Raw genomic sequence first — 57,671 nt, 5'->3', positions numbered from 1 at the left:
CCTTACAAGAACCCGCATATCGATCCGGTTAAATTGCCCAAGCGCAAAACGGGCAAGAGTAAATCCAGCGAGTACCCCTTCCGTTTTATCAAGGAACATTTCTAGCCTCTCCCGCCGGCTCCCGCATCGGCGGGAGCCTCTTCGCCCTACCCGTTTTGGCGATCGTCAATGGCACAATTCGCGCTTTACCTCAAGTTAACCTGAGGTATTACCGTTGTCGGCAGAACAAAACGACCTAACAGGAGCAGCATGATGCAGGAAGTAGACAGCGGTTTTACCCACGTCGCCTTTATGGTGCGCGATCTGCAAAAAAGTATCGATTTTTATACCCGCTACACCGCCATGCAGGTGATCCACCGGCGCTCGCCCGATCTGCCCTCCGCGCGCCACGTGGCGTGGCTGAGCGACCGCACCCGCCCGTTTGCGCTGGTGCTGGTGCAGACGGATAGCCACACCGATACCCCGCTTGGGCCCTTCGGTCACCTCGGGGTAGCCTGCGCGACGCGCCAGGAGATCGATGAAAAAACCGCGATAGCGCGCCGCGAGGGCGTGCTGCGCAGCGAGCCTGAACAGCTCGGCGAGCCGGTGGGCTACTACGTGTTCTTTGCCGACCCGGACGGCAATACCCTCGAGCTCTCTTACGGCCAGCGGGTGGGGCTGGAGGTCCTGCGCGGCGAAGGCTAAAAAAATGGCGCGACATCGGTCGCGCCATGCAGAATTCCGCGGCAGGCCTATTTTATCCCCTGCGAACTCTCTTTCTTCGCCTCCAGGCGCTCGACGTCGCGGTACCAGCGCGGGTGGTGTTTTTTCGCCCAGCGGCGGCTCACCTTGCCTTCAACCATGCCTTTAATCGACCCCTTCACCCAGAACGCCATATACATATGGATCAGGATGGCGTGGATCAGCACAATCGCCGACGCCGCGTGGATCAGCAGGCCGTAGCGGATGACCTGAATCGGGAAATAGTGCGCAAACCAGGGCCGCCAGATAATCACCCCGGTCACCAGCAGCACAAAAATCATGCTCATGATGGTCCAGAACATCATCTTCTGCCCGGCGTTATATTTCCCGACGCGCGCCACCTTATGCTCGTTGCCTTTCAGCACCTCAACAATCCCCTTCAGCCACGGAATATCCTGCTTGTCGGGGATGTTATGCTGCACAAAACGGACGAACATAAACATCAGGGCGATAAAGATAACCACCCCGAAGAAGGGATGCAGAATGCGCCCCATCTGCGGCGTACCGAAGGTTTCCGTCAGCCACTGCAGACTCGGGAAGAAGAACGAGATCCCGGACAGTGAAACCAGAAAGAAGCAGATAACCACCGTCCAGTGACAGGCGCGGTCGATAAACTTCGTGCGCACAATCATCTTCGATTTACTCATCATGTTCCTCCTCATCGTCATCCACTTCCTTGTTCGGTCCGATACCGATGTAGTGATAGATAAGCCCGGCAAAGGTGGCGACAAAGCCCAGCGCCGAGAGCGGCTTCAGCGCCCCTTTCCACAGATTGATGCTGGTATCGATTTTCGGATCGTTCGGCAGCTTGTGGTACAGCTCCGGCTGGTCGGCGTGATGCAGCACGTACATCACGTGCGTGCCGCCCACGCCCGGCGGGTTGTACACCCCGGCGTGCGGATAGCCGCGCGCCTTCAGCTTGTTGACCCGCTCCTGCGCCACCTCCAGCATCTCTTTCTTGCTGCCGAAATGAATCGCCCCGGTCGGGCAGGTTTTCACGCACGCCGGCTCCTGACCGACGCTGACGCGGTCGACGCAGAGCGTGCATTTATAGACCCGGTTATCCTCTTTATTGAGGCGCGGGACGTTAAACGGACACCCGGCAATGCAGTAGCCGCAGCCAATGCAGTTTTCCTGCTGGAAGTCGACGATGCCGTTCGCGTACTGAATAATCGCGCCGGCCGAGGGGCAGGCCTTCAGGCAGCCCGGATCTTCGCAGTGCATGCAGCCGTCTTTACGGATCAGCCACTCCAGCCTGCCGTTCTGTTCAGTTTCGCTAAAGCGCATCACCGTCCAGGATTTGGCGCTGAGATCCGCCGGGTTATCGTAAACCCCGACGCAGTGCCCCACCTCATCGCGGATATCGTTCCACTCGGAGCAGGCCACCTGGCAGGCCTTGCAGCCCACGCAGGATGACACATCGATAAGCTTGGCGACTTCCGCCTTAAAGTCCCGCGCGCGGGGCGCGGGAGTGATAGGGTTAGTCGCGGAGCGTTTAATAATGTCCTGTGTTTCCATCGCCATTGAATCGCCCCTTACGCTTTCTCGATGTTGACCAGAAACGCCTTATACTCCGGCGTTTGCGAGTTGGAATCGCCGACGTTCGGCGTCAGGGTATTGGCGATGTAGCCTTTACGGGCCACCCCTTCAAAGCCCCAGTGCAGCGGGATCCCGACGGTTTCCACCTGCTGGCCGTTGACGTTAAGCGTCTGCAGGCGCCGGGTCACTACCGCCACCGCGCGAATAAAGCCGCGCATGCTGCTGACCGTCACGCGATCGCCGTTGGCAATCCCCTTGGCTTTCGCCAGCCCCTCGCTGATTTCGACGAACTGCTCCGGCTGCGCGATGGCGTTAAGCAGCGCGTGCTTGGTCCAGGTGTGGAAGTGCTCGGTCAGGCGATAGGTGGTGCCGATGTACGGGAACCTGTCTTTCTTACCTAAGCGCACGGCATCCTCTTCGTACAGACGCACCACCGGACTGGAGATAACGTTCGGGTGCAGCGGGTTGGTACCCAGCGGCGTCTCCATTGGCTCGTAGTGCTCAGGGAACGGACCTTCCGCCAGCTTATCCAGCGCAAACAGCCGGCCGAGACCCTCCTGCTGCATGATAAACGGACCGGTTTTGCTCCCCGGCGGCGCGGTGTTGAAGTCCGCAATATCGTTCCCGACCCACTTAGCGCCGTTCCACTGGATCAGCATCCGTTTCGCATCCCACGGCCTGCCGTTGATATCCGCCGACGCGCGGTTATAGAGCACCCGGCGGTTTAGCGGCCACGCCCAGGCCCAGCCCAGGGTGTTGCCAAGGCCCGACGGATCGGCGTTGTCGCGGTTGGCCATCTGGTTGCCCTGCTCGGTCCAGCTGCCGGTATAAATCCAGCACGAGGATGAGGTCGAGCCGTCGTCGCGCAGCAGCGCGAAGCTGTTCAGCAGCTGGCCTTTTTTCGCCACCAGCGCGCCGTTGGCGTCGTAGAGATCCGCCAGCGCGTAGCCGTTGTTCTCTTTTGCCACCTCTTCCGATTCCGGACGATCCGGCTGCTTGTAGTCCCAGTCCATTTTCAGCAGCGGCTCGACGCCTTTGCCGCCCTCAGCGCGGTACATTTCGCGCAGACGGTGGTAGATACCGGCAAGGATTTCGCCGTCGTTGCGCGCTTCGCCCGGCGCATCCTGGCCCTTCCAGTGCCACTGCAGCCAGCGTCCGGAGTTGGCGATAGAGCCATCTTCTTCGGCAAAGCAGGTGGACGGCAGGCGGAAGACTTCCGTCTGGATCGCCGCCGGGTCAACGTCGTTGGACTCGCCGTGGTTTTGCCAGAAGACGGAGGTTTCGGTCACCAGCGGATCGATAACCACCATGTACTTCAGCTTGCTGAGGCTGCGCACCACTTTGTTTTTGTCCGGGAAGGACGCCACAGGGTTAAAGCCCTGGCAGAGGTAGCCGTTGACTTTGCCGCCATCCATCATGTTGAAGTACTTGATAACGTCGTAGGCCTGATCCCATTTCGGTAACCAGTTAAAGCCCCAGTCGTTCTCTTTTTGCGCCGCGTCGCCGTAGAAGGATTTCATCAGGCTGACGAAGAACTTAGGATAGTTGCTCCAGTAGTTCACCTGCTCGTCCAGCGTCGCTTTTGGCGTGTTGGCCTGCAGATAGCTGTGCAGATCCGTCTGCTTTTCCGCCGGCAGCGTCAGATAGCCGGGCAGGCTGGTTGACAGCAGCCCAAGGTCGGTCAGCCCCTGGATATTGGAGTGGCCGCGGAGCGCGTTGACCCCGCCGCCCGCCATCCCCATATTGCCGAGCAGCAGCTGGATCATCGCCATGGTGCGGATGTTCTGCGCCCCGACGGTGTGCTGCGTCCAGCCCAGCGCATAGAGGAAGGTGGTGGTGCGATCCGCCGCGCTGGTGGAGGCCAGCACTTCGCACACCTTGAGGAAGTCCGCTTTTGGCGTCCCGCAGATGTTCTCCACCACGTCCGGCGTATAGCGGGAGACGTGCTGTTTTAGCAGGTTCCAGACGCAGCGCGGGTGGGTCAGGGTTTCATCGCGTTTGGCAAAGCCGTTTTCATCAAACTGGTAGTTCCAGGAGGACTTATCGTACTGGCGTTTTTCAGCGTCGTAGCCGCTGAACAGGCCGTCATCGAAGGCAAAATCATCGCGCACCAGCAGGTTAGCGTTGGTGTAGTGCCTGACGTATTCGGCGTTAATTTTGTTATTTTCAATCAGGTACAGCAGTACCCCCGACAGGAAGGTAATGTCGGTGCCGGAGCGGATTGGCGCATAGATATCGGCCACCGATGCCGTACGCGTAAAGCGCGGATCGACGACGATAAGCGTCGCATCGTTGTTGTTCTTCGCTTCTAACGCCCAGCGGAATCCCACCGGATGTGCTTCAGCGGCGTTGCCGCCCATCACCATCACCACGTTAGCGTTTTTGATATCAACCCAGTGGTTGGTCATCGCACCGCGACCAAATGTTGGAGCAAGACTTGCTACCGTTGGTCCGTGTCAGACGCGCGCCTGGTTGTCTACCGCCAGCATGCCGAGAGAGCGCACAAACTTCTGCGTTAGCATGCCGGTTTCATTACTCGCCGCGGACGCGCACAGCATCCCGGTGGAAAGCCAGCGGTTAACCGTTACGCCCTGTTCGTTGTTCTCAATAAAGTTGGCGTCACGGTCGGCTTTCATCAGTTTGGCAATGCGATCGAAGGCCTCATCCCAGGAAATACGCTGCCACCTGTCGGAGCCCGGCGCGCGGTATTGCGGGTAGCGCAGGCGGTTTTCACTGTGCACGTAGTCCAGCAGGCCCGCCCCTTTCGGGCACAGCGCGCCGCGGCTCACCGGGTGATCCGGGTCGCCTTCGATATGATAAATTGCTTCTTTCGCGTTCTTCGCGCCGTCGCCCAGGCTATACATTAATAGCCCGCAGCCCACGGAGCAGTATGTGCAGGTGTTGCGGATCTCTTTGGCGCGCAATAGCTTGTAGTTACGCGCCTGAGCCAGCGCCATTTTGGGTGCAAAACCCAGGGCAGCAGCTGTTGTTCCGGCCATACCGCCTGCGCAGATTTTGAAAAACTTTCTGCGGCTGACGTCCATTGATTTTCTCCATGCAGGAATTTTGTTCATCGCGGGGGGGAAACTAACAGCAATGTCCCTGTTTTTATTGCGTCAAATCAATGTCGAAAACGCTCGCCCCCTTAATAGTCAGGCCCCGCAGCTTTAATTACCCCCTTAGGATTAACGACTGATGAAAATATCGGCCGGGTGGAATAGAAAAGTGTTATAAATCGAAGCTGAATTCGTATTGGCATCAGGTTTAAGATGGAAAAGAAAAAGGCAACGTTAACCGGACTGGCGGCTATTGTGCTGTGGAGCACCATGGTCGGTTTGATTCGCGGAGTGAGCGAAGGATTAGGTCCGGTAGGCGGCGCGGCAATGATCTACAGCCTCAGCGGTATATTGCTGGTGTTTACCGTTGGCTTCCCGCAGCTGCGGCAGATCCCGCGCGCCTATTTACTGGCCGGCAGCCTGCTGTTTGTCAGCTATGAAATCTGCCTCGCACTTTCTCTGGGCTTTGCCGGCACCCGCCAGCAGGCGATCGAAGTGGGTATGGTCAACTATCTGTGGCCCAGCCTGACGATTTTATTCGCCATTCTCTTTAATCAGCAGAAAAGCACCTGGCTGGTTATTCCCGGCTTATTTATTGCGCTGTTTGGCGTCGTTTGGGTATTAGGCGGTGAGCATGGCCTGAATATTGATGAAATTATCAGCAACGTCGTCTCCAGCCCCCTGAGCTATATTCTGGCATTTGTCGGCGCCTTTATCTGGGCGGCCTATTGCACGGTGACCGCCAAATATGCGAAAGGCAAAAACGGTATCACCCTGTTCGTATTATTAACGGCGCTGACCCTGTGGCTGAAATTTCTGTTCAGCGAGCAGCCGCCGATGATCTTTAGCTGGCCGGTGGTTATCAAGCTGGTGATGGTGGCGGTGGCCCTGGGGCTGGCCTACGCGGCGTGGAACGTGGGGATCCTCCACGGCAACATCAGCCTGCTGGCGGCGGCGTCGTACTTTACGCCGGTGCTCTCATCGGCGCTGGCGGCGGTACTGCTGAGCGCGTCCCTGTCGTGGTCGTTCTGGCAGGGAGCCGGCATGGTGTGCGCCGGCTCCCTGCTCTGCTGGTACGCGACCCGACGCTAGCCGAGATCGCCCCCGGCCACCGGCAGCGTAACGCCGGTGATATAGCTTGCCTCATCGCTGGCGAGAAACAGGATTGCGTTTGCCTGTTCCGCCAGCGTCCCGTAGCGATGCATCAGGCTGCTCTGCACCGTTTGATCGACCACCTGCTGATACCATCCCTGCTCCTGCGCCGTCGGCATCTCACTATTGCGCGGCGTCAGGCGCGCCGGGGCCTCGGTGCCGCCGGGCGCTACCGCGTTGATGCGAATGCCGCTGTCGCTGTACTCCATGGCAATCGAGCGGGTCAGCGCGTTGACCCCGCCCTTGGCCGCCGAATAGGGAACCCGGTTGACGCCCGCGGTCGCCACGGACGAGACGTTAACGATGGCGCCCTTGCCCTGGCGTAGCATCCACGGCAGCGCCGCCCGGCACCCCCATAGCGTCGGAAACAGCGACCGGCGGATCTCCTGTTCAATCTGCTGCGGCTGATATTCGGCGAAGGGCCGCGCCCAGATGGTGCCGCCAATATTGTTAATCAGCACGTCGAGGCGGCCGAAATGGGCCACGCCTTCGGCAAAAACCTGCTCGGTGCTCGCCCACTGCTCAAGGTCAGCCTCCAGCGCCAGCACGTCGCAGCCGGACTCCGCCAGCGTCGCCGCCAGCTCGTGTACGTAGCGGGAGCGGTCGATCAGCAGCAGCCTCGCGCCCTCGCGCGCCGCCTGCTCAGCCGTCTGCCGACCGATCCCCTGGGCCGCGCCGGTGATCGCCACTACCTTATCCTGAAATCGCATGCTCTCTCCTTATGCCGCCGCGCTCTGGCTGGCGATAAATTTTTCATACCAAAAACCGGCGGGCTCAACGCCGCGGTCGCGAAGCGCGGAGGAAACCGCGTTAACCATCGGCGGCGGACCGCAGAGGTAGATATCAACATCCCCGCCGTTAAGCATGGACTCATCGAGATGGTCGGTGACAAACCCACGCTGCGGACAGCCGCTTTGCGGGTCGGCCACCACCGGCAGCCAGCGGTAGCCGGAGAGCTGGCCGACGAAGGCGTCCAGCGCCTCGGTTTTGACCAGATCGCTATCGCGGGTAACGCCGTACACCAGGGTCACCGGGCGGGTGCTGCCCTGCTGCACGAGGGTGTGCAGCATCGACAACAGCGGCGCCAGGCCGGTTCCGCCGGCGAGCATCAGCAGCGGACGCTCGCCGCCGCGCAGATAAAAGCTGCCCATCGGCCCGCTGAGGATCAGCCGCTCGCCGGGCCGCGCGCGCTGCGTCAGCCACTGGCTCATGATGCCGCCGGGCACGTTGCGGATCAGGAAACGGCCCTCACGCGCCCCGGAAAGGGAGCTAAAGGAGTAGGCGCGCACGTGGGGGGTACCCGGGACCTGAATATTGATGTACTGCCCCGGCAGAAACGCCAGCGCTTCGTCAAGTGCGACCACCAGCTCAATGGCGCTCTCCGACAGGGCGTTGACCGCCACCACCGCCGCGCCGACGCTGGCCAGCGCGGTTTTGCACTGCGCCGCCGCCACCGGCACGTCAATCACGCAGTCGCTGGTCGGGATCATCTGGCAGGTCAGCACCTGGCGCGCGGCGGCCTCCTCGTCGCTCAGCGCCTCTTCGAGATAGTCATCGCCCAGGGCGTAATCACCGCTGGCGCAGCGGCATTTACAGGTGCCGCAGACGCCGTCCGAACAGTCCATCGGCAAATTCACCTTCTGCCGATAGGCGGCATCCAGCACCTTCTCCCCGGGGTTGCAGTGGATAAAGCGGGTGATGCCGTCCTCAAAATTGAGCGCAATATTAAAGGTCATAAGCCCCTCTTAAATATGGTAAACGTCGATGACCTGACGGATGTAGTCGTTGTTCAGGCGCACGGTTTTTCGCACAATCTGCGGCCTGCCGTCCTCGACGGTGAGGGTGCAGCAGGTCGAGCCAAAATAGGCATCGGTCTGCTGGTAGCGATGGCTCCAGGTCACCCAGCTGTAGCGCACCTCCAGGCCCTGCTCGCCTTCACCCGTCAGCTCCACGTTGCTGATCGTGTGCGTGGTCCGCGGCTCCGGGGTGCTGGCGCCGGAGCGTTCCGTTTTGATGCGGTACACCCGGTCCTCAAGCCCCTCGCGGTTGGGGTAGTAGATCAGCGAAATCTCGCGCTGCGGGTCGCGGGTGAGCCGGTCGTCATCGCCCCACGCCGGCATCCAGAACACCACCTTCGGGCTGTAGCACGTCAGCCATTCGTCCCACTGGCGGTCGTCAAGCAGGCGGGCTTCGTAGTAGAGAAACTGGCGAACCTGTTCAAGCGTCAACATTACGCCACCTCCACGCGCTGGGTAATCGACTGGTCGTAGCGCTGCTGCTCTTTATCAAGCGCCGCCAGCATCACGTTCTGCCAGTGGTGGTGATGGGCGATGTACAGGGCTTCATCTTCCGACTTGACTCCGCTCAGCAGCGGCGTAAATCCGGCGTGCCGGGCGTGCTCATCCGCACCATCGACCCAGTGCAGCGCGCCGCGGCTGAGGTCGCTCCACGCCAGGCTCTCGCCGAGGTAGCCGCGCTGGCAGGCGCTGAACTCTTCGAGGTCATCCGGGGTGCCCATTCCACTGACATTAAAGAAATCCTCGTACTGGCGAATACGCAGGGCGCGGGCCTCGTTGGGCTCCCCTTTTGGCGCAAAGCACCAGATGGTCACTTCGGTTTTATCGACGGCGATCGGGCGGATCACGCGGATCTGAGTGGAGAACTGATCCATTAAGTAGACGTTAGGATAGAGGCACAGGTTGCGGGTTTCGTTGACCATCTGGTCGGCGCGCAGCTCGCCAAACTCCGCCTGCAGGCGCGCCCGGTGCGCGTAAACCGGACGCACCTCCGGATTGAGCGCGCGGGTCCACAGCAGCATATGGCCGTTTTCAAAGCCGTAGCCGCCACCGAGGCTTTTCGACCAGCCGTTAGCGTCCACCGAGTGCGTCCCTTCCGCTTCATAGTTGCGCCGCGACATCGTTGAGGCGTAGTTCCAGTGCACCACGCTGACGTGGTAGCCGTCGGCGCCGTTTTCCGCCCCCAGCTTCCAGTTACCCTCATAAACGTAGCTCGAGGAGCCTTTGAGGACCTCCAGCCCTTCGGCCGCCTGATCGACCATCAGATCGATAATCTTCAGGGTCTCGCCGAGATACTGCTCCAGCGGCTGCACGTCGTCGCTGAGGCTGCCGAACAGAAAGCCGCGGTAGGACTGAAAGCGCGGGAGCTTTTTCAGGTCATGGGAGCCCTCGTGTTTAAACGTCTCCGGGTAGCCGCCGGTGCTCTCGTCTTTCGCTTTTAGCAGCTTGCCGCTATTGCCAAAGGTCCAGCCGTGGAACGGACAGGTGAAGGAGTTTTTATTCCCGGTTTTGCGCCGACACAGCATGGCGCCGCGGTGCGCGCAGCTATTAATAAGCGCATGGAGCTGGTTCTTTTTATCCCGGGTAATAATCACCGGCTGGCGCCCGAGGGTCAGGGTATAATAATCTCCGGCCTCGGCAATTTGACTTTCATGGGCGAGAAACGCCCAGTTGCCTTCGAATATATGCTTCATTTCAAAATCAAATAGCTGGCTGTCGGTAAATATTGAGCGATGGCAGCGATAAATATGCTTTTCACGGTCAACAATTAATGCGTTGCTAATTTTAGCTTTTAACGTTGCGTACGTTTTTTGCATGAGTCAGGTCCTCCTGCATTATTCAGGATTAAAAGGCGGTGGCGAAATGATGACGACGCTGTACGGATTAATTAAGGCGATGATACCGGTAGCCCGGACAGGACGCGACGCCGCTGCCCGGGTTAAAAGCGCGGCTTACTCCTGCGCGCGCAGGCGGGTGCCGCGCTGCTCTTCATCGGCGTTTAGCGCCGGGCAGAGGGTGAAATCAAAGCACACTTCGGTATGCGCGCCGTCGAGCTTACGCTGCTGGATAAGCTCGCGATCGGTGATTTTAACCGGGTCGGCGATCAGCCCGTCGCGGGTAGCAAATGCGAAGTCATCCCACAGGTATTTATCGCCATTGAGGTTAATCTGACTGGTTAAATGCCTGTGGCCCGGAGCCGAAACGAAGAAGTGAATATGCGCCGGGCGATTACCGTGACGCCCCAGCTGGTCAAGCAGCTTCTGGGTCGGGCCATCCGGCGGGCAGCCGTAGCCGGAAGGCATGATGCTGCGCACGCTGTAGCGGCCGTCGGCGCCGGTACGAATGCGGCGGCGCAGGTTATACTCTCCCTGGCTCTGGTCGAAGAAGGAGTAATTCCCGAGGGTGTTGGCGTGCCAGATATCGACCACGGCGTTCGCTACCGGGCGCCCCTGGGTGTCGCAAACCTGGCCATGCAGCCACATGACCTCACCCGCATCTCTGCCGTCATCCATCCGCGCGTGGCCATCGCTCAGCGGCGCGTTGGCGACGTACAGCGGCCCCTCAATCGTGCGCGGGGTGCCGGTTTCCCGGTGCTGGGCGGCTTCGATAGCGTCCTGGCGCAGGTCGAGGAAGTGCTCGATTCCGAGGCCCGCCGCCAGCAGCGCCGCCTCCTGACGCCCGCCCAGCTCGTGGAGATAGTTCACCGCGTGCCAGAACTCTTCCTGGCTAATATTATAATCATCGATCAGGGTACACATATCTTCGAGGATGCGATGGACGATGGCTTTAAAGCGCTCGTTGCCGCCGGGAACGTTCAGGCCGGCACTTTCACGTAATAATTTCTGCACGGCTTCTTGTTGTACGAAAGAATTTTTCATCACGATTCTCACTTATTGCTTGCAGCTTATTTGTAGGGTTTACGCCGATATAAACCGGCGCGAGGTTAATTATTATTATTTATCGTCTTCACGAATCGATGATGGATGACGGCAGAGCGCCTCCACGCGTATTTCCATAAACGGGTACAGCGGTAGCCCCATTAATATCTGATGCAGCTCTTCGGCGTCCCGCACGTCAAAAATACTGACGTTGGCGTACAGCCCGGCGACGCGCCAAATATGCCGCCATTTACCTTCCCGCTGCAGCTGCTGCGAGTAGGCCTTTTCACGCTGCTTGATCTCCTCAATTTCGGCGCCGGGAAACCCCAGCGGAATATTGACGGTCATATCCACTTTGAACAGCATTTCTCTCTCCTGTGCGCGCTTACGCTTTACGGGTATAAAACTGCAGCTTATCTTCATCGAGCTCGACGCCGAGCCCCGGCGTCTGCGGCAGAACGACCTGCCCCTCGGCGAAGGTCAGCGGCACGCTGATGATGTCGTCCTTCAACAGCAGCGGGCCAAACATCTCGGTTCCCCACTGCAGCGGCAGCGTTGACCAGGCGTGCAGCGACGCCACCGTGCCGACGCTCCCTTCCAGCATGGTGCCGCCGTACAGGCCAATGCCCGCCGCCTGCGCCACCCGCGCGAGGGCCAACACGCTGGCCGGACCGCCGGCTTTAGCAATCTTCAGCGCGTAGGCGCCGCTGAATCCCTGCTGGGCCAGGCGGTAGCCGTCATAGTGGGTAGCGACGGCTTCATCCGCCAGGATCGCGGTCTCGACGCGGTGGCTAAGGCGCACCAGGGCGGCGTTATCCTGCGCGCTAACCGGCTGTTCGATAAGGTCGACCCCCATCGCCGCCAGCTCGCGGCAGCCTCTGGCCGCAGCGGTGGCGTCCCACGCCTGGTTGACGTCAACCCGGATGCTGGCCCGGTCGCCCAGCGCCTCGACGATCGCGCGGGTGTGCCTGAGGTCGGTAGCCAGCTCCCGGGCGCCAATTTTTAGCTTGAACGCCTGATGGCGGCGTTCGCTCAGCAGCCGCTCACCTTCGGCAATGTCCTTCGCGGTATCGCCGCTCGCCAGCGTCCACAGCACCGGCAGCGAGGTCTGCAGCGCCCCGCCCAGCAGCGCCGAAACCGGCAGCCCCAGCGCCTTGCCCTGGGCATCGAGCAGCGCGGTCTCAATCGCCGATTTGGCAAAGGTATTGCCTTTAATGGCGCCGTTCATGCGCTCGGTGAGCGCGTTGAGGTTATCCGCCGGCTGGCCCTTGAGCAGCGGCGTCAGATAGTGGGTAATGGCGGAGACGATGGCCTCCGGGCTTTCGACGCCATAGCTCAGGCCACCAATGGTGGTCGCCTCGCCGATCCCACAGATGCCGTCGGAGCGCGTGAGGCGAATAATCACCAGCGTCTGGCAGCCCATGGTGGCCATTGAGAGTTTGTGCGGGCGAATGGTCGGGACATCAACCAGCCAGCTTTCAATGCGTTCTACGGTCGCGGTCATCTTCTGTTCCCAATCGTGAAATAGCCGGCCCCGGGATCTTCGCGCAGCGTCCGCTGCGGCACCGGTAAGGTGGCCAGGCGCGGCGGCTGCATAGTCGATATCGGGTATAACTTTTTGTGCCCCCAACCATAACGGGAGGTGACGATGCCTTTGACAATAGGGGGCAGCCACCGGCACGGTCAACGGCGATAATCGAAATGTTGTGCGATTATCGACGCGCTTGTTAAATTGAGGTTAATAATGTGATCCGGGTGGGAAAACGCGCACATTCCGCCGCCGCCCGCTGTGCGCAGGGTATAGTGATGCCCGCGAGCTTTGTCTTCGAATGGAGAGGAATTCAATGAGCGATAGATCCCCAACCACCCTCAGCGCCAGGCAGGCCGAACACGACCCAAACTTTATGCTGTCGCTGGCGCGCGGGCTGGAGGTGCTCAACGCCTTTACTCCCCAGCGCCAGCGGCTGACCATTTCGCAGCTCAGCCAGAAAACGCAAATTTCTCGCGCCGCCGTGCGCCGCTGCCTCTATACCCTGGCGGCGCTGGGGATGGTACACAGCCCCGATGGCCGCAGCTACGAGCTGCTGCCGCGCGTGCTGGCGGTGGGCCACGCCTACCTTGCCGGTACTCCGCTGGCAAAAGTGGCGCAGACCGCGCTGGATACGCTGGGCAAAACGCTGGGCGAGTCCTGTTCGGCCGCCACCCTGGATGGGGATAACGTGCTGTACATCGCCAGAGCCGCGGTCAACAACCTGCTCAGCGTCGACATCGGGCGCGGCAGCCGCCTGCCCGCCTGGGCCACCTCGATGGGCCGGGTGCTGCTCAGCGCGCTGCCGGAAGAGCAGCTTGAGGTGACGTTGTCACGAGCCGTGCTAATGCGCTACACCCCGCATACGGTCTGCGATCTGCCGGGATTGCGCGAGGAAATTGCCAAAGTCCGCATGCAGGGATACGCGCTTGCGGACAGGCAGATTGAGGTTGGGCTGTGTTCGCTGGCGGTGCCGCTGCTGTCGCGCGGCGGCCAGGTGGTGGCGGCGCTCAACGTCGGCGTGCCTGCGGCCGCGATGAGCGCCGGAGCGCTAAAAGAGCTGGCCCTGGCGCCGCTGCGCCGGGCCGCCATGGAGCTCTCTCTCCAGCTATAGGGCGTCACTCACCGGCGGCACCTTCGCGAGGCTGCGCCAGATCCCCATTGCCAGCAGCAGCAGCAGGACGCCGGCCGTTGCCAGGACGATGCTGTGGGCGCTGATAAACGCCGTTTTGGCCGCCTCAACCAGCGCATGGGCCGGAATAGCGGGCATCGACTGGGCCAGATTTATCGCCTCGCTGATGGAGGAGGCGGCCTGCTCCGCCGCGCCGCCGTCAATACCGTTCGGTAATACAATCGACGAGCTGTAGCTGCGGGTCAGGATCAGGCCAAAGAGCGCTATACCCAGCCCGGCGCCGAGCTCATAGGCCATCGTTTCAATCGCGCCCGCCGCGGCCGCCTTCTCTTTTGGCGCGGCGGCCATAATCGCCGAGCTGGAGGCCAGCAGCGCGCTGGCAACGCTGAAGCCCAGCATCGTCATCAGCCCCCACGCCAGCCACGGCTGGCTGCTAAAGTCGGTCATCGACAGCCCAAGGAAGCTGAACGCGCTGAGCAGCATCCCGCCGGTGGCGACCTGACGCAGGCCGAGGCGCGAGACCATCATCCCGGCGATCGGCCCGCTAAACCCGCTGGCCACCATCAGCGGCAGCATAAATAACCCGGCCTCAAACGGCGTTTTACCGTGCACAAACTGCAGCTCCTGCGCCATCAGCAGTTCGAAACCCACCAGCGTAATCAGCGCCGTCATTGCCATCATCACGCCGCTTAGAATAATGCGGTGCGTGAAGAGGCGCATATCCACCATCGGCCTCGCCGATGAGAGCTGCCGGCGCACGAAGGAGAACAGCATCCCCGCGCCGGCGAGGGCCACCAGTCCGGTGATCCACAGCTCAAGCTGCCCTTTGAGCGCCGTTTTGGCGCTAAAGACCAGCATCAGGATTGCCGTAATCAGCATCAACGCCTGCAGCATATTTAGCGGCTGCTCGCGTCGCGCGGGCTGGCGCGGCACCATTCGCGCGCTGAAGGCCATAACCACCAGCACGATGGGAACGTTGAGCAGGAACACCGATCCCCAGTAGAAGTGCTCCAGCAGCATTCCGCCCACCAGCGGACCGAAAGCCGCGCCGCCTGAGCCAATCGCCGCCCACAGGCCCAGCGCCATGTTGCGGTGGCGGGCTTCGGCAAAGGTGTTACGAATGCCGGCCAGCGTCGCCGGGACGATCATCGCGGCCCCGATGGCCAGCAGCGCCCGGGAGGCAATCAGCGCCATCGCGCTGGGGGAAAAGGCCGCCGCCAGCGACGCAACGCCGAAAATCCCGCTGCCGAGCAGCAGCAGGCGCTTAAAGCCAATTTTGTCGCCTAGCGCGCCCATCGGCAGCACCATACCGGCCATCACTAATGAATAAATATCAATGATCCACAGCAGCTCGTTGCTGCTGGTTCCCAGCGATACGCTAAGCGTTGGCGCCGCTACGTGCAGCACCGTGGCATCGATCGCCACTGGAAGATAAACCAGCAAAATCGCTATTAGCGTTAACCATTGCCGAGACATACTACATTTCCTCAATTAACTAAATTGGACACGCGTCCAGGAATGCGATCCTGCCGGATTGTTGAACGACTGTCCAACTTTTTGTTACTATCGATGAAAACCACTGTGCGGCGGGAGCATATGAACTATTTAAGTCGGGAAGATCGGCGGGAAGTTATCCTGCAGGCGGCGATGCGCGTGGCCCTGCGCGGCGGCCTTGGCGCAATGACCGTTCGGCAGATAGCCAGCGAGGCCGGCGTGGCCACCGGGCAGCTGCACCACCACTTCACCTCCATCGGCGAGCTGAAGGCCCACGCCTTCGTCCAGCTGATTCGGGATATGCTGGCCATCCAGCTGGTTGACGATGCGGCGAGCTGGAACGAGCGCCTGTTTTCTATGCTCGGCAGCGAAGATGGCCGGCTGGATCCGTACATTCGCCTGTGGCGCGAGGGGCAGCTGCTTTCCAGCAGCGATAGCGACATCAAAGCGGCCTACCTGCTCACCATGAGCCTGTGGCACGAAGAGACGGTCAACATTATTCAGCGCGGAACCGCGGCCGGGGAGTTTCATCCCGGCGATAGCGCGGAGAATATTGCCTGGCGGCTCATTGCCCTCGTCTGCGGCCTGGACGGCATCTACGCGCTGGGAATGAAGGAGATTGATGACGCCGCCTTTAGTCGATATATAAACCATTACATAACACTAGAGCTTTTACGCCTTCCTGAATAATCCCTGGTCTCTCCCGCCGCCACCCTCGGGAGGCGGCTGACACCGTTCTCGCGGCGCGGCCCACCTGTGGATAGGGCCGACACCCTCTTTTTCTTTACAACCTACTCTACAACTTATTTACATTTTGTAACAAATAACAACCCTCTATTCACCGCGTGTTTTCTGCTGCTCCGCTTTTTTTATCTATTCTTTCAAACATTACAATAATTAAAACGACCAGCCTGCATAACAACCGCTGCTTTATTTTCTATTTTCCGCTTTTCAGATCGCTATTTTCTTTGGTTACGGTGCAATCGAGGGCAATATGCCAACACAAAATGAGAAAGATAATCATTACCTCTTAAAAGACTGGAGACCCGAAAACCCGGCATTTTGGGAAAACAAAGGCAAAAAGATTGCACGAAGAAACCTTTGTATTTCAGTTGCCTGCCTGCTACTCGCCTTCTGCGTCTGGATGTTATTTAGCGCCGTAGCGGTCAATCTTAATAAAGTCGGATTTAATTTCACTACCGACCAGCTCTTCTTATTAACCGCCCTTCCTTCGCTTTCCGGGGCAATATTACGCGTGCCCTATTCGTTTATGGTGCCAATATTTGGCGGGCGCTACTGGACGGTGATCAGTACCGTTATATTAGCGATCCCGTGCCTGTGGCTCGGTTTCGCGGTGCAGGACCCGGCGACGCCGTACTGGATATTTATCGCCATCGCCCTGCTGTGCGGTTTCGCCGGCGCCAACTTTGCCTCCAGCATGGGCAATATCAGCTTTTTCTACCCGAAGGCTAAGCAGGGCAGCGCGCTCGGCGTTAACGGCGGGCTGGGCAACCTCGGGGTCAGCGTGATGCAGCTGCTGTCGCCAATTTTCGTGTTCCTGCCGCTGTTTACCTTCCTCGGCGTGCGTGGCACCGAACAGCCGGACGGTTCGATCCTCTGGCTCGGCAACTCGCCGCTGATCTGGGTTCCCCTGCTGCTGATTGCCACCGCCGCCGCCTGGTTCGGCATGAACGATATCGCCGGTTCCAAAACGTCAATTCGTGACCAGCTGCCGGTGCTAAAACGTCCGCATATGTGGCTGCTGAGCCTGCTTTATCTCGCAACCTTCGGCTCGTTTATCGGCTTCTCCGCCGGCTTTGCGATGCTGGCGAAAACGCAGTTCCCGGACGTCAATATCCTGCAGCTGGCCTTCTTCGGCCCGTTTATCGGCGCCCTGGCCCGCTCGTTTGGCGGCATTATCTCAGACCGCCTCGGCGGGGTTAACGTGACGCTCGCCAACTTTGTCCTGATGGCGCTGTTCACCGGCCTGCTGTTTCTCACCCTGCCGGGCTCCGGCTCCGGCAGCTTCCTCGCCTTTTACGTGGTGTTTATGGGGCTGTTCCTCACCGCCGGCCTCGGCAGCGGCTCCACCTTCCAGATGATCGCCGTGATCTTTCGACAAATCACCGTCGATAGCGTCAAAAAACGCGGCGGGACCGACGAACAGGCCCAGCATGAGGCGGTGACCGATACCGCCGCCGCGCTCGGCTTTATCTCCGCCATTGGCGCCGTTGGGGGCTTCTTCATTCCCAAAGCCTTTGGCACCTCGCTGGCCATGACCGGCTCTCCGGTCGGCGCCATGAAGATCTTTTTTGTGTTTTACGTGGTTTGCGTGCTGGTGACCTGGCTGGTCTACGGGCGCCGCAAGCCGGCAACGAAATAAACAGAACAAGAAATACATGTTGAGCAGTGTAACCACGGGGGCGCAATCCCCCGTCAGGAGATAATGTCATGAGCAAACTACTGGATCGCTTTCGCTACTTTAAGCAAAAAGGCGAAAGCTTTGCCAACAGCCACGGCCAGGTGTACAACACCAACCGTGACTGGGAGGATAGCTACCGTCAGCGCTGGCAGTTCGATAAGATTGTCCGCTCCACGCACGGCGTAAACTGTACAGGCTCATGTAGCTGGAAGATCTACGTTAAAAACGGGCTCGTCACCTGGGAAACCCAGCAGACCGACTATCCCCGCACCCGCCCTGACCTGCCGAACCACGAGCCGCGCGGCTGCCCGCGCGGCGCCAGCTACTCGTGGTACCTCTACAGCGCCAACCGCCTGAAGTACCCGCTGGCGCGCAAGCGGCTGATTGAGCTGTGGCGCGAGGCGCTGACGCAGCACCCGGACCCGGTCAACGCGTGGAACAGCATCATGCAGGACCGGCAAAAATGCCTGAGCTACAAGCAGGCCCGCGGCAAAGGCGGGTTTATTCGTTCAACCTGGAAAGAGCTCAACCAGCTGATCGCCGCCGCCAACGTCTGGACCATTAAAAACTACGGCCCGGACCGCGTGGCCGGCTTCTCGCCCATTCCGGCGATGTCGATGGTCTCCTACGCCGCCGGTACCCGCTATCTGTCGCTGATCGGCGGAACCTGCCTGAGCTTCTATGACTGGTACTGCGACCTGCCGCCCGCCTCACCGATGACCTGGGGCGAGCAGACCGACGTGCCGGAATCCGCCGACTGGTACAACTCCAGCTACATTATCGCCTGGGGCTCCAACGTCCCGCAGACCCGGACGCCGGACGCCCACTTCTTCACCGAAGTGCGCTACAAAGGCACCAAAACCATCGCCATCACCCCGGACTATTCGGAGGTCGCCAAGCTCTGCGACCAGTGGCTGGCGCCCAAACAGGGTACCGACAGCGCGCTGGCAATGGCGATGGGCCACGTGATCCTCAAGCGCTTCCACCTCGATAACCCCAGCGATTACTTCCTCAACTACTGTCGCCACTACACCGATATGCCGATGCTGGTGATACTCGATCGCCGGGACGACGGTACCTGGGTGCCCGGGCGCATGCTGCGCGCTTCGGACCTGCTGGACGGGCTGGGCGAAAGCAACAACCCTGAGTGGAAAACCGTCGCCTTCAACGCCGAAGGAGAGCTGGTGGCGCCTAACGGCTCGATCGGCTTTCGCTGGGGTGAGAAAGGCAAGTGGAACCTCGAGCAGCTGGCGGCCGGTAAGGCGACCGAGCTGCGGCTCTCCCTGCTGGATATCAAGGATTCCGTCGCCGCGGTGGGCTTCCCCTACTTTGGCGGTAACGAAAACCCGCACTTTCGCAGCGTGAAGCAGGAGCCGGTGCTCATCCATCAGCTGCCGGTGAAGCAGCTGGCGCTGGCAAACGGTGAAAGCGGCCTGGTGGCGAGCGTTTACGATCTGGTGCTCGCCAACTACGGTCTCGATCGCGGCCTCGATGACGCCAACGCGGCGCAGGATTTTGCCGATCTTAAAGCCTACACCCCGGCCTGGGCCGAGCAGATCACCGGGGTGTCGCGCCGACACATCGAACAGATCGCCTGGGAGTTCGCCGATACCGCGCATAAGACCCACGGTCGTTCGATGATTATTCTCGGCGCCGGCGTCAACCACTGGTATCACATGGATATGAACTACCGGGGGATGATCAACATGCTGGTATTCTGCGGCTGCATCGGGCAGAGCGGCGGCGGCTGGTCGCACTACGTGGGCCAGGAGAAGCTGCGCCCGCAAACCGGCTGGCTGCCGCTGGCCTTCGCCACCGACTGGAACCGCCCGCCGCGCCAGATGAACAGTACCTCTTATTTCTACAACCACTCCAGCCAGTGGCGTTACGAAAAGCTCACCGCCCAGGAGCTGCTGTCGCCGCTGGCCGACGCCAGCCGCTTTAGCGGCCACCTGATTGATTTTAACGTCCGCGCCGAGCGCATGGGCTGGCTGCCGTCGGCGCCGCAGCTGAGCGTCAACCCGCTGACCATTAAGCAGCAGGCCGATTCCGCCGGACTCTCTCCCGCCGACTTCACCGCCCAGGCGCTGAAATCCGGCGATATCCGCTTTGCCAGCGAGCAGCCGGATAACGGCAAAAACCATCCGCGAAACATGTTTATCTGGCGCTCCAACCTGCTGGGCTCGTCCGGGAAAGGCCACGAGTACATGCTCAAATACCTGCTGGGCACCGACAGCGGTATTCAGGGCGATGAGCTGGGGGCAACGGACGAGGTGAAGCCGGAAGAGGTGGAGTGGCAGACCGCCGCCATTGAGGGCAAGCTCGACCTGCTGGTGACCCTCGATTTTCGCATGTCGAGCACCTGCCTGTTCTCCGATATCGTCCTGCCGACCGCCACCTGGTATGAAAAAGACGATATGAATACCTCGGATATGCATCCGTTTATCCATCCGCTCTCCGCCGCCGTTGACCCGGCCTGGGATGCGAAAAGCGACTGGGAAATCTACAAAGATATTGCTAAAGCCTTCTCCGAGGTCTGCGTCGGCCACCTTGATAAAGAGACCGACGTGGTGCTGCTGCCGCTGCAGCACGACTCCCCTGGGGAGCTGTCGCAGCCCTTTGACGTCTTCGACTGGCACAAGGGCGAGTGCGATCTTATCCCCGGGAAAACCGCCCCGACCATCGCGGTGGTTGAGCGCGACTACCCGGCGACCTGGGAGCGCTTTACCTCCCTTGGCCCGCTGCTCGACAAGCTGGGCAACGGCAGCAAGGGGATTTCGTGGAATACCCAGGATGAGGTCGATTTCCTCGGCAAGCTGAACTACGTCAAGCTCGACGGCCCGGCCAAAGGTCGTCCGCGCATCGACAGCGCGATAGACGCCAGCGAGGTGATCCTCAGCCTGGCGCCGGAGACCAACGGTCAGGTGGCGGTGAAGGCCTGGCACTCCCTCGGCGAATTTACCGGCCGCGATCACACCCACCTGGCGCTCAACAAAGAGGATGAGAAGATCCGCTTTCGCGATATCCAGGCCCAGCCGCGCAAAATCATCTCCAGCCCCACCTGGTCCGGCCTCGAGAGCGAACACGTGTCGTACAACGCCGGCTATACCAACGTGCATGAGCTGATCCCGTGGCGCACGCTTTCCGGCCGCCAGCAGCTCTATCAGGATCACCCGTGGATGCGCGCCTTTGGCGAGAGCCTGGTGGTCTATCGACCGCCGATAGACACCCGCAGCGTCAGCCGTATGAAGGAGATCCCGCCCAACGGCTTCCCGGAAAAAGCGCTGAACTTCCTGACGCCGCACCAGAAATGGGGCATCCACTCCACCTACAGCGAAAACCTGCTGATGCTGACCCTGTCGCGCGGCGGGCCGATCGTCTGGCTCAGCGAAGCCGACGCGAAGGAGCTGGGGATTGAGGATAACGACTGGATTGAGGCGTTCAACGCCAACGGCGCCCTCACCGCCCGCGCGGTGGTCAGCCAGCGCGTGCCGCCCGGAATGACCATGATGTACCACGCCCAGGAGCGAATCATGAACATTCCGGGTTCTGAAGTCACCGGCAGGCGCGGCGGGATCCATAACTCCGTCACCCGTATCTGCCCGAAACCGACCCATATGATCGGCGGCTACGCGCAGCTGGCCTACGGCTTTAACTACTACGGCACCGTCGGTTCTAACCGCGATGAGTTCATCATGATTCGCAAAATGAAAAACATTAACTGGCTGGATGACGAAGGTCGCGATCAGGTACAGGAGGCGAAAAAATGAAAATACGCTCACAGGTCGGAATGGTGCTGAACCTCGACAAATGCATTGGCTGTCATACCTGTTCGGTCACCTGTAAGAACGTCTGGACCGGGCGTGAAGGCATGGAGTATGCCTGGTTTAACAACGTCGAAACCAAGCCCGGCATCGGCTATCCGAAAAACTGGGAAGACCAGGAGGAGTGGCAAGGCGGCTGGATCCGCGGGATCACCGGCAAACTCACGCCGCGCCTCGGCAGCCGCGTCGGCGTGCTGTCTAAAATCTTCGCCAATCCGGTGCTGCCGGGGATCGACGACTATTACGAGCCCTTTACCTACGACTATCAGCATCTGCACTCCGCCCCCGAAGGCCAGCACCTGCCTACCGCCCGCCCGCGCTCGCTGATCAGCGGCAAGCGGATGGATAAAATCACCTGGGGCCCCAACTGGGAGGAGCTGCTCGGCGGCGAGTTTGAAAAGCGCGCCCGCGATCGCAACTTCGAGGCAATGCAGAAAGAGATGTACGGCCAGTTTGAAAACACCTTCATGATGTACCTGCCGCGCCTGTGCGAGCACTGCCTCAACCCGAGCTGCGCCGCCACCTGCCCGAGCGGCGCCATCTACAAGCGTGAAGAAGACGGCATCGTGCTGATCGACCAGGACAAGTGCCGCGGCTGGCGCATGTGCATCAGCGGCTGCCCGTACAAAAAAATCTACTTCAACTGGAAAAGCGGCAAGTCGGAAAAATGCATCTTCTGCTATCCGCGCATTGAATCCGGCCAGCCGACGGTCTGTTCGGAGACCTGCGTCGGGCGTATCCGCTATCTCGGGGTGCTGCTGTATGACGCGGACCGCATCGAAGAAGCGGCCAGCACCGAGCATGAAACCGACCTCTACGAACGTCAGTGCGAGGTGTTCCTTAATCCGCACGATCCGGCGGTGATTGAGGAGGCCCTGAAGCAGGGGATCCCGCATAACGTCATCGACGCCGCGCAGAAATCACCGGTTTATAAGCTGGCGATGGACTGGAAGCTGGCGCTGCCGCTGCATCCGGAATACCGCACGCTGCCGATGGTCTGGTACGTGCCGCCGCTGTCGCCGATCCAGTCGGTTGCCGACGCCGGCGGCCTGCCGAACAACGGCAGCATTCTGCCGGCAGTCGAAAGCCTGCGTATTCCGGTGCAGTATCTGGCTAACCTGCTGAGCGCGGGCGACACCGGCCCGGTGCTGCGCGCCCTGAAGCGCATGATGGCGATGCGCCACTACAAACGCTCCCAGACCGTAGAAGGCGTTACCGATACCCGCGCCATTGAAGAGGTCGGCCTCAGCGTTGAGCAGGTAGAGGATATGTACCGCTACCTGGCGATCGCCAACTACGAAGACCGCTTCGTGATCCCCACCAGCCATCGCGAAATGGCGGAGGACGCCTTCCCGGAAAAAAACGGCTGCGGCTTCACCTTCGGCGACGGCTGTCACGGCTCGGATACCAAATTCAACCTGTTTAACAGCCAGCGCATCGATGCGATCAATATCGGGGAGAGAGACTAATGCGCATCCTCAAGGTAATCGGTCTGCTGCTGGAGTACCCGGACGCCGTGCTGTGGGACAACCGCGAGGAGGCGCTGGCGCTGGTCAGCGCCGATGCGCCGGCCCTGCTGGCGTTTGTTGAACCGCTGCTGGCCGCGCCGCTGCTCGACCGTCAGGCCGAGTGGTGCGAAGTTTTTGAACGCGGGCGCGCCACCTCGCTGCTGCTGTTTGAGCACGTGCACGCGGAGTCCCGCGATCGCGGCCAGGCGATGGTCGACCTGATGAATCAGTACGAGCAGGCCGGCCTGCAAATCGACTGCCGCGAGCTGCCGGACCATTTACCGCTGTATCTGGAGTATCTCAGCACCCTGCCGCCGGAGGGCAGCCGCGAAGGATTGCAGAACGTCGCGCCGATTCTGGCGCTACTCGGCGGGCGGCTGAAGCAGCGCCAGTGCGAGTATTATCAGCTATTTGACGTGCTGCTGGCGCTGGCAGGCAGCAAACTTAATAGTGACAGTGTCACTAAGCAGGTGGCGGGTGAAAAGCGCGATGATACCCGCCAGGCGCTGGATGCGGTGTGGGAAGAGGAGCAGGTGAAATTTATCGAAGATAAAGCCACCGCCTGCGACAGCTCCCCGCTGCAAAACTATCAACGACGCTTTAGCCAGGACGTCGCGCCACAGTACGTTGACGTCCGTGCCGGAGGCCCGAAATGATACAGTACCTCAACGTCTTTTTTTACGATATCTACCCCTACCTCTGCGGCACGGTGTTTCTGCTCGGCAGCTGGCTGCGCTACGACTACGGCCAGTACACCTGGCGCGCCTCCTCGAGCCAGATGCTCGACAAGCGCGGAATGGTGCTGTGGTCAAACCTGTTCCACATCGGCATTCTCGGCATCTTCTTCGGCCACCTCTTCGGCATGCTGACGCCACACTGGGTCTACTCGTGGTTCCTGCCGATGTCGCAAAAGCAGCTGATGGCGATGATCCTCGGCGGCGCCTGCGGCGTGCTGACGCTTATCGGCGGCGCGGGCCTGCTGGTCCGCCGCCTGACCAACCCGCGCATTCGCGCGACCTCGTCGACGGCGGATATTCTGATCCTCAGCATCCTGCTGATTCAGTGCATTCTTGGCCTGACGACGATCCCCTTCTCCGCCCGGCACCCGGACGGTAGCGAGATGCTCAAACTGGTGGACTGGGCGCAGGCGGTGGTGACCTTCCACGCCGGCGCTTCGGCGCATCTTGACGGCGTGGCGATTATCTACCGCGTCCATCTGGTGCTGGGGATGACTATCTTCCTGATATTCCCCTTCACCCGGCTGGTCCACGTCTGGAGCGCACCGGTCGAGTACCTAACCCGCCGCTACCAGGTGGTGCGATCCCGGCGTTGAGGGGGAGGCCCGGCTGGCGTAGCCGGGCTATCAGGGCTGCAGCATTCCGTGCTGCAGCAGGAATTCCCACCAGGGAATGCCAAGAACCATATGGACCAGAAACGTGCATAGCGCCACGAGAGTGCCGATCGTCCACCACGACTTGATATCGTTATACCCCGACGCGAAGATAATCGGTCCCGCTGCGCCGCCATAGTGGGTAATGCAGCCGCCGTAGGAGTTTGAGAACAAAATGGCCAGCGCCAGCAGCACGGGCGCCGTTCCGGTGACCAGCCCTACCGTGGCGAAGACCGGCACCATCGCCGCTACGTATGCTCCGCCGGAAGCAAAGAAATAGCGCACCAGCACGCTCAGGAACACGATAATGACGATGGTCATATTGCCTGCGCTGAGGAAATCCAGATGCGCTGACAGGAAATCCGCCAGCCAACGGAAGAACCCCACCTTGCTGAGGGTGGCGCTGAGGCCAATAATGCCGCCATACCAAATCAGGGTATTCCAGCCGCCTTTATTTTGCTGAACATCACTCCAGCTGATGATATTAAACAGCAGTGCGCTCCCCATCGCGATAATAGCCACCGACGATTCATTCAGACCAAGATGACGAGAGAAGATCCAGCCTAATAGCGCGGCGATAAATACCACCACTAACCCCTTCTCTTTGTTATTCATTGGCCCAAGATTTTTAAGCCCGTCATTCGCAATGCCAATATTATCGATTCGTTTAATCTCCGGGGCGGACACCTTATAGCAGATATAGGGAATTAGACACAGCATCAATAATCCCAACGGCGCTCCTGCCAGCATCCAGCCGATCCAGCTAATATGAATATGGAAAATATCGGAAATTAACTGTAGCGCTAACGCGTTGCCGGCAAAGCCCGTTAAAAACATATAGCTGGTCGTTTTGGTGACCATATACACGTTGACCATCAGATAGCGGCCAGCTTTACAGGGTGATTCCTTCGGCGTTGAGCCTAATACCATCGCGATACTGTTGATAATGGGAAACACGACGCCACCTGCACGTGCCGTATTTGATGGCGTGGCGGGCGCCAGCACCAAATCCAATAGCGCGGTGACATATCCCAGCCTGAGCGTTGTGTTGCCAAATTTGAGGATAAACCAGTAGGCGAGCCGCTTCCCCAATCCGGTGGTGACGAACGCCGCGCTAAGCGTAAAGGCACTGAACACCAGCCAGGTTGTACCTGAAGCATACCCGCTGAGGACATCCATTGACTTCACCGGTGAATCGGCAAACTGGGTAATCGTAAAACAGGTTAATGCGACAGCAACCAGCATAATAACGGGTTCGGGATACGGTTTAATAACCAGCCCGACGATAGCGGAAAGGTATATCCCCGCGAGAATCCAGGCCTCGCGACTCAATTCATCAGGCGGAGGAATGAATATCGATAATAATATCACTACCGCAAGCAATATTGTTTTTAATACATTTGATTTAATCATATCTCACCCATGAGAAATGTTCCCTGAATAGCAAAGGCCTCTCTTCGGAGAAACCTCCGCTGACTAAAGATGATTATTCTAAAATAAATAACCGCTACAGATTAACCACTCGAATATTATCATCCCCGGCGGATTGATATTCAGTAAGCGTGTCGAAACTGAGATAGCGGTAGATATTTTCATTTGCATCGCTAAGTTTAACGGTATGGCTGAAATATTCGTCAACGGTTGGCATTTTTCCCAGGATAGCCGCAACGGTACTTAACTCAGCCGATGCCAGGAAGACTTTGGCATTCGTGCCCAGACGGTGCGGGAAATTTCGTGTGGAGGTTGACACTACGTGACTCCCTTCCCGCACCCTCGCCTGATTCCCCATGCAGAGGGAACAGCCGGCTGGCTCGATTCTCGCACCCGATTGAATAAACTGGTTAAAGTAGCCCTCTCTGGAGAGCTGTTGGGCATCCATTTTGGTCGGCGGCGCCAGCCACAGACGCGCCTGAGTTTCTTTCGCATCCGCCATAATTTTCCCTGCCGCGCGGAAATGGCCAATATTGGTCATGCAGGAGCCAATGAAAACTTCGTCAACTGGCGTACAGGCCACCTCTGAGAGCAGACGGGCGTCATCCGGATCGTCCGGCGCACACACGACCGGTTCGGTGATTTCAGCAAGATCTATGTCAATAACGGCCGCATATTCAGCGTCAGGATCGGCGGACAGAAGTGACGGGTTCGCCAGCCACGCCTCGATCTCAGCAATGCGCTTTTCGAGCGTGGCGGCGTTCTCATAACCCTGCTTGACCATCCAGCGCAGCAGCGCCGCATTTGAGCGAAGGTATTGCGTAACGTTCTCTTCCGCCAGGCGCATCACGCACGCTGCGGCAGAACGTTCAGCGGACGCATCGGCCAGCTCAAACGCTTGTTCCGCGCTTAGCGTCTCCAGCCCTTCTATTTCAAGGATTCGTCCGGAGAAAATATTGCGTTTATTCTTCTTCTCCACCGTCAGCAGCCCCTGCTTCCTGGCATAGAGCGGAATGGCATGCACCAGATCGCGCAAGGTGATCCCTTTTTGCATATCACCGCTAAATCGCACCAGTACGGACTCGGGCATATCCAGCGGCATAATGCCCGTTGCCGCGGCAAACGCCACCAGCCCGGAGCCGCCCGGGAATGAAATCCCCAGCGGGAAGCGGGTATGCGAATCCGCGCCGGTGCCGACCGTGTCAGGAAGCAGCATGCGGTTGAGCCACGAATGGATGATGCCGTCGCCCGGCTTCAGCGCCACGCCCTTACGGCGGGTGATGAACTGCGGCAGGGTTTCATGCAGCTGGACATCAACAGGCTTAGGATACGCCGAGGTGTGGCAAAAAGACTGCATCACCAGATCGGCGGAAAACGTCAGGCAGGCAAGATCGGTGAGCTCATCGCGCGTCATCCCCCCGGTGGTGTCCTGAGAACCCACGGTGCTGATTTTCGGTTCGCAGTACTGCCCCGGACGGATCCCCGAAACGCCGCAGGCTTTACCCACGATTTTTTGAGCCAGCGTAAAGCCAGCGCGCGATGGCACCGGTGTGCCAGGCTGGCGAAAGACCTCCGATGGCGACAGCTTCAGCGATTCCCGCGCTTTGGCCGTCAGGCTGCGTCCAATAATCAGCGGGATACGCCCGCCTGCACGCGCTTCATCCAGTAACACCTCGGTTTTAAGCGCGAATGTCGTTACCAGATGCTGGTTTTCCGTCTCACGAATTTCGCCCTGATACGGATACAGGTCGATGAGCATTCCGGTCGCCAGCGCGGAGACATCCAGTTCTATCGGCAAAGCGCCGGAATCCTCCAGGGTATTGAAGAAGATAGGGGCGATTTTGCCGCCAAACACAACGCCACCATTACGTTTGTTGGGGACAAAAGGGATGTCGTTCCCGATATGCCACAAGATGGAGTTGGTAGCAGATTTGCGCGATGACCCCGTTCCCACGACGTCACCAACGTAGACCAGCGGCCAGCCCGCCTCTTTTAATTCTGCCAGCTGGCGCAACGGACCGCGTACGCCCGGCTCGTCAGGGGTTACCCCTTCCCGGGCGTTGCTGAGCATAGAAAGCGCATGCAGCGGAATATCCGGGCGCGACCAGGCGACGGGGGCCGGAGAGAGATCGTCCGTGTTCGTCTCCCCGCTGACCTTAAAGACTTTCAGCGTGATCTTTTCTGGCACCGCAGGCCGACGCGTAAACCATTCGGCACGTGCCCAGGATTCGAGCACCCTTTGAGCCCAGGCGTTACCGCTCTTCGCTTTGGATTCGACCAGACTGAATTTTTCAAAAATAAGAAGCGTAGCAGACAGCTGCATTGCGGCAAGCGGGGCCAGAACGGGGTGGTCAAGCAGCTCAATCAGCGGCCTGACGTTGTAGCCACCCTGCATTGTGCCCAGCAGCGTGGTGGCCTCTTCGGGTGAAAGCCCGCTGATGCTGTGCTCCCCACGCGCGACCTTAAACAGAAAATCGGCTTTAACTTTTGCCGCAGGATCAACCCCGGGCGGCACGCAGCGGGTTAATAAATCAATGAATGCCTGATGGTGTTCGGACGCGTTATCGATTAATGCATTAACGACCGCCTGCGTTTGTTCAGCCGTTAACGGTTTTGCCGGAATCCCCTCGTTTGCACGCAGCGTCACGTGCTGATTGTAATCATCTAACATATGCTCTCCTGTTCAGGACAAAGCTGCCTGAGAGTTAATCGTAAATAGGTAAATGTCGTTAAAGTTGTTCGCAGAATTCCGTAAGTCGTTCGAGTCCGTATTGCCATTCCCCGTAACCAGACTCCGAATTAATATGCCCGGCTTCGCCGATATCGATTAAATGACCGCCCCAGCATGTGGCCCAGTACTGGGCTCGGGAAAAAGGCATCAGGGGATCGTTTTTACTCGCGAACAGGATGCAGGGAACGGATAGCGTCGTCGGCTGGATAGCCTCCTCCAGCCCAAAGAAAGCCGGTTCTGCCGGCGCCACCATAACGAGCCCGGCCACGTTGACCTGCTGCGTTTGTAAGAGCCTGCAGGACGCGAGGGCACCAAAGCTGTGTCCAACGAGGACCGCAGGCAGCCGGGAAACCGCAAGTTCTCGCCTGATGGCCGACACCCAATTTTCAATATCGGGCGCTAACCAGTTTTTCTGCTGTATGCGTTTCCAGACAGGTAAACGTCGCTCCCAGCAGCTCTGCCAGTGATATTCATCGCTGTCTCTCAGGCCCGGTACCAGAATCAGTGTGTAACGATCGCTGAGCTGCTGCAGGCGCTGTTCAATCATGACGTTTTCCTTATTTCGCTATTATTCGCGTGGGAATTTCGACAATAACCACCCAACGGCAAGAAGATCTGCGCTACCGCCGGGGCTTAAATTTCTTTTGACGCATTCCGAATTCATTCTGGTTAATGCTTTATCTAATTTTTCTGACGTCAGATTTTTAATGTTTAATAATCGTCTGGCGTAGCGTCGGACATAATTCAACCCGGCGATCCCACCGCGCGAAAGAAGATTCGTGTCGGGATTTTCTGCCATCAGCCCAAGCAACATTCTCAGCAAGGCCACACGTTCAGGTTCCCCCTGCCGTAACGATTTTTCCAGCACGGGAAGACCCGCGGTGCGCGCGGTCATAAAACCGCTGGCCGCTTCCCCCCTCGCCCCGGTGAACCCAAACGTCTGGAACAGCTGCTCGCCCTTCGTTTTTGCGACGCCCGATTTTTTCAGCTCCAGCTCGACAATGCCGGTACAGATAAGACGGGTTTCATTGCACAAGCTGCGCTGAGTGAGAGCTTCATCCCTTTGGCTCAGACGCCCTGCGGCGGCGCACAGCAGCCCCAGGGAGAAGATCCCGCCTTTATGGGTATTCACTCCGCCTGTAGCTGCAAACATCGCCTGTTCACACGCCAGTCCCGTCGGCCTGATTGCCCGCAGCGTTTGCATTCCCCCAAGCGATGCGGTCTCCTTGCCAACGTTAAAAAACAACGAAAACCAGGGAGCAACCGCCGCGATACTGGCCATAAACACGGTGAAGTTCATGTCCTGATGGGCGCCGCTATTGTCGCGATCCACCAGGCCCGGTTTCGGCGTTAAGGTGATTTCCCGATACATGGCTTCGGCCGCCAGTTCAGCGACGGAACGCTGAACACCGCATTCAGGATGCCTGGCAGGCAAAATAGTCATCGATTAACGCCTCCATGCTGCGCGTAAGTTCGGCCTGCGAATGACGTCGCGCGCGGGAGCACGCGTGCGCAGGTTCATGACAGATAAAGCATCTGCGCATCGGCTGCTGGATGGCATCTCTTTTCAACAGCCCCGTCTTCGGGCAGATGATATCGATATCCCAAAGCCGTCCCAGGCGATGGGTATCTTCAAGATGCGCCGTAACGTGCTTGATCATCCATGCCGGTGCCGCCACCGACCAGAGGGCTTCAGGCCCTGTCACCGGCCGCAACGTCTGGTGCCGACAGACGCGCCAGTGATGCCGCTGGAACACGGCACCGAGCGTCTCATCCGCAACGGCCATTACTCGCCTGGCGAGCTCGGTATCTTTGCGTTCCCCGGGCCAGACCAGCGTGACGGAAACCACGGTATGCTCAGACTGAAATAGCCACGCCTGCTGCCGTTTCGCCCGCTGCTCTCTGGCTGTCAGGATTTGCTCCAGAGAGACGATGGCGTTAGAGGCCTTATCCATCATATTGATTACTCCTTAACCTGGCGGACCACATCAATCACGCTGCCGTCGCGATAGCGCACCACGCCGACGATCCGCGAGGTAAATTCAACCGGCTTAGGCTCACCCGAAATAAGCAACGCTTTTTGATGCAACGCGTCGATATCGACAACGGCCAGGCCCGCAGCCATCAGACGCTCGCGGATCTCCGGACGGGCCGGATTGACGGCAATGCCGTGATCGGTCACCAGAACGTCAATACTTTCGCCTGGCGTCACCAGCGTTGTAACGCGTCTCACCACGGTAGGAATGCGGCTACGGATCAGCGGCGCAACCACAATGGTGAGATTGGCCGCTGCGGCCACATCGCAATGCCCGCCGGAAGCGCCACGCATGACGCCATCGGAGCCGGTCAGGACATTCACGTTAAACTGGGTGTCCACTTCCAGGGCGCTGAGAATGACCACGTCCACCCTGTCGCAGCAGGCCGCTTTTGCCGCCGGATTCGCATAGACGTTGGTTGATATCTCCACATGGTCGGGATTGACCGCCATTGACGCAGCTGCTGCACCGTCAAAGCTTTGCGTGTCGAGGATTTTTTCAATTAGCCCTTTTTGATGCAGATCGACAATGCTGCCGGTGATGCCACCCAGCGCAAACCGGGCGACAATGTTGTGCTTCCTCATGCGGGCTTCCATAAAGCGCGTACAGGCCGTTGACGCCGCGCCGGAACCGGTCTGAATGGAAAAGCCGTTGCGGAAATAGCCCGAGTGTTCAATAACGTCAGCGGCCGAACGCGCAATCATCAGCTCACGCGGATTGCTGGTGACCCTGGCAGCGCCGACGCTGATTTTTGCCGGATCCCCTACGCTCTCTATCTGAACAACATAATCAACCTGATCCTGGACGATACTCGCAGGCAGGTTCGGGAACGGTTTGAGGGTTTCGGTGAGAAGGACCACTTTTTTGGCGTATTTCGCATCGACCATCGCATACCCGAGCGAGCCGCACTGCGACTTCCCGCCGTTGCCGCTGGCGTTGCCGTATTCATCGCAGCAGGATACCGCCAGAAACGCGACGTCGATGGCAATCTCACCCTGTTGAATCAGGTTGACTCGCCCGCCGTGTGAGTGGATTTGTACCGGCTCGTCCATCAAACCGTGTGATATCGCGTCGGCGAGATCGCCACGCATGCCTGATGTGTAGATTTTGCTGATGACGCCGTTTCGGATGTGTTCAATCAGTGGCGTATTACAGGACATTAAGGAACTCGAGGCGAGCGTGAGTCCTTTAAGCCCGCGTTCAGCCAGCTTATCGATAACATAGTTGATGACCTTGTCCCCCTCGCGAAACGCGTGGTGGAAGGAGACCGTCATACCGTCATGAAGATCGCAGCGCGCCAGGACATCGTCGACGCTGGCAAACAGTTTGCGCTGATATTTTTGCTGAGCGTCAGAAAGATAAGGCGTCGCGGCATTAGCGCCGCTGAACGCAACGTATTCACGTCGGGTACCGGGAATGTCATGCAGGGTTTCAGTGAGGTTTGTCATCATTTTTCCTGTAAGGGTTATTACTGACGAATGCCGGACGCATTTCTGCGTTCGATAACAACGCGGGCATGGTTGATAATTGGCGCATCGATCATTTTGCCGTTCAGCGAAATCACCCCAAGTCCGTTACGTTCACCTTCCTCTGCCGCTGCAATAACGCGCTCTGCATAATCCACCTCCTCCTGAGTTGGGGCATACGCGTTATGGAGAATCTCAATTTGTCGCGGGTTAATCAGCGATTTACCGTTGAATCCCATTCTGCGGATCAGGTCAACTTCCTTGAGGAAACCGGCCTCATCATTCACGTCGGCGTAGACCACATCAAAGGCATCGATACCCGCGCCCCGCGCGGCATGTAAGACCGCGCATCGGGCATAGAACAGCTCCGTCCCATCGCCTCGCTCGGTCTGCATGTCCATCACGTAATCAAATGCCGCCAGCGCAATGCCCATCAACCGCGCGGAAGATTTCGCAATAGCAACGGCATTAATAACGCCTACAGCGGATTCAATCGCCGCCATCAGTTTTGTTGAGCCCACGGGACGTCCGCAACTCTCTTCAATACGCACAATTTCACGTTCAAGCTGATGAATATCTTCAGGGGTGTCGGTTTTAGGTAAACGAATAACATCAACGCCAGCCCGGACGGCAGCTTCCAGATCCTTTAAGCCGAAAGGCGTATTAAGCGGATTAATTCTGACAACGGTTTCTATATCGTTATACATAGGATGCTGCAGGGCATGGAATACCAGCAGACGAGCGCTGTCTTTTTCTTTCAGGGCAACGGCATCTTCCAGATCGAACATAATAGAGTCTGGTTTATAAATGAATGCGGTTGAGAGCATTGCGGCGCTTGAACCGGGTAAAAATAACATACTGCGGCGTAATTTCTTCATTATAACGTTTCCCATACAATATCTTCCCGGGCCATTCCTCTGAGCAGCGCAGCCTGCATGCGCGCGCGGATCACACAGTCCAATGCGCCTTTATCATCGACAACGATCAGCCCCTGCTGGATATTCAATGCTGCAAGTGTTTCATTAACGACCTCGGTAATACGGTCGCCAAATTGCTTGTAGACTTCGCTTTGGATGACCACATCCAGCCCGCTCTCTACGGGACTCACCTTCACCATCAGGTCGCTTGATTCCAGCGTCCCCGCCATGGCGGCTTGCACAATTTTCATATAACTCTTCCTGTGTGATAACGCGGTTAAACTTCTGCCGGCAATCGTTCTGCTAAACAAGACGAATGCGGCACTCCGCTATTCAGATAAACGCGTGTTGTTTCAGGCACCATATGACTGGCGGCAGAAAAATTTCTTTCACTTATTAAACGTCGAACGGCGGACGCAGAGACCGGGATGTTATTGCCATCCGTTTTTCTCGCTATTTCATGCACCCGAATACTGGCAGCGATGCCGGTTTCCTCTTCCAGCCAGCGATGCATTGCACGGTTATAGCCCGCGGTCAGCTGACAGAATGGTTCGGTACCTACAAAGCGATGACGTATATTCAGCGCGGGGGCGATGTAATTCCTGAACAGGGTTAAATCGATGGCGGCATAAACTTTATCAATCACCTGTTTGTCTTTCAGGAAATAGCCGGGGAACGTGCCGCGGGAAATAATATAGGCGGAGCCCGGATGAACCGTCACATTGTGCAGATGCCGCGAGCCGTCGCGAACCATCGCAAGCCGCTCTTTGAAAGAAAAGGCGGAAACATCTTCCTGCACCACAAAAACATGCAGCCAGTCACACTCGCGCGCGGCGTGTTCAATTAAATACTGGTGCCCAAGGGTAAAGGGATTAGCATTCATGACAATGCTGCCGATCTTATTACCCTGCACCAAATGGTGGCTGCGAAGCTGGCTGCAATAACGGTGAATACCGATCGGCGTGTTCTCCATTAACGCGGCTCGATTCACGATCGTCACTAGCGGATAAAATCCGCACCCGCGAAACGATTTTACATTTCCCGGACAGGTAAAAAGAAAGAGATGATGTTCGCCGTTTTGCGCCGCCTGAAGCTCTGCCTCATGCAGTAACGTCAGGCTTAGTGAAGTCCCCCGCCACTCGGTATCGATAGCAATGCATTTTAAGGTATTCCCGGCAATTCCGGCGCAGGCGATAAGCTTGCGCTGATAGCGCGCAATGACAAACTGGGCGATATCGTCGTCGATGCCTAAACCATTTGTCTCCAGAAAGCAGGCGATCTCCTCTCTGGTATTCCCCTGGCCGGATTGAATGACCTCAAATTCTGGCGTTCTGGCGGTGAACATCTTATTTCTCCTGAGAACCGCGATTAAACAGCCCGCGATTCTTGCAGCGGTTGAGCTTCCACAATGGTATTCATCAGGCGGCCGATATTTTCTATTTCCACTTCAACCCGATCGCCATCATGCATAAAGAGCGGTGGATTGCGTTTTTTACCGACGCCGCCCGGTGAGCCCGTAATAATGACGTCCCCAGCGCTCAGTGAGGTGAAAGTGCTGATATACGCGATAAGATCGGCCACTTTGTGGATCATGCTGCCGGTGGAGTCATCCTGGACCAGCTTGCCGTTAAGCCAGGTATGTATGGTTAAGGCGTGGGGATCGGGGATCTCATCTGCAGTGGTCATATAGGGCCCAAAGGCACCGGTCTGTTTCCAGTTTTTACCGGCCGTGAACCAGGCGTGCTGCCAGTCGCGCACCGAGCCGTCCATATAGCAGCTGTAGCCAGCGACGTGGTCGAGCGCATTGTTCATTGTTATTTGGGAACCTGGTTTGCCAATAATGACGGCCAGTTCACCCTCATAATCGAACTCGCTGGAGTGAACAGGCTTGATCACCGGTCGGGCATGTCCGGTTTGCGAATCAGGGAATCGGATAAACAGCGTCGGCGCGCTATTCGTCTCCGCGAACTCTTTTCGTTTTTCGGCGTAATTCATGCCCACGCAGAAAATCTTTCCGGGTTCATCGATGACGGGTAAAAAGGTAATGTCTTCCAGAAGGATATCTGCAGGGCAATCGATATATTGCCTTGCAACCTCAAGCGCATCCCACTGAAGAAGATCTTTTAGGGTTGCATACTGATGACCGATTCTATTACCCAAATCGATAATGCCGGACTCAATAGCTATTCCGTAACTTCTACGGCCGTGATGAATATAACTCGCTAATTTCATGTTGATACCTGATTAATATTCGTGCCCATACCGTGTTCACGCCTTACAGCGTGAACACCTTGCCAGCTTTTATTCAGCGGACTGCGCGGGTACCAGTGCCGGTTTCGTACCGGACGCCAGATAGGTAGCCACAACAACGCCGACCCCGAGTAACGCCAGGATGAATCCCGTCATCCCCTGCCAACCCATTGAATGGAAGACAAAACCGTTTACAAAACCGACAACCGAACCGCCCATGTAATAGAAGAATAAATAGAGCGCGACTGCCTGGCCTCTTGAGTGGGTAGCATTTTTACTGACCCAGCTCAGGCCGATGGAGTGGCAGCCGAAGAAGCAGCCGGTGAAGATAACGGCACCCGCAATAAAGGTGACGACATTCGCGGTCAGCGTCAGCAACATCCCCAAAGCCATAATCAGGAACAGCACTCTCAGCACTTTCATTGCGCCATATTTAGCCGATAAACGCCCTGCCTGTGGAGCAGTAAAGAAGCTCAGCGCGAAGCTAAAGGAGAGCAGGCCCGCGTTGGCTGGAGATATATGGAAAGGTTCGCCTTTAAGGAAGAAAGCAAGGTAGTTATAAAGTGAGGTAAATGCGCCAAAGATAATAAAGCTAATAACAAAAGCCAGCGCCAGATTTTTATTTTTAAAATGTGATGCAGCACCTTTCACCATGCGCATCACGTTGAGATTTTGCGTCGGCGTGAAATTACGGGATGCGGGCAGCAAAAAGTTAACCAGAATGGCAACCACAATAAGACTCACCGCAAAACCGTAGAAGATGGTATTTATGGAGATATGATCGATCAGCTGGCTGGCAATAATACGCCCTGACATTCCCCCCATCGAGTTACCGAAGACAAAATATCCCGTGACGATTCCCGCCGCCACCGGTGCAACTTCTTCGCTGATATACGCCGTCGCCGCTGCGGCTATGCCGCTTAACGCCAGACCAATCACCGCGCGCAGAGCCACCAGCATCGCCCAGGATTCGACCAGCGGGCACAGCAGCGTTAAAACACCGCCCAACAGCAGCGACACAATAATTAATCGCTTTCTGCCATAGTGGTCGGATAAGGTTCCGGTAAAGAGCAGCCCAATAGCCAGCAGTGCAGTTTCAGCAGATAAAATAATACTTACCTGACTGACGGGAACGTTGTATTCCACCGCCAGCGTAGGAAGCAGTGGCTGAATAAAGAAAAGAGAAGCAAGTTCAGCAAGCCCGGATAAGGCTAATGCCAGAATGACACGAATATGACTACTGGCCTTTACGGAATCCGAGTCTTTCAGGGTATTTTTAGCATGCGTTAACGCCATAATAACCTCAGTATTATAATTTGGGTACAGAGTGGTTTTTTATCTAACCTTTCAGGTCAGGATGTTTTTATTTAAATTGCTTCTGATAAAACGTTTTCCGGCACGCAAACGACGCCTTCAAATAATTTTCGCGACGTGCGTATAACCGCTGCGCGAGTATTTTCGATCTTGTCTCCGTCTCGTAACAATGACACCGAAATTTTTCCGCTGGGATGTTCAATATCAATAATGTTGGTGAATAAATCTCTGGGCCGGTCGGCGATAAGGGTATGGGCAACAGACCCTTCAATCAGCGTTGCGGTTGAAATGCCAATCGAGCCGGTAATGGCCAGCGACTTATGGCAGACGTGTGGCATAAAGTAGCGAACCTGAAGCGTTCCTCCGTTGCACGCTCGGCTGAGCAGAACGGGTTTCGGAATCACTTTCGATGAAACATCGCCAAGCCCCATTGCCTCACCCGCCCTACAGCGCAGGCGTTCAAGCTTCGCCTTGAAGGTTGTATCCGCATCCAGTTCTGCCGGCGACTCCCCACCCGTTTTTCCCAGCTGGGCCGCATCTATCAGCACCATCGGCATGGCCATGTCGATACACGTAACGGGGATACCCTCAAAAACGTCCGTCACGCTGCCGGTCGGGAGCAGCTTCCCTGTTTTAGAGCCTGCAGAATTGAGGAAGGTCAAACCAACCGGTGCCGCAACACCCGGTACGCCGTCGATTTGGGTATCACCTTCGTAAACCACCCGATAATCAGGCGTCTGAACTTCTGCATCAACCAGCGTGCCGGTATTCAGGTTACGGATGCGGACCGTCGTCACCGGACTTTGCGCCTTAACCAACCCCTTTTCGATGGCAAAGGGCCCCACCGCGCAAAGCATATTGCCGCAGTTGGGCGTGGTGTCGACGCGTCGCTCGTTAACCATGACCTGCGCGAACAGATAATCGACGTCGGCATCCGCACTGTCGGAAGGACTGACGATCGCCACTTTGCTGGTTTGCGGACTTCCACCACCGATACCGTCAATTTCGAGCTCATGGCCTGCGCCCATTAACGCCAGTAACACGGCGTCGCGTTCTTCATTTTCAGACGGCAGATCGCTGGCCAGAATAACCGGGCCTTTTGACGTACCGCCACGCATTAATACGCAAGGGATATTTAACATGTGTTTTTCTCATTTCGCTTTTTCTCAGGAACGCAATAAGGTTTTCATACTCGGGTTGATAACTCTAATGTCAAAAAAAGCATCATTAATTCGTTTTACACATAAATAGCGCGTGAGTTACCGTAGAGAAATAGAAACGAGAAAGGGATGCTGAGATGCAACATGAATTACAGGGCATACAAGCTTTTGTAAAAATTGCAGAAATCGGATGCTTTACAAAAGCATCTCAATTTCTTCACATATCACAACCTGCATTAACACGTAGAATCCAAAAGCTTGAAGAGAGCCTGGGAACGGCGCTGTTTGAACGCTCGACGCGGAGCGTCAAATTAACGGCGGTGGGCAGAGAGTTTTTGCCTAAGGCAAAGAATTTAATCGATTTTTATGAAAGCTCAATATTGAGTATTAAAGAGATGGCGACGCATCAGGCAGGGGTTATTACCGTTTCCTGTATCCCGACCGCCGCGTTCTATTTTCTGCCATCGGTGATACGAGATTATAACAATGACCATCCAAACATCCGTATTCGCATACTTGAGCACAGCGCCAGCGATTGTCTCGAAGCGGTGTTAAATGGCGATGCAGATTTCGGCATAAATATGATAAACATCACACATCCTAATATCGATTTTTCGCCGTTGGTCAATGAACCTTTTGTTCTGGCCTGTCGGCGCGACAATGAACTGGCACAAAAACCGCTGGTAACGTGGGAAGATCTTGCCGGAATGAAGTTAATTGGCGTCAGACGCTCCAGCGGTAACCGGTCGCTTATCGATCAGGCCTTCGAGAAAATGGCCTGGCAACCTAACTGGTTTTACGAGGTCCGACACCTGTCTACTTCACTGGGAATGGTGGAGGCGGGCCTCGGCGTATCGGTGGTTCCCAGCCTGGCAATGCCGACTGATGAACATCATGTTCTGGTCAGCCGCCCGCTGATTGAACCCGTCATTCGACGTACCTTAGGGCTTGTGCAGCGTCGCGAAACGCCGCTGAGCCCGGCGGCGGAGAAATTCAGAGAGATGTTAGTACAGCTGTGGTCTGGCGAAGATAACAGTCCGTGGATTAATAAGTTTAGCCAGCTCTAAGCCCCGCCAGGAGAAAGGGGCCGACGCCCCTTTATGCCCTATTTACCCGCCTGTGGATGCGTTTCAAAGCCAGCCATTACCGCCGTCAGTTCGGCCAGCGAAAAGCCGTGTTTCGGATCCTCCACCCCGAGGCCAAATCGCGTTTGCAGCGTTTCATACAGCGCCGCCACGTCGGGTAAATCAACCTTCTCCACCACCCGGCTGCTATCCCAGTGGGTGAAGTGAAAGTTGGTTAAGGTCATCTTCCCGCCGTCAACCAGGTGGCGGCACAGCAGCAGGTGGTGGCGAAAATGCGACTGCGGCCAGTGGGCGGACCAGAAATTGCCCATCACGTAATCGGCGGCAAACTGACAGCCTAAATCGAAATGATACATCGACTGCCAGTGCTCGTGATGGCTGAACTGCAGCGTCCAGCGCTCGCCTTCGTGCAGCAGGCGATAAACCCCGTGCGGGGTCTGCTGCTCAACGTCAGCCAGCAGCCTGATGGGCGCCGTCAGCGTTTGCCCGCCGAAGCCGACGTCGGCAATCCAGCGCTCGCCCTCCGCCTCAACCAGCAGCAGGCGGTGGGTTCGCGGCGGCATCTGCGGCGGATTCGCCAGCACCACGCGCCCCAGCAGGCTGCGTACCGTGAAGCCAATTTCACTCAACGCCCGCTCGAGCAGGCCGTTCTGCTCGAAGCAGTAGCCGCCGCGGCGGGCGTTAATCAGCTTCTCCTCCAGCGACCGATCGTCCAGATGGATCTCCCGCGGCAGCAGAACGTCGAGGTTCTCAAACGGGATCGCGCTGTTGTGGTGGATATGCAGCGTCCGCAGGGTGTTAATCGACGCATCAGGGGTTCCCGTCCAGCCCAGACGAGAAAAATAGGCGCGTAAAAATGGGCTCATCAATGTCTCCAGCATTCGGTGTGCGTCATTTATAGCGTATTTTTCCCGCCTCACCGGTATTTTTGTGCGGTCGAGCGGCTCAGCGCGCGCTGCGCTGCATCAGCGCCAGGGCGCTCAGCATCAGCGTCAGGCCGGTGAGCAGGGTCAGCGTCGCCATCGCCATCCCCTGTCCCGCTGAACCCTGCTCAAACTGACGCCAGATAAACACCGCCACGGTCTGGGTGCCCGCCGGAGCCAGCAGCAGGGAGGTCACCAGCTCGCGCGAGGCGACCGCAAACACCATCAGCATCGCCGCCAGCAGCGCCGGAAACACCAGCGGCAGGACGATCAGGCGCAGCGCCTGCAGCGGCGAAGCGCCATGCACCCTCGCCGCCGGTTCCAGATTATTACCAAGCTGGCGCAGGGCGCTGCCCACGTAGCGCACCGGCCACGGCAGCAGCAGGCAGCAGTAGGAGAGCAGAAGCATAAACCAGCTGTTATACGGCGAAACCGGCCAGAACGGGCGGTTCCACAACAGAATCAGCCCCACCCCGACCACCACGCCGGGCAGCGCCGCCGGCATCAGCGACAGCGCATCGATAATTGCGCTGCCGCGGATTTTTTGGATCAGCACCAGCCACGCCGCCACCAGCCCCAGCAGGCCAACAATCAGCGCCGAGGCCAGCGCCAGCGAAAGGCTGGTCCCCAGCGCCGAAAGCGCATCGCCCTGCTGGTTAAACAGCGCAATAAAGTGGTTAAAGGTAAAATTATCCGCGCCGATCCCGCCCGACAGTGTGCCCATCAGGCTGGTGACCACCGTCGATGCCACCGGCAGCACCACCGCCAGCCCGGCGACCGTCGCCATCAGCAGCAGTGCCGGAACGGTAAACCAGCCCGCCGTCGCCCCGCTGTTCTCGCCCGGTTTGCCGGTCACGCTGGTCACTTCTTTATCCCCCACCAGCCGGCGCTGCAGCCACCAGGCCAGCAGCGCGACGACGATCAGCAGCAGCGAGAGCAGCGACGCGCCGTTGAGATCGATAGGCCAGTCGGCGAGCTTCTTCTCGATTCCGACGGTCAGCATCACCACGCCCGCCCGGGAGCCCAGCGCCGCAGGAACGCCGTACTCCTCAATCGCCAGGGTAAACGCCAGCAGCATGCCCGCCGCCAGCGCCGGAGAGAGCATCGGCAAGGTGATATGCCAGAAGGCGCGCCAGGCGCTGGCGCCGTGCACGCGCGCCACGATAGCCAGCCGCTGCCCGCTCGCCAGCAGGCTGCGGGAGACGGCAAAATAGACCACCGGGAAAATATTCAGCGCCATCACCAGCACGATCCCGCTGCGGCTGAACAGCAGATCGTTGAGATCCCAGCCGGTGAGCTGCTGCAGATAGCCGTTGCTCTGCAATACCAGCATCCACGACAGCGCGGCGATATAGGGCGGCGTGAGAAAAGGAATTAAGAACAGCAGGTCCCACAGGCGCGGCAGCGGCAGATTGAACAGCCCGCGCAGCACGCCGAGCGGGAGCCCGATGGCGACGCTGACCAGCGCCACGCCGCCGGCGATCCACAAGGTGCCGCCGAGCATTGCCGGCAGCTGCGGATCGGCAAACAGCGTCGCGACGCCGCTAAACGCCCCGGACAGCGAACCGGCGCTGAAGTGGGGAAATATCGCCTGTAAGACGATAAAAAACAGCGGCAGCGCCACCAGCACCAGCAGCGCCGCTAGCGTGGCGCCAGAAATGAGTTTTTGATTCACCGTATTTTCCTGCAAGCGAGGGTCCCCCCGCCGCGGCGAGGGGAAGGCAGATTACTGCGCGAAGAGCGTGTTGAAGCGGGCCAGCACCGCGCGGCGTTCGCTGCTGCCGTCGCCGCTGGTCGGCAGAACCTTCAGCTCGTTAAGCAGCGGGCGCTTCGCCGGCACGTCGGACCGCGCCGGCATCAGCCAGGCATCCGCCACCATCGCCTGGCCTTCCGGCGACAGGACGTAGTCGACAAAGGCTTTGGCATCGTCAGCGTGCGGAGTAGTTTTCAGGATCATCATCGGGCGCGGCGCAATCACCGTTCCGCTGGCCGGGAAAATCACCTTCAGCGATTCGCCCTGGCTAATATTGCCGTAAGAGACGTAGTCCACCGCGCCGAATACCGCCGCTTTCGCGCCCTGCATCACCGGCGTCACCGCCTGCGCATTCGGCCCGCTGACCACCATTCCGTTCTTTTTCAACGCATCGAACAGCGCCCAGGCCTTATCGCCCATCCCACTCTGCAGCCCGATCAGCAAATCCAGGGATGCGCCGGACAGCGCCGGGTCCGGGGTGGTCACCTTATCCTTAAACGCCGCTTCCGTCAGGTCACGCCACTCCTTCGGTTCCGGCGTGCCGCTTTTGCTGTTCCAGACGATCCCCAGCGCCGAAATGCCCTGCGCCACGTAATCAGCCGATTTCAGATTGGCCGGGACCTTATCGGCGTTGGCGCTTTGATACGCCAGCAGCCAGCCGCGAGCGTGCAAATCTTCCGCGGTGTCCCACGAGGCGGAGATCAGCACGTCCGCCTGCGGGTTGGCCTGCTCGGCCTCAAGCCGCGCCATCACCTTGCCGGTGGTGGCCTGGAAGATATTGACCTTAACGCCGGTTTTCTTTTCGTAACCGCTGGCGAGGCCTTTCGCCAGCGTGCCGGGACCGGCGGTGTAAACGGTTAGCGCGTGGGCGCTGGAGATCATCGTGGCCGACAGCATCATCGCGAGCGCAGCTCCTTTCTTAAAGGTCATAACGGATTTCATGCGGGTTCCCCTGAGGATGAAGTAACAATGCGGACGGCAGCAACGCTGCCCGCCGATAAATGCACAATGCGGTCAGCCAGCAGCTCTGCTTCGCGGCGGTCGTGGGTGACGTAGACGGCGGTGATGCCAAGCTGGCGCAGCAGACGGCTCATCTCGATGCACAGCGACTCACGCAGCTCGCTGTCAAGATTAGAGAGGGGTTCGTCAAACAGCAGCACGCGAGGTTCGGCGACGATTGCCCGCGCCAGCGCGACGCGCTGCTGCTGGCCGCCGGAGAGGCCGGAGGGTTTACGCTCGGCAAAGCCGGTCAGCCCGACCCTCACCAGCGCGGCGTTGACCCGCGTCTGGCGTTCACCGCGAGGCACGCCGCGCATGCGCAGCGGAAAAGCGATGTTTTGCGCCACGGTCATGTGCGGCCACAGGGCGTAATCCTGGAAAACCATGCCGATATCGCGCTGCTCCGGGGCCATACCCCAGCCGGCTTTCGCCACCAGGCGGTCGCCAAAGCGGATTTCGCCGCTGGCGGGTACGGTGAGCCCGGCCAGCAGGCGCAGCAGCGTGCTTTTGCCGCAGCCGGATGGCCCCAGCAGCGCGACGATGCTGCCCGCTTCGATATGCAGATCGATATTATTGAGAACGGTATTGGCGCCGAAAGCGAAGGAGACGCTATCAAGCTTGATGCCGGTAAGCGCGCGCATTATCGCCCTCCCCGTTGGGAAAGCGATACTCTACCGACGGTCAAAAACCGCCGGGCCGCGCCCACCTGCGATAAATACAGGGGAGCTAACATGTTGTTATCCTCTTTGGGACTTAGTGCCGCCAACTATAGGGAGCCTGGATGACGTATTGATTACATTTTCATTGCGGCTTAACGTGTTGTCTGGCATCAGACCCATTTACCAAGGAACGCATATGAGCCGCTTTCGCCACGTCGAACTTCAGTACGCCAGTCGCCTGCTCAATCACGGCCCCACCATTATGATAACCAGCTATGACGCGCAATCCGGACGCCGCAACGTGATGGCCGCCGCGTGGTCGATGCCGGTGGAGTTCGCGCCGCCCCGCGTCGCCATCGTGGTCGATAAGAGCGCCTGGACGCGGGAGATAATTGAGCGCAACGGGACCTTCGGCATCGTGGTGCCGGGCGTGGCAGCCGCCAGCTGGACCTACGCGGTCGGCAGCATCAGCGGGCGCGACGAGAATAAGTTCAACGCCTACGGCATTCCGGTGGTTAACGGCCCGGAGCTTGGCCTGCCGCTGATTGAGGAGAAGTGTCTGGCGTGGATGGAGTGTCGGCTGCTGCCACCCACCGCCGCTCAGGAGCAGTACGATACCCTGTTTGGCGAAGTGGTTTCCGCCGCCGCCGATGAGCGGGTTTTCGTCACCGGACGCTGGCAGTTCGACGATGATAAGCTCAATACGCTGCATCATCTCGGCACCGGCAACTTTGTCGCCAGCGGACGCCACGTTCGGGCGAACACGCCGGAAGAGTAGCCTGCCTGCCGCAGCGGGCGGGTTAATGCCGGCCTGCTTATCCACACCGATGCCGGGAGCCCGCCCTTTTAGCGTTGACCTTACCCTGGCTCGACCATATAGTTAGGCACCATACTACATGTCGGAGGCCGCAATGGAGCTTGAACAAAAATACCGCGCTCTGCTAGAGGAGGCTGAACGCCATCAGCTTGCCGATCTCGACAATATTCGCCTTTGCTTTCAAACCCTGTCGCTGGCGGCCGCCATCGATCGCGATTGTGCCGCGCTGCTGGCGCCCTGGGGTCTTTCCGAAGGCCGCTTTGTGCTGCTGTTTCTGCTCAACGCCGCGCCGGAAGGTCTGGCGCCCAACGTGCTGGCGGAAAAGGCGGGAGTCACCCGCGCAACCATTACCGGCCTGCTCAACGGTCTGCAGCGCGATGGCCTTATTGAACGCCATGCCGACGCTCTCGACGGTCGGGCTATGCGAATTGGCTTAACGGTCAAGGGTAAGCAGATCATCGATAGCGTTTTTGCCCGGCATAGCCGCTGGATTAGCGGGCTCTTTGCCGGTCTCTCGGCCGAGGAGCGGGCCCTGCTCGCCGGGCTGCTGAACAAAGTCGCGGCCGCTACGCTGACGGCACAAGGAGCAACGTCATGAGCGAAAATGAGAAACGCAAAGGAGCAACCCGCGTCGCGGATATTCCTGCCGGGATCCTGCAGGCCCTCTCGCGAGGCGAGTTAGCGAGTGCTAACCTGACGGAAGTTCTGGCGCTAAGCCAGTCGAGGCTGCTGCGTGCGGTTTTCCCGGCGCTGCCGCCGTCGGCGCTGCCGCCGTCGGCGCTGGCCGCGGCGGAGAGTCTCGATGCGCAGGGTATTGTGAAGCGCATGGCGGGCATCGCGCACCTGCTGTTGAGTGAGGCCCAACCGGCGACCCTCCAGCGCTGCCTGGCGCACCCGGCGGATACGGTTCGCGGCTGGGGCTGCTTTATGCTCGGCGCGCGGTCCGATTTGACGCTCAGCGAGCGCGTGGCGGCAATTCGCCCGCTGGCCGATGACGCCCATTTCGGCGTACGCGAATGGGCGTGGCTGGCCGTGCGCCCGCGTCTGATACCGGAGCTGGATCTGGCCATCGCCGAGCTGGCAACGTGGACCGCCTCGCCTTCGGATCGCATTCGCCGCTTTGCCAGCGAGGCCCTGCGTCCGCGCGGCGTCTGGTGCGCGCATATCGGCGAGCTCAAGCGCCAGCCGCAGCGCGCGCTGGCGATCCTCTCCCCGCTGCGCGCCGACCCCTCGGTCTACGTGCAGGATTCCGTCGCCAACTGGCTCAATGACGCGGGGAAAGATAGCCCCGACTGGGTGCAGACGCTCTGCGCCCGCTGGCTGTGCGAATCACCGTCCCCGGCTACTGCGCGTATTTGCCAGCGCGCAATGCGCAATTTAGCCCACGCCAGCCGCTGACGCAGCGGCTGGCTCAGCGCTGCAGCCGGCGCCGGTCTTCGCTGGGAGTGAGGCCAAAAACCTTTTTATAGAGGGTGGTAAAGTGGTTGCTGTTGGCGAAGCCGCATAAATAGGCCACTTCGGTAATGGTCATATCGGTTTCGCGCAGCTTTACCCTCGCTGAAACCAGGCGCAGGCGTTTTATATAATTATCCGGGGTTAATCCGGTCGCTTCTTTAATATGGCGAAAGGCGGTGCGGGTGGTCAGGTGAAATTTATCGGCCAGCAGCTGCCAGTTATGCTCTTCAAAACAGTGGTCCTGCAACCAGGTGAGTAATTTATGTAATTTATATTTTGTGTTGCTATATTCGGCTTCACTTTCAGCATGCAGTATCGTCGTCGCCAGCTGAAAGAAAGTCGCCTCGCGCAGCGCGCTGTTTTCACTGCGCTGAAAATCCGCCGAGAATATCTTCTCAACCAGCCCCTTACAGATATGGCGGGTATCAGGGGCCAGCCAGCCATAGCAGGAAGCCTGCTGTGCGGAGAATTTGCGTAATAGCGCATCAACATTCTGCAAATAATGAAATTCAACGAAAGGGTTAATCAGCACGTTGATTAACTTGAGCGTTCCGAGCTCATCATAATAATGCACGTCCCCCGGCTGCACGTAAAAAACGTCCCCCTGCTGAATATACAGCGGTCGGCCGTTAATAACGTGCAGACCATGCCCGTGCTCGACGATCACCAGTTCAGCAAACTCGTGGCTATGTTCATGGCTGTTATCTTCGGGGTCGCTGGCGTACATCGCCAGCTTGTCCTGCGGATGGGCGAAATAATACTCAACGGTCAGTGTCATCATTAATGAAGTCCAAAACGGCATACGGCGCAGGGGCAAGATAATGCATTTTACCGGCTCTCACGAGCCAGATTTATGGAATTGTGATCGCCAACCAGCCCATCACACCATCAGTGCCATTTCCCGCGGTGCGTTGGCATTGCCAGAGTGGTTGACGCGGGCGGCGGCGTCTTATGCTGCGGATAAATAAACGTAGAGGACGCAGTATGTCACAGGCTATCCAGCACAACTCTGAGGTCACGATGACCCGCCACGAGGACTTTTTACGCGCCGCCGAGGCGCTCAGGCCGGCGCTCAGCAGCCGGGCTTACCCACCGCAGGCGGTTATCGACGCCCACGTCGATCCGCAGGCCATCTTTGGCTGGCGGGCGCAGCCGGTCAGCACGCCCGAAGCGCTTTATCAGCGCGAGCTGACCAGCGGTGACAGCTTTATTATTGATTTCGGCAGCCACTACGTCGGCTACCTCTCTTTCGCCTGCTCCGCCGTCGGCAGCCCGCCGGATGCCCCGGCCCATCTGCACTTTACCTTCGGCGAAACCCTCAGCGAAGTCTGCGAGCCGTTCAGCGAATATCAGGGCTGGCTGAGCAGCAGCTGGCTGCAGCAGCAGGACCTGTGGCTCGACGTGCTGCCCGCAGAGGTTAACCTGCCCCGCCGCTACTGCTTTCGCTACCTGAAGGTGGAGGTGAAGGCCGTATCGCAGAAATTCCGCCTGCGGGTTGGACAAATTCGGCTGAATGCCGTGACCTCAGCGAGCGAAACCTGCCTGCCCGGTACCGCGACGGACCCGCAGCTACAGGCTATCGACCGGGTCTCGGTAGTGACCTTGAAAAACTGTATGCAGGAGGTTTTCGAAGATGGGCCTAAACGCGACCGCCGCCTGTGGCTTGGCGATTTACGCCTGCAGGCGCTGGTTAACGACGTCACCTTTACCCACCACGACCTGGTTCGCCGCTGCCTGTACCTCTTTGCCGGCCATACCCGGGAGGACGGCATGGTCTCCGCCAACGTCTTTGTCCAGCCAGATGTGATCGCCGACGATACTTTTCTCTTTGATTATTCGCTCTTTTTCGTAGATGTTCTCTACGGCTATCTGCAAAGCACCGGCGATAGCGCCACCGCTCAGCAGCTGTGGCCAACGGCGCGCCGCCAGGTTGAGCTGGCGCTGACCCGCTGCGATGACGCCGGTCTGGTGCGCGATAGCGACGACTGGTGGGTCTTTATCGACTGGCAGGCGTCGCTGAATAAACAGGCCGCGGCGCAGGGCGTGCTGATTTACTGCCTGCAGCGCGCTATCTGGCTGGCAGAACGTTTTGAACCCGAGCTGGCAGCTGCGCTCGGCGATCGTCTGCAGGCTCTAAAAGCGGCGGCCCAGCGCGAGCTTTGGGACCCGGAACGGGGTTTTTTCGTTAGCGGCGCCGGGCGACAGGTGTCCTGGGCCTCGCAGATCTGGCTGGTGCTGGCGGAAATCGGCAGCGCAGAGCAGCGCCGGGAAATAATGCGCAATTTACGGGAAAATCCCCCGGCCATCGCCATGAATACCCCCTACCTGCGCCACCACTTTGTCGCCGCCCTGCTGCAGTGCGGGCTACGCGACGAGGCCATCGCGGAGATCAAAGCCTACTGGGGGGCGATGGTCGATTACGGCGCCGACACCTTCTGGGAGATTTTTGACCCGGAGCAACCTGACTTTTCCCCGTATGGCAGCAAGCTGATCAACAGCTATTGCCATGCGTGGAGCTGTACCCCGGCCTGGTTTATTCGCCAGTACGGACTTTAACAACAACAATAAGCGAGCATATTTTATGGCAGAAACAACCTTTAGCCTGTGGCGGCAGCGCCTGGGCTACGGCATCGCCGACCTCTCCTGCAACCTCGTGTGGCAGCTTATCTCTCTGTATCTGATGTTCTTTTACACCGACGTAATGGGGCTTCCCGCCTATTATGTCGGCCTGATGTTCCTCGTGACCCGCCTGGTGGATGGCGTCGCCGACGTGCTGATGGGGCTGGTGATTGATAACACCACCACCCGCTGGGGGCGCTGTCGTCCCTATCTGCTGCTTGGCGCAGTCCCCTTCGGGCTGCTGTGCGTTTTGGCCTTCTACGTGCCGGATTTCGGCACTACCGGCAAGCTGCTTTACGCCTTCATCACCTATCTGTGCCTGTCGTTTCTCTATACGCTGGTCAATATTCCGTTCTGCGCGATGCTGCCGTTCCTGACCAGCGATTCGCGTGAGCGAACCACCCTCTCGGCGGTGCGAATTCTACTGGGCTCCCTCGGCGCCACGATTGTTGCCGTAGCGACCCTGCCGCTGGTTGGCGCGTTGGGCAAGGGCAGCCAGGCCCACGGCTTCTTCTATACCGCGGTCATTTTCGGCGTCATTGCGACGTTCTTCCTGCTGGTTAGCTTCCGCAACGTTAAGGAGAACATCAGCATTACCCAGGAACGAATGACTTTGAAACGCGCCTGGGTCAGCCTGCGTGCCAACCGTCCATGGTGGGTATTCGCCAGCAATATTTTCCTGATGTGGGGGGCGTTCTTCTTCCAGACCGGCGCGCTGGTTTACTTCTTCCACTACTACGTGGGCAACAACGATCTGACGGCCATCGTCGCCGGGATCTCCACCTTCGTTCCGCTGCTGGGCACTCTCACCGTGCCGCTGCTCGCCAGGCGGATGAAAAAGCGTCACGTCTACCTGATTGCCAGCGCCATTAACCTTGTCGGCATGGGCATGATGATGGCTGCGGGCGTCAATAGCTGGGGGCTGATTGCCGGGGCGATTGTGCTGTCCCTGGGCGCCGGCCAGCGTACCGCCATTTACTTCTCCATGCAGGCCGATCCGGTGGATTACGGCGTGTGGAAAACCGGCATCAACACGGCGGGAATTTTAACCTCAATCAACGGTTTCTTCGGCAAAGTTGCCATGGCCGGTGCGGGAGCGATTACCGGCGTACTGCTCTCTTCCGGCGGCTACGTCGCCAATCAGGCGCAGAACGAGAGCGCGATGCTGGCGATTAAAGCCTGCTATCTCTACATCCCGGCGCTGCTGATTGTCGCGTCGATGCTGTGGATTGGCCGCTTCTATCGTCTCGACGATGATTACGAGCAGATCCGCGCCGATCTCGACGCCGGTCGCCGTGCGCCGCCGGAAAGCCCGTCCGCCGGCGGCGAAAATCACGCCATGTAAGGCGTCCCCACCTCTTTACCTCTGAAAGAAATAAGGATTCTCATGCGTATCTCTGTGATTAGCGCAGCGGTTTGCTGCGCCCTTTTTTCGGCCTACGGCGTCTGCGCCGCGCCGCTGACCATCGAACAACGGCTGGCGCAGCTCGAAGCCCGGCTCAATCATGCGGAGCAGGAAGCGGGAGACGCCAACCGCCGCGCGCAGCAGTCAGAACAGCGCACAACCGCGGCGGAACAGCGCGCGGCAGCGGCGGAGAAACAGGTGCAGGCGCTCAGCCAGCGGACCGCCGCCAGCGAGCAAAAGCAGCAGGTCACCAACCAGCAGATCAATAGCCAGCTGGCGAAAACCTCGCCCGGCGACGGCTTTGAGTTTAACGCCTACGCCCGCTCCGGCATGCTGGTGGATAGCCACGGCAAAGGGGCACGCGGCGGCCCGGGGATCTCCCCTGCCAGCTCGCTCAACGGCGATGCCCACGTTGGCCGTCTCGGCAACGAGAAGGATAACTACGTGGAGCTCAGCTTTGGCAAGAAAATGACCTTTAGCGACGGCTCGTGGGCGCATTTCAAAACCATGCTTGCCGATGGCGCCACCAACCCGGACCCGTGGGTCCAGGATAACGACAGCCACCATCTGAACGTGCGCCAGCTGTACGTCGAAATGGGCGGCTTTGCCGATTTTTCCGGACCCTTTGAGAAGTCCTCTATCTGGGCGGGCAAGCGCTTCGATCGCGACAATTTCGATATTCACTTTACCGACAGCGACATTATGTTCCTCGGCGGTACCGGCGGCGGCATCAACGACGTCAGTTGGGGCAGCCATCTGCGCGGCGATTATTCGGTCTATGCGCGCAACTTTGGCGATCTGGGTAGCGATAATTATGAAGATAACGATATTCAGAACCTGATGTTCACCGCTAACCACTTCTGGAACAACTGGCAGCTGATGACCACCGCGATGACCGCCCAGGGCAACGATTCGCTGAAAGATAACACCTCGACCACCGGCAGTTATGCTCTGCGCAGCGACAATACCGCGAAGAACGGCTACTACGCGATGCTGGCCTATCACGATAAGCAGCAGTTCTTCGGCCTGGCGCCGGGGGTATCCGAAAGCGCCTTACAGTACGGTGGCGGCCTTGGGGCCGAAGCGCGTCAGCCCGGCAGCGATGGCGATCTCACCGAGAATGCAAAATCCTTGCGCTTTGCGTCATACGGTATTTTGCCGCTGGGGAAAAACTGGGAGCTGGCGCCGTCAGTCATCGCCCAGCATAGCGAAAGCCGCTATCGCGACGGCGACCGCTACGACTGGGCGACCTTCAACCTGCGGCTTTCTCAAGGCATCACCCGCAATTTCGCGCTGCTGTACGAGGCGTCGTGGCAGTATATGGACCTGAACCCCAACGGGCGAACCTATCGCTACAACGACGAAGTCCATCAGTATCAGGCGGTGAGCGGTGATTTTTATAAGCTGACCTTCGCCCCGACCTTTAAGGTTGGCGACGTGTTTGATATTAAAGCGCGGCCGGAGATTCGGTTCTTCGTGACGTGGATGAACTGGGATAAGGCGCTGGATCGCTACGCCATTAACGATGATTTCGGCAGCAAAGGCTTTACCGCCGGCGGAAACTGGAACTTCGGCGTGCAAACCGAGATTTGGTTCTAAGGCGTGAGTCCCGGGTAAGCGGCGAACCGTTCGGCCCGGGCGACAAAGAGCAGCGGCTTTTGTCGCCCGGGCAGGCGCTGAGTACCGCCTTCGGGAAACCGAAGCAGCTACATGTTGTAACCGGGTTTCTTAATCAGCTGCGCCATCTGCGGAGCGATTTCGCTGTCCCATACCTGCTGCCAGTCGCTCGGGTCAACCTGCTTCAGGGCCACGCTCACCGAGCTCTCCTTGCTGTTCAGGTGCTGCACTAATACGGCGGTGATATCGGCGGCCAGCGCCGTTTTTTGCTCATCATTCAGCTCGCGAGGAAAACACTTAATATCAACATGCGGCATAGCAGACTCCTTATTGTCAGAACGATAAAACTACCACAGCCCGGGCGCGCCGGTTTTCATTTTGTGCCTTAAATCAGCTCGTTGCGGCGTAATACCGCCTCCAGCTCGGCGCGTTGATATACCGCATCCGCGACGGCGACGAATTTCGGCGTGTGCGCTTCAAACCACTCCCGCCCCGGCCCCCACGAGCACATGACCGCGATATAGCAGTCCAGCAGGCTTATCCGCTCGCCCAGCGCGTAGGGGCCGGCGACGAGCTGCTGCTCGAGCCACAGGTAGAGCGACTGGCGATAGTTCACGCAGTTTTCCCGCAGCTGCTGCGGTGCATCAGCCGCCCAGCGCTCAGGGTAATCCGCGTAGGTGAAGGTGGGATAGACGTTGGCAACCAACCAAATCAGCAGGCGCTGAAACGGGTGTCGCTGCGGCGTTCCTGGCTCGGGCGCGAGGTCCGGCCGCTGGTCGAGGATGGTTAAGGCAATCGCGGCAGATTCGCTCATCACGCTGCCGTCCGCCAGCTTAAGGGTGGGTACCTGACACAGCGGGTTTATCTGCATCAGGCTGTCGCGCTGCGGTCCGGGTTTATCAAAACCCTCAACGTTAACAAAGTGGTACGGGATTTCGGCCAGCGTCAGCATCAGCTCGCTGATTGCCGACCCCCAGCCCGGTACGCCATAGACGGTGATCATGTTCGGCCTCCACGGTAAACGTCGGGTGTCGGGTGAAAGCCGGAAAAAAGCCCGTCGCGCGCTATTTAACGGCGTGCCTACGCCGACTCTCGCTCCAGCAAATGATAGCCCAGATCGATAATTGCTTCCCCTTCCCCCACGCCTTCAATACGGTCGGCGAGGAGGGTTGCCGCGCGTTCGCCAATCGCCTGGCGATCGACGCTTACGGTGGTAATCGCCGGTCGGTTGCTGGCGGCAAAATCCAGATCGCCGAAGCCCATTACCGCTAAATCCTTCGGCACGCGCAGGCCGCGGCTTTCCGCCTCCATTATTGCCCCCTGCGCCAGGGTATCGGAACTGCAGACGATAATATCGAACTCGCCGGCGTCAAGCAGCTGGGCCAGGCCGCTGCGCCCCAGCGCAAGCGAGGCGGGAAGCGGCACCGCCACCTGATGCACATCGCTCATACCGCCTTTGACCAGCCGGGCGCACAGCCCCTGCTTACGCAGCGCCGCTCGCGCGTCCCCTGCCCACAACAGCCCCGGGCGTCGATAGCCCTTGTGCAGCAAAAACTCGCCTATCGTCTCGCCAACTTTCTCATGCGAAAAGCCCACCAGCATATCCAGCGGCGTCGGGGTCAGGTCCCAAATCTCCACCACCGGGATGGCGGCGTTGAGGATGGTTCTCTTTAGCGCCGGCGCATGCTGAATGCCGGTCAGCACGACCCCGTCCGGGCGACGGGAGAGCAGGGTTGCCACCAGCTCCGCTTCGGTCTCCCGACTGTAGCCCGCGACGCACAGCAGCATATGGTAGCCGCGCGCCGCAAGGGTATCGCTCAGCGCCTGGATGGTGTCGACAAACATATTGTTGTTGATTTGCGGAACCACGACGGCAATCAGCCGGCTGCGTCGCGAAGCCAATCCGCCGGCCAGCGCATTGGGAATGTAGCCCGTGGCCTGCACCGCCTGCAGCACCTTTTCCACCGTTTTAGGCCGCACCAGCTGCGGCGTATTTAGCGCCCGACTGACCGTCATTGATGATAACCCCGCCGTGCGGGCAACATCATCCAGCGTCGGCACGCGCGTCGGTTTTCTGCTTTTCACGGCTAAGCCCCTGTGTTGAGTCGTTCCCAACGGGCATTATTGATGATGCCCCAGCCAATTGCCAGCACCCGCCCGCGCATCTGCATGAGAATCAATAACCTGAGAGATAAAATGTTATCGCTATCATTAATAGTTGTGCTATTTCACAGATTGTTTTGGATCGTGATGTCACTTGCATAATTTTACCACTAATAACCTAAAGTTGTGATCGTTTGTACAAATTAAACGCACTCCTGTGGTCGAAACATTAAAGCTGGATTAAAAATGTTAGCGCAAACATTTTATAACTCGTAAGGAACATGCCATGACCACCAGCGCCAATTCCAGCTCCGTGACCTACGCCAAAACCACCGGCGTCAAAACCGCCGCCGAAACCGGCGACCGTATTGAGCACGTTAAGCTCTCCCTGGCTTTTCTCCCCTTAGCCACGCCGGTCAGCGATGCCAAAGTCCTCACCGGGCGGCAAAAACCGCTCACCGAAGTCGCGATTATCATCGCCGAAATTCGCTCCCGCGACGGTTTCGAAGGGGTAGGTTTTAGCTATTCCAAGCGCGCGGGAGGCCAGGGAATTTACGCTCATGCCAAAGAGATTGCCGATAATCTGCTCGGTGAAGACCCCAACGATATCGACAAGATCTACACCAAACTGCTGTGGGCGGGCGCCTCCGTCGGGCGCAGCGGCATGGCGGTACAGGCCATCTCTCCGCTTGATATTGCGCTGTGGGATATGAAAGCCAAACGCGCCGGGCTGCCGCTGGCGAAGCTGCTCGGCTCCCATCGCGATTCGGTACAGTGCTACAACACTTCCGGCGGCTTCCTGCATACGCCGCTGGATCAGGTGCTGAAAAACGTCGCCATCTCGCGGGAAAACGGCATCGGCGGGATCAAGCTGAAGGTGGGCCAGCCGAACACCGCCGAGGATATCCGTCGCCTGACGGCGGTGCGTGAAGCGCTGGGCCCCGATTTCCCGCTGATGGTTGACGCCAACCAGCAGTGGGACCGGGAAACCGCCATTCGCATGGGGCGTAAAATGGAACAGTTTAACCTGATCTGGATTGAGGAGCCGCTCGACGCTTACGATATCGAAGGCCACGCGCAGCTGGCCGCCGCGCTGGATACGCCGATTGCAACCGGGGAGATGCTGACCAGCTTCCGCGAACACGAACAGCTTATCCTCGGCAACGCCTGCGACTTCGTGCAGCCGGACGCCCCGCGCGTCGGCGGTATCTCCCCTTTCCTCAAGATTATGGATCTGGCGGCGAAGCATGGCCGCAAGCTGGCCCCGCATTTTGCGATGGAAGTGCATCTGCACCTCGCCGCCGCCTACCCGCTAGAGCCGTGGCTGGAGCATTTCGAGTGGCTAAACCCGCTGTTTAACGAGCAGCTTGAGCTGCGCGATGGGCGGATGTGGGTTTCTGAACGTCACGGGCTGGGCTTCACCCTGAGCGAGCAGGCGCGCCGCTGGACCCAGCACAGCTGCGAGTTTGGCCAGCGCCCCTGATGCTTGTGCCGGCTATTTCCCGGTCCGGGAGCGAACGCGCCGGGGCCGGGCTGGGGGATAAGCGTATCCCCCACCCTTGCGTAGTCCGGTCAGCATATGGCCGGGGATAGTTATTAACGACCGGCGGACGGCACTTTATTCCCCCTCCCGCCCCTGACTTGCTGTACCCACATCACCAACCCTGAAACGGAGTTGAAAAGTGAATACACAATTAAAACGCAGCAACGTGCGTTACGGTATTTTATTATTTCTTTTTTTGGCCACCGTATTTAATTATGCCGACCGCGCCACGCTGTCGGTCGTCGCACCGATTATGAGTAAAGAGCTCGGCTTCGACCCGGAGGCCATGGGTCTGGCTTTTTCCGTGTTCGGTATTTCTTACGTGATAATGCAAATCCCCGGCGGCTGGCTGCTGGATAAATACGGCTCGCGGCTGGTGTACGGCTGCGCGCTGATCGGCTGGTCGGTGGTGACCATGTTCCAGGGGACGATTTTTCTGTTTGCCAGCCCGCTGGTGGTGCTGGTTATTCTGCGCCTGATGATGGGCGCAATAGAAGCCCCGGCCTTCCCCGCCAACAGCCGCCTCAGCGTGCAGTGGTTCCCGAATAAAGAGCGCGGGTTTGTCACCTCGGTATATCAGGCGGCGCAGTATATTTCGCTGGGCATTATCACACCGCTCATGACGATCATCCTGCATAATTTAAGCTGGCACTATGTTTTCTATTATATTGGCGCCATCGGGGTGGTCCTGGGGATATTCTGGCTGGTTAAAGTGAAGGACCCGTTACATCACCCGAAAATAAATCAGCAGGAGCTTGAATATATTCGCGAGGGCGGCGGCGAGCCGGAGCTAGGCAGCAAAAAAACGCAGCACAAGTTAACCCTCGCGCAGATTAAAAGCGTCTGCGTAAACCGCATGATGATCGGCGTCTATATCGGCCAGTTCTGCGTCACCTCCATTACCTGGTTCTTCCTGACCTGGTTCCCGACCTACCTTTACCAGGCCAAGGGAATGTCGATTCTGAAGGTCGGTTTTGTCGCCAGCATTCCGGCTATTGCCGGGTTTATCGGCGGCCTGCTCGGCGGGCTGTTTTCCGACTGGCTGCTGAAACGCGGCCATAGTCTGACCACTGCCCGCAAGATACCGGTCATCTGCGGCATGCTGCTCTCCTGCGTCATCGTCGTCGCTAACTATACCGCTTCCGAGGTGGTGGTTATCGCCGCCATGAGCCTGGCCTTCTTTGCAAAAGGCTTTGGCAATCTCGGCTGGTGTATCCTCAGCGATACGTCGCCTAAGGAGATGCTGGGTATCGCCGGCGGGGTCTTCAATATGTGCGGTAACCTCGCGAGCATCATCACGCCGCTGGTGATTGGGATCATTATTGCCAATACCCACTCGTTTGATTACGCCATTCTCTACGTCGGCTCGATGGGCGTGCTCGGCCTGCTCTCCTATCTGTTTATTGTCGGGCCGCTGGATCGTATCAACCTGACGCCTCGCGCGGCCTGATTATCAACCCTGGCGAGAGTTCGCCCCCGCTGTTTCGCAACACACTCCTGCGAAACAGCGGTTTTTTAGTAGGTAATCCCCGGCGGATTGACCACCGACTGCGTTACCGCCTCCCCCTGTTCCCCCCAGCGCGCCAGCACCTGCTGGTACTCGCCGCGGGCTATCGCCCCGTCGAGCGCCGCCTGCAGCGCGTACACCAGGCCGCTGCCCTTTTTGGTGGTGGTGGCAACGTAAGCCTTTTTCGGCCCCAGGCCGACGACTTTGGTCGTGCCGGTCAGCGCCGCTTTGTAGGCCGCCACCGACTGCGGGCCAAAGAACACGTCGGCGCGTCCGGACTGAATATAGAGATTACCCGAGGCGTCGTCGGTCAGGTACACCGGCAGCGCCGGCTGACGCCCCGCCGCTTCGTTCACGGCGTTCCAGCCGAGCAGAATACGCTCCTGATTAGTGCCGGAACCGACGATCACCTTCCGCCCGGCAAGATCCGCCGCGCCGCTCACCCGGTCTATCGGGCTGGTGGATTTAACGGAAAAGGCCAGGGAATCGACGCGATAGGTGGCGAAATCGAATTTCTGCTTGCGCTGCTCGGTCACCGCGATATTCACCAGCGCCACGTCGTAGCGCCCGGAGGTGATGCCCAGCGGCCAGTCCTCCCACGCCGTCGGCACCAGCCGGAGCCGGAGCCCCAGGCTGCCGGCCAGCAGGCGGGCGATATCAGGATCGCTGCCGATACGCGTGCGGTTATCGCTCGCCAGCAGCGCCAGCGGCGGTGAATTCAACGCCGAGATAGCCACCGTCAGCGTCCCGGGCTCAACGAAGCGATAATTGGCCGGGATCTGCGCAATCGCCCGGCTGTCTGCCGTCACCGGCAGCGGCCGCTCGTTGGCCCGCAGGTTAATCTCCGCCTGCGCACCCGCCGGGATAATACCCATCAGTAATGCCAGAAGTCCTTTTCTCATGCCGGAAGCACCTTCGATAAAAATTGCCGCGTGCGCTGATGCTGCGGATGGTTAAGGACCTCATCGCTGCTGCCCTGCTCAATGATTTTACCATCGACCATAAAGACCACCTGATCGGCGACCTCACGCGCAAAACCAATCTCATGCGTCACCACCACCAGCGTGGTGCCGGAACGCGCCAGCTTCTTGATAACGTCAAGCACCTCGCCCACCAGCTCAGGGTCCAGCGCCGAGGTTGGTTCGTCAAACAGAATCACCCGCGGCTTGAGGGCCAGCGCCCGCGCGATGGCAATGCGCTGCTGCTGACCGCCGGAGAGATGCCGCGACCAGGCATCGGCTTTGTTGCGCAGCCCCACCACGTCGAGCAGATCGTAGGCCTGCTCGATGGCCTCCTTGCGGCTGGCCCGTCCGTGGGCAATCGGCGCCTCAATCAGGTTTTCCAGCACCGTCAGGTGCGGGAACAGGTTGAAGTTTTGAAAAACGTAGCCGACGTTCACGCGCTGGCGGAGGATCTCTTT

At 58.7% G+C, this 57,671-nt stretch carries 51 protein-coding genes and 1 pseudogene (2 of these 52 cut by a window edge); 19 read left to right on the top strand and 33 right to left on the bottom strand.

Going from position 1 to position 57,671, the window contains the following annotated elements:
* Both ppk2 and RTE01_RS00795 read left to right on the top strand, forming a co-directional pair.
* On the top strand, positions 1 to 105 hold the 3' end of the coding sequence (ppk2, locus tag RTE01_RS00800; RefSeq protein WP_041145427.1) for a polyphosphate kinase 2. Its footprint begins 714 nt before the window's first position; the window shows 105 of its 819 coding nt (coding positions 715-819); the start codon falls outside the window, past its left edge; the stop codon is at positions 103 to 105.
* Between the two features lie 147 nt (positions 106 to 252).
* Complete coding sequence (locus RTE01_RS00795; protein ID WP_041145426.1) at positions 253 to 684, top strand: VOC family protein; 432 nt, start codon at positions 253 to 255, stop codon at positions 682 to 684.
* A 47-nt stretch (positions 685 to 731) separates the two neighbouring features.
* On the opposite strand, the gene fdnI is transcribed toward RTE01_RS00795, so the two are convergent.
* Genes fdnI through fdnG form a run of 3 tightly spaced genes read right to left on the bottom strand, consistent with a single transcriptional unit; the run spans position 732 to position 5,324 of the window.
* Positions 732 to 1,388, bottom strand: a complete 657-nt coding sequence (gene fdnI, locus RTE01_RS00790) for a formate dehydrogenase-N subunit gamma (RefSeq protein WP_041145425.1) — start codon at positions 1,386 to 1,388, stop codon at positions 732 to 734.
* A complete protein-coding gene (gene fdxH, locus RTE01_RS00785; protein ID WP_076947191.1) occupies positions 1,381 to 2,265 on the bottom strand; it encodes a formate dehydrogenase subunit beta in 885 nt (294 codons plus the stop codon). Before fdxH ends, fdnI begins: the two co-directional genes overlap by 8 nt.
* Before the next feature lie 11 nt (positions 2,266 to 2,276).
* Positions 2,277 to 5,324 carry a formate dehydrogenase-N subunit alpha gene (gene fdnG / locus RTE01_RS00780; RefSeq protein ID WP_141334546.1) on the bottom strand — a complete coding sequence of 1,016 codons (3,048 nt, stop codon included), beginning with the start codon at positions 5,322 to 5,324 and terminating at the stop codon, positions 2,277 to 2,279.
* A 225-nt stretch (positions 5,325 to 5,549) separates the two neighbouring features.
* Between fdnG and yddG the strand changes: the two genes are divergently transcribed.
* Positions 5,550 to 6,428, top strand: coding sequence for an aromatic amino acid DMT transporter YddG (gene yddG, locus RTE01_RS00775; protein ID WP_134525850.1), 879 nt, complete (start codon positions 5,550 to 5,552; stop codon positions 6,426 to 6,428).
* Here the strand turns inward: yddG and benD are convergent.
* The 7 genes from benD to RTE01_RS00740 form a co-directional block, all read right to left on the bottom strand.
* Complete coding sequence (benD, locus tag RTE01_RS00770; RefSeq protein ID WP_141334544.1) at positions 6,425 to 7,198, bottom strand: benzoate diol dehydrogenase BenD; 774 nt, start codon at positions 7,196 to 7,198, stop codon at positions 6,425 to 6,427. The genes yddG and benD overlap by 4 nt on opposite strands.
* Positions 7,199 to 7,207: 9 nt before the next feature.
* A complete protein-coding gene (gene benC, locus RTE01_RS00765; protein WP_115192831.1) occupies positions 7,208 to 8,224 on the bottom strand; it encodes a benzoate 1,2-dioxygenase electron transfer component BenC in 1,017 nt (338 codons plus the stop codon).
* A 9-nt stretch (positions 8,225 to 8,233) separates the two neighbouring features.
* Positions 8,234 to 8,719 (bottom strand): benzoate 1,2-dioxygenase small subunit, encoded by a 486-nt coding sequence (gene benB / locus RTE01_RS00760; protein ID WP_041145418.1) that lies wholly within the window; start codon positions 8,717 to 8,719, stop codon positions 8,234 to 8,236.
* The gene (locus RTE01_RS00755) at positions 8,719 to 10,101 is read right to left on the bottom strand and encodes a Rieske 2Fe-2S domain-containing protein (protein WP_134525846.1); all 1,383 of its coding nucleotides are present in this window, start codon (positions 10,099 to 10,101) and stop codon (positions 8,719 to 8,721) included. The genes benB and RTE01_RS00755 overlap by 1 nt, the downstream gene beginning before the upstream one ends.
* 135 nt (positions 10,102 to 10,236) lie before the next feature.
* Positions 10,237 to 11,163: a catechol 1,2-dioxygenase gene (gene catA, locus RTE01_RS00750; protein WP_134525844.1), complete on the bottom strand. Its 927-nt coding sequence runs from the start codon at positions 11,161 to 11,163 to the stop codon at positions 10,237 to 10,239.
* A gap of 75 nt (positions 11,164 to 11,238) precedes the next feature.
* Positions 11,239 to 11,529 (bottom strand): muconolactone Delta-isomerase, encoded by a 291-nt coding sequence (gene catC / locus RTE01_RS00745; RefSeq protein ID WP_041145415.1) that lies wholly within the window; start codon positions 11,527 to 11,529, stop codon positions 11,239 to 11,241.
* Positions 11,530 to 11,548: 19 nt separating this feature from the next.
* Positions 11,549 to 12,667: a muconate cycloisomerase family protein gene (locus RTE01_RS00740; RefSeq protein WP_041145414.1), complete on the bottom strand. Its 1,119-nt coding sequence runs from the start codon at positions 12,665 to 12,667 to the stop codon at positions 11,549 to 11,551.
* Between the two features lie 302 nt (positions 12,668 to 12,969).
* Between RTE01_RS00740 and RTE01_RS00735 the strand changes: the two are divergent.
* Positions 12,970 to 13,805, top strand: a pseudogene (locus RTE01_RS00735) (IclR family transcriptional regulator domain-containing protein).
* Here the strand turns inward: RTE01_RS00735 and RTE01_RS00730 are convergent.
* Positions 13,800 to 15,299, bottom strand: coding sequence for an MFS transporter (locus tag RTE01_RS00730; protein WP_041145412.1), 1,500 nt, complete (start codon positions 15,297 to 15,299; stop codon positions 13,800 to 13,802). The pseudogene RTE01_RS00735 and the gene RTE01_RS00730 sit on opposite strands and share 6 nt — an antisense overlap.
* 120 nt (positions 15,300 to 15,419) lie before the next feature.
* On the opposite strand from RTE01_RS00730, the gene RTE01_RS00725 reads away from it, so the two are divergent.
* The 6 genes from RTE01_RS00725 (at position 15,420) to narI (ending at position 24,404) form a co-directional block, all read left to right on the top strand.
* A complete protein-coding gene (locus RTE01_RS00725) occupies positions 15,420 to 16,007 on the top strand; it encodes a TetR family transcriptional regulator (RefSeq protein ID WP_041147612.1) in 588 nt (195 codons plus the stop codon).
* Between the two features lie 304 nt (positions 16,008 to 16,311).
* Positions 16,312 to 17,700: a NarK family nitrate/nitrite MFS transporter gene (locus tag RTE01_RS00720; RefSeq protein WP_041145411.1), complete on the top strand. Its 1,389-nt coding sequence runs from the start codon at positions 16,312 to 16,314 to the stop codon at positions 17,698 to 17,700.
* Positions 17,701 to 17,768: 68 nt separating this feature from the next.
* Entirely contained in the window at positions 17,769 to 21,509 is a 3,741-nt protein-coding gene (locus tag RTE01_RS00715) for a nitrate reductase subunit alpha (RefSeq protein WP_141334542.1), read from the top strand.
* Positions 21,506 to 23,032 (top strand): nitrate reductase subunit beta, encoded by a 1,527-nt coding sequence (gene narH / locus RTE01_RS00710; RefSeq protein WP_141334540.1) that lies wholly within the window; start codon positions 21,506 to 21,508, stop codon positions 23,030 to 23,032. Before RTE01_RS00715 ends, narH begins: the two co-directional genes overlap by 4 nt.
* Positions 23,032 to 23,727: a nitrate reductase molybdenum cofactor assembly chaperone gene (narW, locus tag RTE01_RS00705; RefSeq protein WP_076947208.1), complete on the top strand. Its 696-nt coding sequence runs from the start codon at positions 23,032 to 23,034 to the stop codon at positions 23,725 to 23,727. Before narH ends, narW begins: the two co-directional genes overlap by 1 nt.
* Positions 23,724 to 24,404, top strand: a complete 681-nt coding sequence (gene narI, locus RTE01_RS00700) for a respiratory nitrate reductase subunit gamma (protein WP_041145407.1) — start codon at positions 23,724 to 23,726, stop codon at positions 24,402 to 24,404. Before narW ends, narI begins: the two co-directional genes overlap by 4 nt.
* Before the next feature lie 30 nt (positions 24,405 to 24,434).
* Here narI and RTE01_RS00695 read toward each other — a convergent pair whose 3' ends face one another.
* The 12 genes from RTE01_RS00695 to RTE01_RS00640 form a co-directional block, all read right to left on the bottom strand.
* Entirely contained in the window at positions 24,435 to 25,874 is a 1,440-nt protein-coding gene (locus tag RTE01_RS00695; RefSeq protein WP_041145406.1) for an anion permease, read from the bottom strand.
* A gap of 94 nt (positions 25,875 to 25,968) precedes the next feature.
* Positions 25,969 to 28,563: a bifunctional aconitate hydratase 2/2-methylisocitrate dehydratase gene (gene acnB, locus RTE01_RS00690; RefSeq protein ID WP_141334538.1), complete on the bottom strand. Its 2,595-nt coding sequence runs from the start codon at positions 28,561 to 28,563 to the stop codon at positions 25,969 to 25,971.
* A 58-nt stretch (positions 28,564 to 28,621) separates the two neighbouring features.
* Complete coding sequence (locus RTE01_RS00685) at positions 28,622 to 29,170, bottom strand: RBBP9/YdeN family alpha/beta hydrolase (protein ID WP_041145404.1); 549 nt, start codon at positions 29,168 to 29,170, stop codon at positions 28,622 to 28,624.
* Positions 29,171 to 29,191: 21 nt separating this feature from the next.
* Entirely contained in the window at positions 29,192 to 30,067 is an 876-nt protein-coding gene (gene citG, locus RTE01_RS00680) for a triphosphoribosyl-dephospho-CoA synthase CitG (RefSeq protein ID WP_041145403.1), read from the bottom strand.
* Entirely contained in the window at positions 30,039 to 30,581 is a 543-nt protein-coding gene (gene citX, locus RTE01_RS00675) for a citrate lyase holo-[acyl-carrier protein] synthase (protein ID WP_052474511.1), read from the bottom strand. The genes citG and citX overlap by 29 nt, the downstream gene beginning before the upstream one ends.
* Positions 30,582 to 30,586: 5 nt before the next feature.
* Positions 30,587 to 32,107: a citrate lyase subunit alpha gene (citF, locus tag RTE01_RS00670; RefSeq protein ID WP_141334537.1), complete on the bottom strand. Its 1,521-nt coding sequence runs from the start codon at positions 32,105 to 32,107 to the stop codon at positions 30,587 to 30,589.
* A 20-nt stretch (positions 32,108 to 32,127) separates the two neighbouring features.
* The gene (gene citE / locus RTE01_RS00665) at positions 32,128 to 33,003 is read right to left on the bottom strand and encodes a citrate (pro-3S)-lyase subunit beta (protein WP_115192841.1); all 876 of its coding nucleotides are present in this window, start codon (positions 33,001 to 33,003) and stop codon (positions 32,128 to 32,130) included.
* Positions 33,003 to 33,293 (bottom strand): citrate lyase acyl carrier protein, encoded by a 291-nt coding sequence (citD, locus tag RTE01_RS00660; RefSeq protein ID WP_041145400.1) that lies wholly within the window; start codon positions 33,291 to 33,293, stop codon positions 33,003 to 33,005. The genes citE and citD overlap by 1 nt, the downstream gene beginning before the upstream one ends.
* Before the next feature lie 26 nt (positions 33,294 to 33,319).
* On the bottom strand, positions 33,320 to 34,387 hold the full coding sequence (citC, locus tag RTE01_RS00655) for a [citrate (pro-3S)-lyase] ligase (protein ID WP_134525840.1): 1,068 nt from the start codon (positions 34,385 to 34,387) through the stop codon (positions 33,320 to 33,322).
* 23 nt (positions 34,388 to 34,410) lie between these two features.
* Positions 34,411 to 35,274 carry a fumarylacetoacetate hydrolase family protein gene (locus RTE01_RS00650; RefSeq protein WP_134525838.1) on the bottom strand — a complete coding sequence of 288 codons (864 nt, stop codon included), beginning with the start codon at positions 35,272 to 35,274 and terminating at the stop codon, positions 34,411 to 34,413.
* Positions 35,275 to 35,343: 69 nt separating this feature from the next.
* Positions 35,344 to 36,618: an MFS transporter gene (locus tag RTE01_RS00645; protein ID WP_227503299.1), complete on the bottom strand. Its 1,275-nt coding sequence runs from the start codon at positions 36,616 to 36,618 to the stop codon at positions 35,344 to 35,346.
* 41 nt (positions 36,619 to 36,659) lie between these two features.
* Positions 36,660 to 37,748, bottom strand: coding sequence for a 4-oxalomesaconate tautomerase (locus RTE01_RS00640; RefSeq protein WP_041145396.1), 1,089 nt, complete (start codon positions 37,746 to 37,748; stop codon positions 36,660 to 36,662).
* Between the two features lie 155 nt (positions 37,749 to 37,903).
* On the opposite strand from RTE01_RS00640, the gene RTE01_RS00635 reads away from it, so the two are divergent.
* A complete protein-coding gene (locus RTE01_RS00635) occupies positions 37,904 to 38,833 on the top strand; it encodes a LysR family transcriptional regulator (protein WP_041145395.1) in 930 nt (309 codons plus the stop codon).
* A gap of 38 nt (positions 38,834 to 38,871) precedes the next feature.
* Here RTE01_RS00635 and nhoA read toward each other — a convergent pair whose 3' ends face one another.
* The 4 genes from nhoA to RTE01_RS00615 all read right to left on the bottom strand — a co-directional run bounded on the left by nhoA (position 38,872) and on the right by RTE01_RS00615 (position 43,170).
* Positions 38,872 to 39,717 (bottom strand): N-hydroxyarylamine O-acetyltransferase, encoded by an 846-nt coding sequence (gene nhoA, locus RTE01_RS00630; RefSeq protein ID WP_041145394.1) that lies wholly within the window; start codon positions 39,715 to 39,717, stop codon positions 38,872 to 38,874.
* Positions 39,718 to 39,796: 79 nt separating this feature from the next.
* Positions 39,797 to 41,449: an ABC transporter permease gene (locus tag RTE01_RS00625; protein ID WP_134525836.1), complete on the bottom strand. Its 1,653-nt coding sequence runs from the start codon at positions 41,447 to 41,449 to the stop codon at positions 39,797 to 39,799.
* 51 nt (positions 41,450 to 41,500) lie between these two features.
* Complete coding sequence (locus RTE01_RS00620) at positions 41,501 to 42,469, bottom strand: ABC transporter substrate-binding protein (protein WP_141334535.1); 969 nt, start codon at positions 42,467 to 42,469, stop codon at positions 41,501 to 41,503.
* Positions 42,466 to 43,170, bottom strand: coding sequence for an ABC transporter ATP-binding protein (locus RTE01_RS00615; protein ID WP_166793775.1), 705 nt, complete (start codon positions 43,168 to 43,170; stop codon positions 42,466 to 42,468). Before RTE01_RS00615 ends, RTE01_RS00620 begins: the two co-directional genes overlap by 4 nt.
* Positions 43,171 to 43,381: 211 nt before the next feature.
* Between RTE01_RS00615 and RTE01_RS00610 the strand changes: the two genes are divergently transcribed.
* The 3 genes from RTE01_RS00610 (at position 43,382) to RTE01_RS00600 (ending at position 45,400) form a co-directional block, all read left to right on the top strand.
* Entirely contained in the window at positions 43,382 to 43,963 is a 582-nt protein-coding gene (locus RTE01_RS00610) for a flavin reductase family protein (RefSeq protein ID WP_134525834.1), read from the top strand.
* A 133-nt stretch (positions 43,964 to 44,096) separates the two neighbouring features.
* Positions 44,097 to 44,600, top strand: coding sequence for a MarR family winged helix-turn-helix transcriptional regulator (locus tag RTE01_RS00605; protein WP_115192850.1), 504 nt, complete (start codon positions 44,097 to 44,099; stop codon positions 44,598 to 44,600).
* Positions 44,597 to 45,400, top strand: a complete 804-nt coding sequence (locus tag RTE01_RS00600) for a DNA alkylation repair protein (RefSeq protein WP_141334533.1) — start codon at positions 44,597 to 44,599, stop codon at positions 45,398 to 45,400. Before RTE01_RS00605 ends, RTE01_RS00600 begins: the two co-directional genes overlap by 4 nt.
* A gap of 13 nt (positions 45,401 to 45,413) precedes the next feature.
* On the opposite strand, the gene RTE01_RS00595 is transcribed toward RTE01_RS00600, so the two are convergent.
* Positions 45,414 to 46,238 (bottom strand): helix-turn-helix domain-containing protein, encoded by an 825-nt coding sequence (locus tag RTE01_RS00595; protein WP_123551434.1) that lies wholly within the window; start codon positions 46,236 to 46,238, stop codon positions 45,414 to 45,416.
* A 203-nt stretch (positions 46,239 to 46,441) separates the two neighbouring features.
* Between RTE01_RS00595 and RTE01_RS00590 the strand changes: the two genes are divergently transcribed.
* The 3 genes from RTE01_RS00590 to RTE01_RS00580 are packed head-to-tail and all read left to right on the top strand — an operon-like array spanning position 46,442 to position 51,080.
* The gene (locus tag RTE01_RS00590; RefSeq protein ID WP_135184727.1) at positions 46,442 to 48,013 is read left to right on the top strand and encodes an alpha-L-rhamnosidase-related protein; all 1,572 of its coding nucleotides are present in this window, start codon (positions 46,442 to 46,444) and stop codon (positions 48,011 to 48,013) included.
* Positions 48,014 to 48,038: 25 nt separating this feature from the next.
* Positions 48,039 to 49,421, top strand: a complete 1,383-nt coding sequence (locus RTE01_RS00585) for a glycoside-pentoside-hexuronide (GPH):cation symporter (RefSeq protein ID WP_115192854.1) — start codon at positions 48,039 to 48,041, stop codon at positions 49,419 to 49,421.
* Positions 49,422 to 49,463: 42 nt separating this feature from the next.
* Complete coding sequence (locus tag RTE01_RS00580) at positions 49,464 to 51,080, top strand: carbohydrate porin (protein WP_041145384.1); 1,617 nt, start codon at positions 49,464 to 49,466, stop codon at positions 51,078 to 51,080.
* A gap of 107 nt (positions 51,081 to 51,187) precedes the next feature.
* Here RTE01_RS00580 and pptA read toward each other — a convergent pair whose 3' ends face one another.
* The 3 genes from pptA to RTE01_RS00565 form a co-directional block, all read right to left on the bottom strand.
* Positions 51,188 to 51,415: a tautomerase PptA gene (pptA, locus tag RTE01_RS00575; RefSeq protein WP_134525832.1), complete on the bottom strand. Its 228-nt coding sequence runs from the start codon at positions 51,413 to 51,415 to the stop codon at positions 51,188 to 51,190.
* 68 nt (positions 51,416 to 51,483) lie between these two features.
* Positions 51,484 to 52,101 (bottom strand): glutathione S-transferase family protein, encoded by a 618-nt coding sequence (locus tag RTE01_RS00570; protein WP_134525830.1) that lies wholly within the window; start codon positions 52,099 to 52,101, stop codon positions 51,484 to 51,486.
* Positions 52,102 to 52,178: 77 nt separating this feature from the next.
* Complete coding sequence (locus tag RTE01_RS00565) at positions 52,179 to 53,183, bottom strand: LacI family DNA-binding transcriptional regulator (RefSeq protein WP_041145381.1); 1,005 nt, start codon at positions 53,181 to 53,183, stop codon at positions 52,179 to 52,181.
* Positions 53,184 to 53,487: 304 nt separating this feature from the next.
* On the opposite strand from RTE01_RS00565, the gene RTE01_RS00560 reads away from it, so the two are divergent.
* A complete protein-coding gene (locus tag RTE01_RS00560) occupies positions 53,488 to 54,684 on the top strand; it encodes an L-talarate/galactarate dehydratase (RefSeq protein WP_134525829.1) in 1,197 nt (398 codons plus the stop codon).
* 199 nt (positions 54,685 to 54,883) lie between these two features.
* Positions 54,884 to 56,194 (top strand): MFS transporter, encoded by a 1,311-nt coding sequence (locus RTE01_RS00555; RefSeq protein WP_123551429.1) that lies wholly within the window; start codon positions 54,884 to 54,886, stop codon positions 56,192 to 56,194.
* A 65-nt stretch (positions 56,195 to 56,259) separates the two neighbouring features.
* Here RTE01_RS00555 and RTE01_RS00550 read toward each other — a convergent pair whose 3' ends face one another.
* Positions 56,260 to 57,126 (bottom strand): transporter substrate-binding domain-containing protein, encoded by an 867-nt coding sequence (locus tag RTE01_RS00550; RefSeq protein WP_141334655.1) that lies wholly within the window; start codon positions 57,124 to 57,126, stop codon positions 56,260 to 56,262.
* A gap of 23 nt (positions 57,127 to 57,149) precedes the next feature.
* Positions 57,150 to 57,671 carry the 3' portion of an amino acid ABC transporter ATP-binding protein gene (locus tag RTE01_RS00545; RefSeq protein ID WP_041145377.1) on the bottom strand. Its footprint extends 258 nt past the window's final position, so 522 of the gene's 780 nt are visible here — the last part of the coding sequence; its start codon lies beyond the right edge, outside the window; the stop codon is at positions 57,150 to 57,152.

It is taken from the genome of Klebsiella terrigena, from assembly GCF_006539725.1.
GTDB classification, from domain to species: Bacteria; Pseudomonadota; Gammaproteobacteria; order Enterobacterales; family Enterobacteriaceae; genus Klebsiella; species Klebsiella terrigena.
The sequence above is the reverse complement of the archived record's forward strand: the minus strand, read 5'-3'. Positions and strand labels throughout refer to the sequence as shown.

Bases quoted from the DNA above. Each gene is read 5' to 3' on its own strand.
- RTE01_RS00795 (WP_041145426.1), top strand. From the start codon at position 253: ATGCAGGAAGTAGACAGCGGTTTTACCCACGTCGCCTTTATGGTGCGC.
- fdnI (WP_041145425.1), bottom strand. From the start codon at position 1,388: ATGAGTAAATCGAAGATGATTGTGCGCACGAAGTTTATCGACCGCGCC.
- fdxH (WP_076947191.1), bottom strand. From the start codon at position 2,265: ATGGCGATGGAAACACAGGACATTATTAAACGCTCCGCGACTAACCCT.
- yddG (WP_134525850.1), top strand. From the start codon at position 5,550: ATGGAAAAGAAAAAGGCAACGTTAACCGGACTGGCGGCTATTGTGCTG.
- benD (WP_141334544.1), bottom strand. From the start codon at position 7,198: ATGCGATTTCAGGATAAGGTAGTGGCGATCACCGGCGCGGCCCAGGGG.
- benC (WP_115192831.1), bottom strand. From the start codon at position 8,224: ATGACCTTTAATATTGCGCTCAATTTTGAGGACGGCATCACCCGCTTT.
- benB (WP_041145418.1), bottom strand. From the start codon at position 8,719: ATGTTGACGCTTGAACAGGTTCGCCAGTTTCTCTACTACGAAGCCCGC.
- RTE01_RS00755 (WP_134525846.1), bottom strand. From the start codon at position 10,101: ATGCAAAAAACGTACGCAACGTTAAAAGCTAAAATTAGCAACGCATTA.
- catA (WP_134525844.1), bottom strand. From the start codon at position 11,163: ATGAAAAATTCTTTCGTACAACAAGAAGCCGTGCAGAAATTATTACGT.
- catC (WP_041145415.1), bottom strand. From the start codon at position 11,529: ATGCTGTTCAAAGTGGATATGACCGTCAATATTCCGCTGGGGTTTCCC.
- RTE01_RS00740 (WP_041145414.1), bottom strand. From the start codon at position 12,667: ATGACCGCGACCGTAGAACGCATTGAAAGCTGGCTGGTTGATGTCCCG.
- RTE01_RS00730 (WP_041145412.1), bottom strand. From the start codon at position 15,299: ATGTCTCGGCAATGGTTAACGCTAATAGCGATTTTGCTGGTTTATCTT.
- RTE01_RS00725 (WP_041147612.1), top strand. From the start codon at position 15,420: ATGAACTATTTAAGTCGGGAAGATCGGCGGGAAGTTATCCTGCAGGCG.
- RTE01_RS00720 (WP_041145411.1), top strand. From the start codon at position 16,312: ATGCCAACACAAAATGAGAAAGATAATCATTACCTCTTAAAAGACTGG.
- RTE01_RS00715 (WP_141334542.1), top strand. From the start codon at position 17,769: ATGAGCAAACTACTGGATCGCTTTCGCTACTTTAAGCAAAAAGGCGAA.
- narH (WP_141334540.1), top strand. From the start codon at position 21,506: ATGAAAATACGCTCACAGGTCGGAATGGTGCTGAACCTCGACAAATGC.
- narW (WP_076947208.1), top strand. From the start codon at position 23,032: ATGCGCATCCTCAAGGTAATCGGTCTGCTGCTGGAGTACCCGGACGCC.
- narI (WP_041145407.1), top strand. From the start codon at position 23,724: ATGATACAGTACCTCAACGTCTTTTTTTACGATATCTACCCCTACCTC.
- RTE01_RS00695 (WP_041145406.1), bottom strand. From the start codon at position 25,874: ATGATTAAATCAAATGTATTAAAAACAATATTGCTTGCGGTAGTGATA.
- acnB (WP_141334538.1), bottom strand. From the start codon at position 28,563: ATGTTAGATGATTACAATCAGCACGTGACGCTGCGTGCAAACGAGGGG.
- RTE01_RS00685 (WP_041145404.1), bottom strand. From the start codon at position 29,170: ATGATTGAACAGCGCCTGCAGCAGCTCAGCGATCGTTACACACTGATT.
- citG (WP_041145403.1), bottom strand. From the start codon at position 30,067: ATGACTATTTTGCCTGCCAGGCATCCTGAATGCGGTGTTCAGCGTTCC.
- citX (WP_052474511.1), bottom strand. From the start codon at position 30,581: ATGATGGATAAGGCCTCTAACGCCATCGTCTCTCTGGAGCAAATCCTG.
- citF (WP_141334537.1), bottom strand. From the start codon at position 32,107: ATGACAAACCTCACTGAAACCCTGCATGACATTCCCGGTACCCGACGT.
- citE (WP_115192841.1), bottom strand. From the start codon at position 33,003: ATGAAGAAATTACGCCGCAGTATGTTATTTTTACCCGGTTCAAGCGCC.
- citD (WP_041145400.1), bottom strand. From the start codon at position 33,293: ATGAAAATTGTGCAAGCCGCCATGGCGGGGACGCTGGAATCAAGCGAC.
- citC (WP_134525840.1), bottom strand. From the start codon at position 34,387: ATGTTCACCGCCAGAACGCCAGAATTTGAGGTCATTCAATCCGGCCAG.
- RTE01_RS00650 (WP_134525838.1), bottom strand. From the start codon at position 35,274: ATGAAATTAGCGAGTTATATTCATCACGGCCGTAGAAGTTACGGAATA.
- RTE01_RS00640 (WP_041145396.1), bottom strand. From the start codon at position 37,748: ATGTTAAATATCCCTTGCGTATTAATGCGTGGCGGTACGTCAAAAGGC.
- RTE01_RS00635 (WP_041145395.1), top strand. From the start codon at position 37,904: ATGCAACATGAATTACAGGGCATACAAGCTTTTGTAAAAATTGCAGAA.
- nhoA (WP_041145394.1), bottom strand. From the start codon at position 39,717: ATGAGCCCATTTTTACGCGCCTATTTTTCTCGTCTGGGCTGGACGGGA.
- RTE01_RS00620 (WP_141334535.1), bottom strand. From the start codon at position 42,469: ATGAAATCCGTTATGACCTTTAAGAAAGGAGCTGCGCTCGCGATGATG.
- RTE01_RS00610 (WP_134525834.1), top strand. From the start codon at position 43,382: ATGAGCCGCTTTCGCCACGTCGAACTTCAGTACGCCAGTCGCCTGCTC.
- RTE01_RS00605 (WP_115192850.1), top strand. From the start codon at position 44,097: ATGGAGCTTGAACAAAAATACCGCGCTCTGCTAGAGGAGGCTGAACGC.
- RTE01_RS00600 (WP_141334533.1), top strand. From the start codon at position 44,597: ATGAGCGAAAATGAGAAACGCAAAGGAGCAACCCGCGTCGCGGATATT.
- RTE01_RS00595 (WP_123551434.1), bottom strand. From the start codon at position 46,238: ATGATGACACTGACCGTTGAGTATTATTTCGCCCATCCGCAGGACAAG.
- RTE01_RS00590 (WP_135184727.1), top strand. From the start codon at position 46,442: ATGTCACAGGCTATCCAGCACAACTCTGAGGTCACGATGACCCGCCAC.
- RTE01_RS00585 (WP_115192854.1), top strand. From the start codon at position 48,039: ATGGCAGAAACAACCTTTAGCCTGTGGCGGCAGCGCCTGGGCTACGGC.
- RTE01_RS00580 (WP_041145384.1), top strand. From the start codon at position 49,464: ATGCGTATCTCTGTGATTAGCGCAGCGGTTTGCTGCGCCCTTTTTTCG.
- pptA (WP_134525832.1), bottom strand. From the start codon at position 51,415: ATGCCGCATGTTGATATTAAGTGTTTTCCTCGCGAGCTGAATGATGAG.
- RTE01_RS00570 (WP_134525830.1), bottom strand. From the start codon at position 52,101: ATGATCACCGTCTATGGCGTACCGGGCTGGGGGTCGGCAATCAGCGAG.
- RTE01_RS00560 (WP_134525829.1), top strand. From the start codon at position 53,488: ATGACCACCAGCGCCAATTCCAGCTCCGTGACCTACGCCAAAACCACC.
- RTE01_RS00550 (WP_141334655.1), bottom strand. From the start codon at position 57,126: ATGGGTATTATCCCGGCGGGTGCGCAGGCGGAGATTAACCTGCGGGCC.